This is a genomic window from Mycobacterium parascrofulaceum ATCC BAA-614 (genome assembly GCF_000164135.1).
GTDB classification, from domain to species: domain Bacteria; phylum Actinomycetota; class Actinomycetes; order Mycobacteriales; family Mycobacteriaceae; genus Mycobacterium; species Mycobacterium parascrofulaceum.
The window spans coordinates 326,630-380,917 of sequence record NZ_GG770558.1 but is presented as its reverse complement, the minus strand read 5'-3'; the positions used below and the strand labels follow the sequence as shown (position 1 = coordinate 380,917).

Here is a 54,288-nt window from a genome sequence, read left to right as displayed (position 1 = left end):
CGCCGGTCAGCCCGGCGGCCACCAGCAGCGAGTGGTTTCGCCGCCTGGCGGGCCTGCTCGGCCGCTTGCGGGGCGCCGCCGGCCGCGCGCGGCCCGACCCACCCCGCGGAGTGGCCTTTGACCTGCTCGTTCGAGCTTTGGAGCGGGCGGCGGTCTTGTTAGCCATGTCGGCCAGGGTAGTCGCATCGATATCATCTGCACCACCCGCCACACTGGTAACGGTTCGGTCATGTGACCCATCTGACGGGTGGCCCGCGGGGCCGCGTGAGTAGGGTGGCAACCGGTGACCTGGATTACAGAAGCCATGCGTGTCACCCACCCCGTTAGCCCCAGGAGGCCCCAGCATGCCCGTCGTCGTCGTCGCCACCATGACCGTCAAACCCGAATCGGTCGACACAGTCCGCGACATCCTCACGCAGGCAGTGGAGGAAGTGCACAACGAACCGGGCTGCCAGTTGTATTCGCTGCACCAATCGGGTGAGACGTTCGTGTTCGTCGAGCAGTGGGAGGACCCCGAGGCGCTCAAGGCTCACAGCACCGCGCCGGCCGTCACCAAGATGTTCACCGCGGCCGGCGACCACCTGGCCGGGGCGCCGGACATCAAGATGCTGCAGCCGGTTCCGGCCGGCGACCCGGACAAGGGTCAGCTCCGGTCCTGATGGCCCGGCCACTCGAGGGCAAGGTCGCCTTCATCACCGGCGCGGCCCGCGGCCAGGGTCGCGCGCACGCCGTGCGGCTGGCCGCCGACGGCGCGAGCATCATCGCGGTCGACCTGTGCGACCAGATCGCGAGCGTCCCCTATCCCCTGGCTACCCCGGACGACCTGGCGCAGACCGTCAAGCTGGTCGAGGACGCCGGCGCCCGCATCGTGGCCGCCCGCGGGGACGTGCGGGACCGGGCATCGCTGTCGGCCGCGCTGCAATCGGGCTTCGACGAGTTCGGCCGGCTCGACATCGTCGTCGCCAACGCCGGCATCGCCCCGATGCAGTCCGGTGACGACGGCTGGCGCGACGTGATCGACGTCAACCTCACCGGCGTGTACAACACCATCAAGGTGTCCATCCCGACCATGGTCAAGCAGGGCACCGGCGGTTCGATCGTGTTGATCAGTTCGAGCGCCGGCCTGGCCGGGGTCGGCAGCCCGGACGCCGGTTCGGTCGGCTACGCCGCCGCCAAGCACGGCGTGGTCGGGCTGATGCGGGTCTACGCGAATCTGCTTGCGACGCAATATATTCGGGTCAACTCGATCCACCCGTCCGGCGTCGAGACCCCGATGATCAACAACGAGTTCACCCGCGAGTGGCTGGCCAAGATGGCCGCGGCGACCGACACACCGGGGGCCATGGGCAACGCCATGCCGGTGGAGGTGTTGGACGTCGAGGACGTCGCGAACGCGGTGGCGTGGCTGGTGAGCGACCAGGCCCGCTACATCACCGGGGTGACCCTGCCCGTCGATGCCGGTTTCCTGAACAAGTAGCGCCGCATGGCACGAAACCCCGCCGCGCAGACCGCCTTCGGCCCTATGGTGTTGACGGCCGTGGAGCAGAACGAGCCCCCGGCCCGGCGCCTGGTGGACGACGACCTCGCCGAGCTCTTCCTGCCGACGCCGCTGCGCTGGCTGGTCGCGGCGACCCGCGCGGCGCCGTTGCGCCGCTTGATGATCCGCGGCTCCGAATGGTCCGGCCGCGGCCTGTGGGCGAACCTGGCCTGCCGCAAGCGGTTCATCGGCGACAAGCTGGCCGAGGCGCTCGGGGAGATCGACGCGGTCGTCATCCTCGGCGCGGGACTGGACACGCGCGCTTACCTCCTGACGCGGCAGGTACGCCTGCCCGTCTTCGAGGTCGACCTGCCGGTCAACATCGCCAGGAAGGTGAAGACGGTCCGGCGGGTGCTGGGCGGGGCGCCGATGTCGGTGCGGCAGGTGGCGCTGGACCTGGCGCGCGACGACCTGCTCACCGCCCTGGCCGAACACGGCTATCACACCGACTACCGGACGTTTTTCATCTGCGAGGGCGTCACCCAATACCTGTCCGAGGCCACCGTCCGGCGGACGCTGGAGGGCCTGCGCGCCGCGGCGCCCGGCAGCCGCCTGGTCTTCACCTATGTCCGGCGGGATTTCATCGACGGCACGAATCGGTACGGCACCCGCACGCTGTATCGGAGCGTGCGGGGGCTGTGGCACTTCGGCTTACAGCCCGACGAGGTCGCGGGTTTCGTCGACGAATACGGCTGGCGGCTGCTGGAGCAGGCCGGGCCCGACGAGCTGGTCCGGCGATACGTCGAGCCCACCGGCCGCAGGCTGAAGGCGTCGCAAGTGGAATGGTCGGCGTACGCGGAGAAGGTATAACGCGCCGCCGCGACACATAACCCTCTGCGGCGAAACGCCGAAAAACCGTGCAGCGGTTTATGTCTCGTGAGCCGGGTCAGACCTCGATGACCGTCGGGACGATCATCGGCTGCCGGCGGTACGTCTCGCCCACCCACTTGCCGACGGTGCGGCGCACGGCCTGCGCGATGCGGCTCGGGTCGGTGATGTTCTCGGCGGCAAGCGCTTCCAGCTCGGCTTCGACCCGGCGCCCGGCGGGCTCGAGCGCCTTGGGGTCTTCGGAGAAGCCGCGCGAATGCAGGTGCGGCGCGACCACCGGGCGCCCGGTGCCGCGCTCGACGACCACGGTCACCGCGACGAAACCCGACGACAGGATGAGCCGTTCGCCCAGCGTGATGTCGCCGACGTCGCCGCTGATCAGCCCGTCCACGAACATCTTGCCGACGGGGACCGCCCCGGCGATCGACGCCGCGCCGGCGACCAGGTCGACGCTGACGCCGTTCTCGGCCAACAGGATCGACTCCTCGGGCACTCCCGTGCTGGCCGCCAGCTTGGCGTTGGCGCGCAGCATCCGCCAGGTGCCGTGCACCGGCATGACGTTGCGTGGGCGCACGCCGTTGTAAAGGAACAACAGCTCGCCGGCGTACGCGTGGCCCGAAACGTGCACGCGGGCCTGGGCATTGGTGACCACGCGGGCGCCGATCTTGGCGAGCTCGTCGATCACGCCGTAGACCGCCTCCTCGTTGCCGGGGATCAGCGACGACGCCAGGACGACCAGGTCGCCCGCGGTGAGCGTGATGCTGCGGTGCTCGCCGCGCGACATCCGCGACAGCGCCGACATGGGCTCGCCCTGGGTGCCGGTGGTGATCAGCACCACCTGCTCGGGCGGCATCTCTTCGGCCGCGCCGATGTCGATCACGTCGGAATCGGCCACCCGCAGGAATCCCAGCTCGCGGGCGATGCCCATGTTGCGCACCATCGACCGCCCGACGAACGACACCCGCCGGCCCAGGGCGACGGCGGCGTCGATGATCTGTTGCACCCGGTCGACATTGGAGGCGAAACAGGCGACGATCACGCGCCCCTCGGCCCCCCGGATCAGACGATGCAGCGTCGGTCCCACTTCGCTCTCCGACGGGCCGACGCCGGGGATCTCGGAGTTGGTCGAATCGCACAGGAACAGGTCCACGCCGGCGTCGCCCAGCCGGGACATGCCGGGCAGATCGGTGGGCCGGCCGTCGAGGGGCAGCTGGTCGAGCTTGATGTCGCCGGTGTGCAGGACGGTGCCCGCGCCGGTGTGCACGGCGATGGCCAGCGCGTCGGGGATCGAGTGGTTGACGGCGAAGTATTCGCACTCGAACACGCCGTGGGTGCTGCGCTGCCGCTCGGTCACCTCGACGAACACCGGCTTGAGCCGGTGCTCACGGCATTTCGCGGCGACCAGCGCCAGCGTGAACTTCGACCCGACGACCGGGATGTCCGGGCGCAGCTTGAGCAGGAACGGGATGCCGCCGATGTGGTCCTCGTGCGCATGGGTGAGCACCAGCGCCTCGATGTCGTCGAGCCGGTCGGAGATGTGGCGCAGATCCGGCAGGATCAGGTCCACCCCGGGCTCGTCATGGGTCGGGAACATCACGCCGCAGTCGATGATCAGCAGCCGGCCGAGGTGCTCGAAAACCGTCATGTTGCGGCCGATCTCGCTGATGCCGCCCAGCGCGGTGACCCGCAACCCACCGGTGGTCAGGGGACCGGGAGGGGCGAGGTCTACATCCACTTACGGGCCACCCTCTGGCTCACCGGAGCACCGACGCCGCGCGCATGTCGGCGGCCAGCGCATCGATCTGCTCGGGCGTCGCCGGCATCTGCGGCAGCCGGGGATCGCCAACCTCGACGCCCTGCAGGCGCAGGCCCGCCTTGGACATCGTCACGCCGCCCAGCCGGCTCATCGCGTTGCACAGCGGCGCGACCGTGACGTTGATCTTCCGCGCCGTGGCGATGTCCCCGGAAGCGAAGGCGGACAACATTTCCCGGAGCTGGCCCGCGGCCACATGCGAAATCACGCTGATGAAGCCGGTGGCGCCCATGGCCAGCCAGGGCAGGTTCAGCGCGTCGTCGCCGGAGTAGTACGCGAGCCCGGTCTCGGCGATGATCTGGCCGCCGCTGTGCAGGTCGGCCTTGGCGTCCTTGATTCCCACGATGTTGGGGTGGGCGGCCAACGCGCGGATGGTCTCGGTCTCGATCGGGATCACCGAGCGGGGCGGAATGTCGTAGAGCAGCACCGGCAGGTCGGTGGCGTCGGCGACGGCGGTGAAATGCGCGACCAGCCCGGCCTGCGGCGGCTTCGAGTAGTACGGCGTGACCACCAACAGCCCGTGCGCGCCCTCGGCCGCGCACGCCTTGGCGAGCCGGACGCTGTGGGCGGTGTCATAGGTGCCGGCGCCGGCGATCACCCGGGCGCGATCGCCCACCGCCTCGAGCACCGTGCGGAGCAGCTCCCGCTTCTCGTCGTCGGTGGTGGTCGGCGACTCGCCGGTGGTCCCGGACACCACCAGGCCGTCGCACCCGGCGTCGACCAGGTGGTTCGCCAACTGCGCCGCCGCCGCGGTGTCGAGCGAGCCGTCGGGAGCAAACGGTGTCACCATCGCGGTCAGCACGGTGCCCAACCGTGCCGGGGCGTCGAATCCGACCGTGCTCACGGTCCTTAGGTTACCTGGCGGCGGCAAGCTATTTGGCAACGGCGCGAAGCTGCGGCCGCTCAGGCCTCGGTCGCCAGCGGGCTGGTGGCCACCTCGGTTCCGTCGGCCAGCGTCGAGATCTCGAAGTCGGCGAACACCGCGGGCGCGGCCTCGGCGAGCTGGCGCAGGCACTCGATGGCCAGCCGCCTGATTTCCACGTCCGCGTGCTCGCTGGCGCGCATGGCGATGAAGTGTCGCCAGGCCCGGTAGTTGCCGGTCACGACGATGCGGGTCTCGGTCGCGTTCGGCAGCACGGCCCGGGCTGCCTGCCGCGCCTGCTTGCGCCGCAGGACGGCGTTCGGCTGATCGGCGAATTTAGCCTCGAGCCTGGCCAGCAACTCGGCGTAGGTGGCGCGGCTCGCGTCGGCGGCCTCGGTCAGAATCCGCCGCACGTCGGGGTCGTCCTCCATGCCTGGCGGCACGACGACGCGCGAATCGCCCTCGGGCACATAGCGCTGGGACAGCTGCGAGTAGGAGAAATGCCGGTGCCGGATCAGCTCGTGGGTGAGCGAGCGGGAGATGCCGGTGATGTAGAACGACACGCTCGCGTGCTCGAGCACGGAGAAATGCCCCACGTCGATGATGTGCTTGATGTAGCCGGCGTTGGTCGCCGTCTTCGGGTTCGGCTTGGACCAGCTCTGATAGCAGGCGCGCCCGGCGAACTCGGTGAGCGCGGGGCCACCCTCGGCGTCGGTGGTCCACGGCACGTCCGGCGGCGCCAGGAACTCGGTCTTGGCGATCAGTTGCACGCGGAGCGGCGCGGTCTCGGCCACGGCGCTCACCTTAACGTCTCACCTCAACGTGATGGCCGAACGGGGAGCTCACCCGATATCAGCAGCGGCAGCAGCGCGTCGCGCCCCGCGGCCAACCGCGCGTTCTCGGTGCGGCGCGCATGGCACAGCGCCCCCAGGCCGGTGATCGTCCGCAACGCCGCTGCGGGCAGGCGACGGACGTCCGGGACCGCAACCTCCATGAGATCGCGCGGGCGGATCCGCTGATGGCTGCCCGAGGTCCCGGCGGCCCGCCGTTGCAGCCGTGCGGAGACGCCGGGTTGCCGCACGGCCGCCCACAGGGCCGAGGCGTCGACGGCCATCGGCGTCAGGACGACGAACTCGCTGCTGGCCAAGGCCATTTCCGGCGGCAGCCCCACCACGTTCCAGATGCGCGGAATCCGGGGGTTCAGCTTTGCGAACAACACGCACGGCCCCGGGACGACGAACTTGCCGCTCTTGATGGACTCGCCGCGCACCACGCGAGGTGTCGCCCCGGCGTCGAACGCCGGAAGGCTGAAGTGCGCGACCACGTCGTCGAACTCGGTCACGTCGCGGAACGCCGTCGACCGGCGCGCCAGGCTGGACAGCGGCGCGTGGGCGGGGGCGGATTCGGCGAGGGCCACCATCAGGTTCTCGGCGGCCCCGATCACCCGCTCGTTGGCCGACACCTTGTCGTCGAGGGCGCCGAGCAGCTCGGCGATCGCCGCGCGTCGCGGCGCACCCACGCTCGGCGCCGCGACGTCACGCAGGATTCTCTGGTTGAGCAGCGGCTGCCCCGATCCGGAGCGGTGATCGCCCAGCCGGCAGGTCTGCAACGCGTAGTACCAATACCGCGTCTCACGTGGGTCCTTCGCGCGGCAGACCAGTGCGTTCTCGGTGACCCACACGTCGGAGTCGCAGTACCGCAGGCTGCCGCACTGCGCCCCCATTGGCCGAGGACGATCAGCGGACCGGCGGCGTTGTGTTCGGCGGCATACCCGATGGCCCCGTTGGCGCCGTAGACGCGGACGGGTCCGCCCGGGGCTCGCCGCGGCGCGCGGCCACCGTTGCTGAAGACCAGGTGGTCGCCTAGCGTGGTCGTCACCGCAGGCGCTCCAGCTGTTGGCGTACAACACCTTCCAGGCGGGCGGATTCGTCGAGCGCATCCAGCAGGTCGCCGGTCAGCCGGGCGATCTTCTCCTCGACGGGTTCGCCGTCGTCCTCGCCGGCGGGCGCCCCGACATAGCGTCCCGGCGTCAGGGTGTAGCCGGCCGCGACGATGTCGTCGAGCGACGCGGACGCGCAGAAGCCCGGGACATCGTGATAGGTAAGGCCTTTCGCGGCGGCCGATGCGCAGCCCAGCCAGGCGTGATAGGTGTCGCCGATCCGGACGATTTCCTCGGGTGTCAGCGCCCGCTCAGCGCGATCCACCAGGTGGCCTAGCCCTCGGGCGTCGATGAACAGCACCTGCCCGGACCGCGTGCCCTTGTCGGTGTCGAAGAACCACAGGCACACCGGAATCGGCGTGCTGCGGAACAGCTGGGCGGGCAGCGCGACCATGCACGACACCAGGTCGGCGTCGACGATCCGCGCACGAATCTCGCCTTCGCGCAGCGCATTCGAGGACATCGACCCGTTGGCCATGACGACGCCGGCCTTGCCGCCCGGCGCGAGTTTGGACAGGATGTGCTGAATCCAGGCGTAGTTCGCGTTGCCCGCGGGCGGAACACCGAACCGCCAGCGCGGGTCGCGCTCGTCGCGGGCCCACTCCTTGATGTTGAAGGGGGGATTGGCCAGCACGTAATCCATCTGGATGCCGGCGTGCTGGTCGGCGAGCAGGGTGTCGCCCCACCGGGCGCCCAGGCCGGTGTCGTCGATGCCATGCACGGCGAGGTTCATCTTCGCCAGCCGCCAGGTCTGCTCGACGGATTCCTGCCCCCAGAACGAGATTTTCGCGGAGTCGCCGTCGTGTTCGGCGACGAATCGCTCGGTCTGCACGAACATGCCGCCCGAGCCGCAGCACGGGTCGTAGACCCGACCGCTCGCCGGTTCGAGCACCTCGACGATCACCCGGACCACGCTGGGCGGGGTGAAGAATTCGCCGCCCCGGCGCCCCTCCGCGCGCGCGAAATTGCCCAGGAAGTACTCGTACAACTCGCCCATCAGGTCGCGGGCGCCGCCCCGCTCGCCGAGCCGCGCGGCGTCGAGCAGGCACACCAGCTCGCCGACCCGCCGGGGATCGAGGTTTTCGTACAGCCGCGGCAGCGCCGCGACCTCCATCGCGTCGTCGACGAGCCGGCCGATGCCCGGCGAATCCGCATTGCCCACCAACGACTTCCACTCCGCTTCGCCGGCGTGCTCGAGGAACACCAGCCCGAGTACGACGTCCTTGTACTGGCCGGCCGACAGGGAGCCGCGCAGCTTGTTGGCCGCCTTCCAGAGCGTGTCCTCGAGCTCTTTGTCCGTTGCCCGCATCAGCTCACCGCCCGCAGATCGGCGGCCAGATCGCCCCGGGTGGCGACGCTGAACCCGCCCAATTCCAGCCACGACGCCATGGACCGCAGTTCGCCGGCCAGCGCCTCGATGACGCGGGGGCGCGGCACGTCGGGCTCGCCGAACGCGCCGACGACGCGCAGCGTGTCACCCGCCCGGTCGGCCTTGAGGTCCACCCGCGCGACCAGCCGCCCGTCCATCAGCAGCGGCCACACGTAGTAGCCGTACTGGCGCTTGTCGGCGGGGGTGTAGATCTCGATGCGGTAGTGAAACCCGAACAGCCGCTCCACCCTGGGCCGGAAGAAGATCAGCGGGTCGAACGGGCACAACAGCGCGGTGCCCCGGTCGCTGCGCGGCACGGTCCGGCCGGCCCGCAGGAAGGCCGGCGCGGACCAGCCGTCGACGTCGACGCGCTCGACCTCGCCGGCGGCCAGCAGGTCGGCGATGGCCGGCTTGACCTGCTGGGCAGTCAGCCGGAAGTAGTCGCGAATGTCGGCCTCGGTGGCCACCCCGAGCGCGGTGGCCGCGCGCAGAGCGAGTTCCCGGACGGCCTCGGCGTCGTCGACCTCGCGCGCCAGCACGCTCGCCGGCAGCACCCGTTCCACCAGGTCGTAGTGGCGGGCGAAGCCGACCCGGGTGGCCGTGGTCAGCACGCCGGCGGCAAACAGCGCCTCGGCTACCCACTTGGTGTCGCTGCGGTTCCACCAGGCGCCCTTCTTGCGGCGCGGTTCGGCAGCCAGGTGCGCTTCGATCTGCCCGGCGGTGCTGGGGCCGAGTTCGGCGACGGCGGCGACGATGTCCTCGGCGAGTTGGGGGTTGGCCTTGACGATGTGGGTGCCCCAGCGGCCGTGCCGGTATTGGCGCATCCGCCAGCGCAGCAGGGGCCAGTCGTCGACGGCCATCAGCGCGGCCTCGTGCGCCCAATATTCGGCCAGCAGCCGCGACGGACACGGCCCCCAGGCGGCGCGGTCCAATACGTCGCGGTCGTAGGGGCCCAGCCGGCTGAACACCGGTGCGTAGTGGGCGCGCACCGCAACCGAGACCGAATCCAGCTGCAGCACTTGAATTCTCGAAATGAGGCGCTTGAGGTGAGCGCGGGTGATCGGACCGGCCGGGCGCGGCTCGCTAAAGCCTTGGGCCGCAACGGCGATCCGCCGGGCTTGCGCGGCCGAGAGCCTGGGGGTCCGGATCGACACGGCGCCGAGAATACCGCCCGGGTGCGACAGCACCCTGCGGCGACGCGGCTAGCCCGTGGTGACTTTCCCGTCCAGCGGCACCACGACGCTGGGCTCGGGCGCGTTCTTCTGCTCCTGGTAGGCCGACTCGAGCGCGGCCGGGACCGCCTCGAGGTCGCGGTACACGCCCATCAGCTGCTCGAGGACGTTGATCCGTTGCTGGATCGCCTCGTCGGCCGCGCGGCGGGCCTGCTCACGATAGTGATCGGCCTCCCGTTGCGCGTCCCGCCATGCCTTGTCGATCGCCGCTTCGGTGTCGGCGCGCATCCCGGCCAGCTCGGCCTCGAGCTGCTTCTTGGCTTCCTCGTAATCGGTTTCCATGGCTTTCCGTTGCTCGGCCATCTCCGCCAACTCCTCTTCGTGCTTTCGCCGCGCGGCCTCGACCTCGGCCTCGGCCGCCGCGATCAGCGCGTCCGCCTCGCTGCGCGCCTCGGCCTGCATCTCCGACACCTCCTCGACCGCGCGTTGCAGCATCTTCGCCATCCGGCGCTGCATCGCGTGGGGTGAGGGCGAGGTGTCGGTGAGGGCGGCGACCTCCTTGCGCAGCGCGGCCGTCTGGTCGCCGGCTTCCTTCAGCCGCGACCGCAGGTTCTCGACGTCGTCGAGCAGCAACTGCTGCTTGGTGGTCAGCATCTCGATGTGGGCGTCGACCGCAGCCGGGTCATAGCCCCTGAACATCCGAGTGAACTGTTTTGCGGGTTCGGTTATCACTGCCAATTCCCCCTCCTGGCAACATGTGGTGACCTGGTGAGACCGACCCCCGCGTCCGAGTATGTCACGGTCGCGGAGCCGGAGCTCATGCCCGACGGTAGCTGTGCAGGCGGTACCGCAGCCCCGTGCGGCTGACCTGCCACTCCCCCGTCTCGCCGAGCCAGGCGTCGTCGAGCACCGGGGCCAGCGCGTCGTCGTCGTCGCGCCGCAGGTCGACGTCGACCTCGGTGACCTCACACCGGGTGGCGTGCGGCAGGGCGAGCAGGTATACCTGTTCGCCGCCGATCACCCAGGCCTCGGGCTCGCCCTCGCAGTCCGCGAGAGCCGCCTCGAGCGAACCGACGACCTGCGCCCCGTCGGCCACGAAGTCGCCTCGTCGCGAGAGGACGACGTTCTTGCGGCCCGGCAGCGGCCGGACCGCGGCCGGCAAAGACTCCCACGTGCGCCGGCCCATGATGACGGTATGGCCCATCGTCACCTGCTTGAAACGTGCCAGGTCTTCGGGGACCCGCCAGGGAATGTCGCCGCCGCGGCCGATGATGCCGGACGTCGACTGAGCCCACACCAGGCCGACGTCCGTCATCGGTGCCACTCCCGGGCCGCGGCCACACCGGCGCCGCGCGTCATACGGCGACGGGGGCTTTGATCGCCGGGTGCGGATCGTAATTCTTGATGACGACGTCGTCGTAGGTGTAGTCGAAGATCGAATCCCTTTGCGCCAGCACCAGTTCCGGGTAGGGTCGTGGCTCGCGACCGAGCTGGGTGCGCACCTGCTCGACGTGGTTGTCGTAGATGTGGCAGTCGCCGCCGGTCCAGACGAACTCGCCGACCGACAGGCCCGCCTGGGCGGCCATCATGTGGGTGAGCAACGCGTAGCTGGCGATGTTGAACGGCACACCCAGGAACAGGTCGGCGCTGCGCTGATACAGCTGGCAGCTCAGCCGGCCGTCGGCCACGTAGAACTGGAAGAACGCGTGACACGGCGGCAGCACCATCTGCGGGATCTCCCCGACGTTCCACGCCGAGACGATGATGCGCCGCGAGTTCGGGTCGGTGCGCAGCAACTCCAGCGCGGCGCTGATCTGGTCGACGTGCTCGCCGGAAGGCGTCGGCCAGGATCGCCACTGCACGCCGTAGATGGGCCCGAGATCGCCTGTCTCGCTGGCCCATTCGTCCCAGATGGTTACGCCGTGCTCGTGCAGCCAGGCGACGTTGGAGTCGCCGCGCAGAAACCACAGCAACTCGTAGACCACCGACTTCAAATGCACCTTCTTGGTGGTGAGCAGCGGGAAGCCGGCGGACAGGTCGTAGCGCAGCTGGTGCCCGAACAGGCTGCGGGTCCCGGTGCCGGTGCGGTCGGATTTGGCCGTGCCCCGCTCGAGCACCAGGCGCAGCAGGTCCTCGTAGGGCGCGGGAACCGGCGCTGCGATCGGCACGCGGTCAGCTTAGCGGCGATCGCAAGCCCGGCGAAGCCGGGCGCAGCGGGTCGACGCCAAAAAACCCCGCGGCGATCGCAAGCCCGGCGAAGCCGGGCGCAGCGGGTCGACGCCAAAAAACCCCGCGGCGATCGCAAGCCCGGCGAAGCCGGGCGCAGCGGGTCGACGCCGGAAAATCCACCCGGCGGGCCGGGGAGTAGAACGGTGCCATGCCGAACATCATCGACACCATCACCACCCCGGACGGGACCTGCACCGTCCATCTGTTCACCCCCGGAGGTCCGGACACCCAAGCCCCCCATCCGGGCGTGATCATGTATCCCGACGCCGGGGGCGTGCGCGACACCTTCGAGCAGATGGCGGCCCAATTAGCCGGCTACGGCTACACGGTGCTGCTGCCGGACGTGTACTACCGCAGCGGCGACTGGGCGCCGTTCGACATGGCGACCGTGTTCGGCGACCAGAAGGAGCGCAGGCGACTGTTCGGCATGATCGGAAGCGTCACACCGGACAAGATCGCCAGCGACGCCGCCGCCTTCTTCGACTACCTGGCCGCGCGCCCGGAGGTGTTGGGGGACCGCTTCGGCGTGTGCGGCTACTGCATGGGCGGGCGCATGTCGTTGGTGGTGGCCGGCCGCGTGCCGGACCGGGTCGCCGCCGCGGCCTCGTTCCATGGCGGCGGGCTGGTCACCGACACCGCGGACAGCCCGCACCTGCTGGCCGACAAGATGGCCGCCACGGTCTACGTGGGCGGCGCGAAGGACGACGCGTCCTTCACCCGCGACCACGCCGAACAGCTCGACAAGGCGCTGACGGCCGCGGGCGTGCGGCACACCATCGAGTGGTATCCGGCGGGCCACGGGTTCGCGGTCCCGGACAACGTCCCGTACGACCCCGCCGCGGCCGAGCGGCACTGGCAGGCCATGACCGAGGTCTTCGGTTCGGCGTTGCCGCGCTGACCCGGCGGTCGCGCGCACCTAATTCGGGGGCAGGTCCACCAGCTCGGCCAGCCGGGTGCGGTGACTGTAGGCGGTGCCGAAGACCAGCTGGTCGCTCTTGGCCCGCTTCAGGTACAGGTGCGCGGGATATTCCCACGTCATGCCGATGCCGCCGTGCAGCTGGACGCACTCCTCGGCCGCGTGCACGGCGACGCCGCTGCAATACGCCTGCGCGACGCTCGCGGCGATGTCGGCGTCTTCGTCGCCGCGGGCGCACGTGTCGGCGGCGTAGCGGGCCGCCGCCGTCGCGGCGCCGACCTCGAACCACAGGTCGGCCAGCCGGTGTTTGATCGCCTGGTACGAGCCGATCGCGCGACCGAATTGCTTGCGCTGCCTGACGTAATCCAGCGTGGTCTGCAAGCACCACTGGGCGACCCCGAGCTGCTCGGACGCCAGCAGGGCCGCCCCCGTGCGCAGCGCGTCGGCGACGGGCCCGGCCGCCGGCCCGACGGGCGAGGATTCCACCGCCGAAAAACTGACGTCGGCAAGCGGTCTGGTCATGTCCAGGGCCAGCAGCGGCGAGACCTGCACGCCGGCCGCGGCGCGCGCAACGGTGTGCAACTCGAGCCCGTCCCGGCCGGCGACGGGCACCACCAACACGTCGGCCTCGGCGGCGCCGGCGACGCTGGTGACCGATCCGCTCAGCCCGTCGGAGCCGCCGGTCACCGCGGCGACCGGATCCCCGGAAGCCGTCGACAGCGGCACCGCCAACGCGGCCGTCAGTTCGCCCTGCGCCAGTGCGGACACGGTCTCCGCATCGCCGGCCCGCAACAGCGCGACGGTGGCCAGCACCGCGCTGGACAAGAACGGCACGGGCGCGACGGCCCGGCCGATCTCCTCCATGACGACCGCCGCCTCGCGGGCGCCCGCACCCGCGCCGCCGAGCGACTCGGGGACCAGCAGGCCCGCCACTCCCAGCTCGCCGGCCAGCGTCCGCCAGACTTCCGAAAAGTCCTGCGGCGCAGGTTCGTAGGCGTGTGCCACCGATTCGGGCGGGCAGCGGTGGGCGAACAGCTGACGAACGCTGTCCCGCAGCGCCTCCTCGGTGTCCGAGTACAACAGGTCGCTCACCGGTCCAGATCCTTCCAGGCGACGTCTTTGTCGACGCGGTGCTCACCCGGCAGGCCCAAAATGCGCTCGGAAATGGTGTTGCGCAGGATCTCCGAGGTGCCGCCCTCGATCGAATTGCCGCGAGCACGCAGATAGCGGTAGCCGGGTTCGCGGCCGACCAGGTCGACCGTTTCCGGCCGGCGCATGGTCCAGTCGTCGTAGCGCAGCCCTGCCTCGCCGTGCAGCTCGATCTCGAATCCCGAAATCGCCTGGGCCAGCTGGGCAAAAGCCACCTTCATGCCCGCGCCCTCCGGGCCGGGCTGACCCATCGTGGCCTGCTGGCGCAGCCGCTCACCCGCCAGCCGCAGGACCTCCGCCTCCACCCACAGCCGCATCAGCTCGTCGTGCATCGCGGGATCGCGCAGCGCCGGGTCGTCACGCCAGGCCTTGGCGACCTTGCCGATGTGGCCACCCTCCCGCGGCGTCCCGGCCCGGGTGCCGATGGCGACCCGCTCGTTGTTGAGGGTGGTGGTTGCGACCCGCCACCCGCCGCCCTCCGGGCCGAGCCGATTCGCGTCGGGCACCCGGACGTCGGTGAGGAACACCTCGTTGAACTCCGCCTCGCCGGTGATCTGGCGCAGCGGGCGTACCTCGACGCCGGGCTGCGTCATGTCGCACAGGAAATACGTCAGGCCGAAGTGTTTGGGCACGGTCGGGTCGGTGCGGGCGACCAGGATGGCCATGGACGCGTGCTGCGCCTGCGACGTCCACACCTTCTGGCCGTTGACGATCCAGTCGTCACCGTCGCGGACCGCCCGCGTGGCGACCCCGGCAAGGTCCGAGCCCGCGCCGGGCTCGCTGAACAGCTGGCAGTAGATCTGTTCGCCGGTGAACAACGGGCGCAGGAACTTCCGCTTCTGCTCGTCGGTCCCGAACGCCGCGATCGTCGGCGCCGCCATGCCCATGCCGATGTAGTTCTTGACGGTGCCGCCCACCGGCGCGCCGGCGGCGGCCAGCTCGGCGTCCACGAGTTCCTGGGCCTTGCGCGGCAAATCCAGCCCGCCGAAGCCCCGCGGCAGGTGTACCCAGGCCAGGCCCGCGTCGTACTGCGCGCCAAGGAATTCGCGCGGGTCGGTGGTGGTGGGGTCATGCTCGTCCAGCAGCGCCCGCACGCGCGCCTGCAAATCCTCGGGGCTCACGGCTAGCCCTGCGGCCGGGCCTGAAAGCCCTGTGCGGCCCCGAGCAGCAGGCCGCCGTCGATCACCATCGTCTCGCCGGTGATCCAGCTGGCGGCGTCGGAGACCAGGAAGGCCACGGCACCGGCCACGTCGGCGGGCTCGCCGATGCGTCCGAGCGCTATCGACGACGCGAGCGGGTCCTCGTGGTCCTTCCACAGCGCCTCCGCCAGCCGGGTGCGCACCACCCCGGGGGCGATGGCGTTGACGCGGACGCGCGGCGACAGTTCGAGCGCCAGCTGCTTGGTGACGTGGATCAACGCGGCCTTGGTGGCGTTGTACATGCCCATGGCCGGCGATTGGTGCAGGCCGCCGATGGAGGCGGTGTTGACGATCGCGCCGCCGTGCTCACCCATCCACGATTTGACGACGAGCGAGGTCCACAGCAGCGGCGCCCACAGGTTGACGTCGAAGATCTTGGTGAAGCGGGCGTGATCCTGGTCGATCAGCGGACCGTACGCGGGGTTGGTGCCCGCGTTGTTGACCAGGATGTCCACGCTGCCGAACCGGTCCAGCGTGAGGTCCACGCAGCGGCGGGCGGCGTCCTCGTCGACCGCGTGCGCGCCGACGCCGAGCGCGTTGCCGTCCACCTGCGCGGCGGCCTCGTCGGCGGCCTCCTGCTTGCGGGCGGTGAGCACCACACTGGCCCCAGCCGCCGCAAGCTGCTGGGCGATCGCGAGGCCGATCCCGCGCGAGGCGCCGGTGATGATCGCGGTACGGCCGGTCAGATCCAGTGAGGTCATCGTGATGCGCCTTCCGTCGCGCGAAATCGAACGGTTTCCCGTTCGCTACATGGATGTTTTACACGTGTGTGCGCGTGGTATGCGACCCGCATGTTCTCGAAATTAACCCTTACGAAAAGACTGGCGGTGAGCGGGGCGGCGGCCGCGGCGATCGCCGTTGCGCCGGTCGCCATCACCGGTGCCGTCGCTTCGGTGCCCGCGCCCTCGGCGGCGCCCACGCATGTGGTCTTCAAGGACACGCCGGGCGGCGGCGGCTGCGACGGAAACGGCAACTGTGGTTCGGGCGGACAGAACCAGGGGCCGGGCGGCGGTCCCGGCGGCCAGGGCTGCGTCCCCGGCGTCGGCTGCGGTTCGGGCGGACAGAACGCGGGTCCCGGCGGGATTCCGGGCGGCCAGGGCTGCCTGCCCGGCGTCGGCTGCGGCGGCGGCCACGCTTGACCGGGCCGACACCCTCAGGCTGAACCCGGCGGCTCCCGGAGCCTGGCGATCCAGGCCCGGGAGTCCGCGGGGTCGATGACGTCGTCGAGCTCGAAAGTGGTGGCCGCCCGCAGCGCCTTGCCATGCTCGTAGGCCGCCGCCACGAGCTTGTCGAACAACTCCTGGCGTTTGACGGGGTCGCCCTCGGCGGCCAGCTCCTTGCTGAAACCGAGGCGCACGGCGCCCTCCAGCCCCATCCCGCCGATTTCGCCGGTCGGCCAGGCGACGGTGAACTGCGGGGCGCGAAACGAGCCGCCGGCCATCGCCATCGCGCCGAGCCCATATCCCTTGCGCAGGATGATCATTCCGACCGGGACGGTCAGACGCGCGCCCAGCACGAACATCCGCCCGAACCGCCGGACCGCCGCCTGAACCTCCGCGTCGGGTCCGACCATGAAGCCCGGCGTGTCGCACAGCGAAATGACCGGCAGCCCAAACGATTCGCACAGCGCGAGGAAGTCGCCGGCCTTGTCCGCCGCCTCGGCGTCGATGGCCCCGCCGAGGTGGTGCGTGCTGTTGGCGATCAGCCCGTAGGCCGCGCCCTCGACGCGCACCAGCCCGGTGACGATGCCGACGCCGTAGTCGGGCCGGAGCTCCAGCACCGAGCCGGTGTCGACGATCGCCTCGATGGCCCGGTGCACGTCGTAGGCGCGTAACCGGTTCTGCGGCACCACATGCCGGGCCAGCCGCGGATCCGGCGCCGACCACTCGGCCAGCGCGCCCTGGAAGTACGACAGGTACTGCTTGGCCAGCGACACCGCGTGCGCCTCGTCGCGGGCGACCAGGCTGACCACGCCGTTGCGCCGCTGCACGCCGATCGGCCCGATCGCCTCCGGCGGATACACCCCGAGCCCGCCGCCCTCGATCATCGCGGGTCCCCCCATCCCGATGTTGGCGTCCGGGGTCGCGATGATCACGTCGCACACCCCGGCCAGCGCCGCGTTGCCGGCAAAGCACCGGCCCGAGACGATGGATATCAGCGGCACCCGGCCGCTCAGCGCGGCCAGCATCCGGAAGGTCGGCACGTCCAGCCCCGCGAGGCCGCCGACGTCGGTGTCCCCCGGCCTGCCGCCGCCACCCTCGGCGAACAGCACCACCGGCAGACGTCTCCGGGCGGCCAGGTCGAACGCGCGGTCGGTCTTGGCGTGGTTGCGCATCCCCTGCGTGCCGGCCAGCACGGTGTAGTCGTAGGACACCACGACGGCCTCGGCCGCCGCCCGCCCGAAGCGGTCCGCGCCGATCGTCGCGAGGCCGGCGATGAGGCCGTCCGCCGGCGTGTTGGCGATCAAATCATCTTCCGAACGCCGGCTGCGCTGCGCCGCGATGGCCAGCGCGCCGTATTCGACGAAGCTGCCCGGGTCGATCAGATCGGCGATGTTCTCCCGCGCGGTGCGGCGGCCCTGCTTGTGCCGCCGCGCCACCGCGGCCTCGCGGCCCTCGTCGAGGGTCAGCAGATGCCGCCTGCGCACCTCGTCCAGGTCGGCGCGTGGCCGGTCGAGATCGGTTGCCACAGCGGCGGAGTCGCCGCGGTCGGCGGCTGCCGTGCGGGTGAAGACCAGCAGCGGGTCACCGGTCCCGACGACCTGCCCGGGTGACACCAGGACGCGCGCCGTCCGCAGCGCGTCCGGCGCGGCGAGCACATGCTGCATCTTCATCGCTTCCAGGACGACGAGCTGGCTGCCCGCACGAAAGTCCGCACCCTCCGGCACCACCTCGACCACGGTGCCCGCCAGTTGCGCGCGCAGCACGTCCTCGCCGGGATACAGCTCGACGGGCGCGATGGGGACGTCGTGGTGGTGCGACGACGCCGCAGCCGCCAGCTCGGGCAGCTTCTCGTCGAGGAAACCGGTGCTCACCCAACCCGATTCCACCGCGGTGTCGCTCAGCAGGGCGTGGAGGAAGTCGATGTTCGTGCGCACGCCCTCGATGCGGAACTCGGCAAGGGCGGTCCGGGCCTTGCGCAGCGCCGCCCCCGGTGACGACCCGTGCACGTGGGCCACCACCTTCGCCAGCAGTGAGTCGTACTGCGCGTTCACCACCAGCCCCGCCCGGCCGTAGGTGTCGACGCGGACCCCCGGCCCGCTCGGCGGCGAAAACACGGTGAGCGTGCCGGCCGCGGGCAGCACGGACAGGTCGGGGGCGAAAGTCTCCGCGTTCACCCGGGCCTGGACGGCGATCCCGCGATGCGCGGCGGGCTCGCCGATGACTTCGTTTCCGTCGGAGGCGATCCCGGCCGGTAGCCCGAGCTGATAGTAGGAGGCGCCCCCGGCGATGGCCAACTGGACGGCCACCAGGTCGAACCCGGTCGTCTCCTCGGTCACCGTGTGCTCCACCTGAATTCTCGGGTTGACTTCGAGGAACACGAATTCCCCACCGGCGAACAGAAATTCGACCGTGGCCAGCCCGTGCAGCCCGACCCGCGCGCACAACCGCGCCGCCGCCTGGTGCAGGTCGCGCCGCACTTCGCCGGAGAGGCCCTGGGCGGGTGCGACTTCGACGATCTTCTGGCGGCGGCGCTGAATGCTGCAGTCGCGGTCGCCGAGCGCCAGCGCGCGGGTTTGGTGCCCCGCCGGCGCGCCGACGACCTGCACCTCGATGTGCCGTGCGTCTTCGAGCAGCACCTCGGCGAACAGCGCCGGGTCCCCGAAGCCCAGTTGGGCCTCCGCGGCGCATTGCCGGTAGGCGTCGCCGATCTGATCAGCGCTGCGCACCGGGCGCATTCCGCGGCCGCCCCCGCCGGCGAGCGCCTTGATCATGATGGGGCCGCCCCGGGCCCGGAAGAAGTTTTCAACGTCCGCGACGCTGGCCGGCCCGTCGGTGGCGGGCAGCACCGGCACCCCGGCGGCGGCCGCGGCACCGCGGGCGGCGGCCTTGTTGCCCACCAGCTCCAGCGCGTCGGCGCTCGGTCCCACGAATGTGTAGCCCGCGCCGGCGCAGGCGCGGGCGAATTGGGCGTTCTCGCTGAGGAACCCGTAGCCCGGGTGGATCAGCTCCGCCCCCGAGTTCTTGGCCGCCGCCAGCATGGCGGGCTGGTCCAAATAGGCGCGCGGTCCGGCCCCGGGCAGGCCGATCGCTTCGTCGGCCGCGTGCACATGCGGGTTCTCGGCATCGTCTTCGGCGTAGACCGCGACCGTTCGCATGCCCAATTCGGTTGCGGTGCGGACGATCCGGAGCGCGATCTCGCCGCGGTTGGCGACCAGCACGGTCGCGGTCATCGCAGCGGTTCCCCCCACCGCACCTGGTCACGGAGTTTGCCCTTGAGCAGCTTGCCGCCCGCGTTGCGGGGCAGCGCGCTGTCGACCACCGTGACATACTGCGGCACTTTGAAGTCGGCGAGTTGCTCCCGGCAGTGGTCGAGCACCGCCGGGACGTCGATCTCGTCGGCGCCGCCGAACAGCACCGCGCCCACCTTCTCGCCCATGACCTCGTCGGGGACGGCCAGCACGCACGCGTCCGCGACGTGGGGCGCCGCCAGCAGGACCGCCTCCACCTCGACGCTGGAGACGTTCTCGCCGCCGCGGTTGATGATGTCCTTGAGGCGGTCGACGATCTGCACTCGGCCCGCATCGTCGACACGGACCACGTCCCCGGTGTGCAGCCAGCCGTCCACGATGGTCGCCGCGGTCGCTTCCGGCCGGTTCCAGTACCCGGCGGTCACGTTGGCTCCGCGGACCACCAGTTCACCGACGCCCGGCTCGTCGCCGGCGAACGCGACCAGCCCGAGGTCGACCGAGGGCACCGCGTAGCCGACCGAATCGGCGTGCTCGACGGCGTCCTGACTGGGCAGCACGGTCATCAGCGAGGCTGTCTCGGTCATGCCGTAGCCGTTGAACACCGTGGCCTGGGGGAAGGCGTCCTTCACCGCGCGCACCAGGGACGGCGCGATCGGAGCGCCCCCGTAACCCACCCAGCGGACCCCGGAGACGTCGGCATCGGCAAAGCCGTTGTGGCGCAACATCAATGCGTACACCGCCGGCACGGTGACCATCACGGAGACACGCTCCGCGGTCAGCGCGGCAATCAGCCCGTCCAGGTTGAGGGTGGGCATGACCACCGAGGCCCCGCCGAGCCGGGTGGCGGCCAGCAGCTGTGAGTTGCAGCCGGTCACGTGGAACAGCGGCACCGAGATGAGCGTGCGCATCGCCTCGCCGAGGTCGCGCGGCTGGTCGAGACAGCGGATGGCGTTCTCGGTGTTGGTCAGGAAGGCCTCGTGGGTGGTCGGCACCCCCTTGGGGTGGCCGGTGGTGCCCGAGGTGTAGAACAGCGCGGCCACGTCGGCGGGGCCGAGCCGCTCGGTCACGTACGGCTGGCCGTCGGGCAGCGGGGTGTCGGCCGCCAGGTCCAGCGTCGCGCCGGAGTCGGAGAGGACGAACTCGACTTCCGGTTGCGCCGAGCGCGTATTGACCGCCACCGCAATGCCACCGGCCATCACGATGCCCCAGAACGCCAGCACCCAGTCGTTGCCCGCGGGGTAACGCACCGCGACGCGGTCACCGGGCCGCAACCCGGCCGCGCGGAGCCCACCGGCGACGCGCGCCGCGCGGTCCCAGAGCTGGCGGTAGGTCAAGCGGCCGGCGCCGAGCTCGACCAGCGCCTCACTGTCCGGGCGCCGCTCGACCTGTTCGGCGAGCATGTCCAGCAGCGTGGCGGGCAGGTCGGCGTAGCGCGGGACGCCGTCGACGCCGCGGGTCACGCCGGTCGTCGGGAACGGGTTGCGGTCGCGCGGAATTTCGAGGACTCGTGGCTGCGTCACGTCTCGACCTCCGTCACACCGAACAGTTACGTCCCGGTTGTGAGCGTAGTCGGCAGCCTCGTCCCGAACTCGAAACCCCGCGGCCGGATCAGCGCAACGGTGCGGGCAACGCGACGGACAGACCGTCGCTGAGACCGCGGTTTATCTCGTGTTCCTGAACCGTGCCGCGCGTCGATGGCGAGTCCCGGCAGTCGCAGCCGAGGCCCCCGAACGGGTTGGGGTCGGGGCCGACCGGCGTTGCGACGCTGCAGCCCAGCGCGAGGACCGCGCTGAGCACTGCATTGGCGATCACATCGAGACCTCTCCTCACCCGGATCTGTCGCATCCGTGCCCTGTAAGCGAGTGGACGAAGACGCTTGTGCCAGCGGTAGCCGCGTCCGCCGCTTCTGACCGCAACACCATGTGGTTGAGGGCCAAGAAGGTGAGGACCGCTCCCGATCCGGCCATCATCGGTGGCAGCACCAACAAACACAGCTCCGACCAGCTCAATCCGGTGAGTCGAAGGCCCGCCAGCAAGACGGCCGCATTGACGGCGAATGTTCCGGCCACGTGGGCCACCCACCTCGTCGCATACCGGGCGCTCGACGCACGGATACTGATCGGAGCAGCCGTGGTTGTCTTCATGATCCCAGGCTCTCGCGTTGCGGGGCCTGAGTCGTCATTGCTGACACCCGTCTTGCGGGCACCGGCAGCCCGACCGCGGCAATACCTGCTGGCTGGAATTACGCTCGGCACTGCGGGCGCAGATCACACGAGAGGATCACGGTCGGGGTGGAGCCGGAGGAGGCGGGCGTGCGGGTGGTCGTCGCCGACGACGACGTGCTACTGCGGGAGGGCTTGGCCAGCCTGCTGGCCCGCTCCGGATACCGCGTGGTCGGTCAGGTCGGTGACGCCGCAAGCCTGCTGGGGCTGGTCCGTCGGGAAAGGCCACAGCTGGCGATCGTCGACATCCGGATGCCGCCCACGGGCACCACCGACGGCCTCGACGCCGCCATGACCATCCGCGAAGAGCTGCCCTCGGTCGGGCTGGTGATCCTGTCGGCCCACGTGGACGTCGAACATGCGATGCAGCTGCTGGCCAGCGGCCGCGGCGTCGGGTACCTGCTGAAGACCCGGGTCACCGATGTCGACGATTTCCTCGACACGCTGGGCAGAATCGCCGGCGGCGGATGTGTGATCGACCCCGCGCTGGTTCAGGAACTGGTCGAGGCGCGCACGCGCAACGATCCGCTCGCCGTGCTGAGCCCACGGGAGAAGGAAGTTCTCGGTCTGATGGCCGAAGGGCGGTCGAACGCGGGGATCGCCCGCCGCTTGTGGGTGACCGAGGGCACCGTCGAAAAGCATGTTCGCAACATCATGACCAAACTGGAGCTCCACGAAACGCCGGACGACCACCGGCGCGTTCGTGCGGTCATCACCTTTCTGGAAGCTCGCTGACCCGTGCCGAAAGCCACGCCCCAGCGGGTATCCCGCCCCGCCTCGACGTGGCTGTCGCGGGACCCACTACCCACGTCGCTGGGCCTCGCGGTGGCCATCGGGTGCATCGCGGTGGAAACGTCGGTCATGCTGCTGCTCAAAATGTTCGTGCCCGACAACGCCTTTGGCGTGCTTTACCTGATCGGCGTCCTGATCGTTGCAACCGGGTGGGGCGCCGGCCTGACCACCGGCACCGCCGTGGTGAGCGCACTCGCTTTCGACTACTTCCGTAGCTGGCCGGACACCGCGATGGGGTGGCCCGAGCCTCAGGACTGGACGGCATTGGCCGTCTTCGTCGTGGTCGGGCTGGTGGCTAATTCGCTGGCGCGCACCGCTCGAGCGCATGCCGTAGCCGCCGAAGGACGCAGGCGGGACGCCGAGGCGAGCCGCGACGAGCTCCGCGTCCTGGCCGAACAGCAAGCCGCGCTGCGCCGGGTGGCGACCCTAATCGCGCGCGGAGCCCGGCCATCGGACGTCTTCCCGGCCGTGGCTGATGGGCTGGCGAGATCGCTCGGGGTTGCCAACGCCGCGCTGTGGCGTTACGAATCCGACGGCACTGCAACACTTGTCGCGGCCCAGGATGACCCCGCGCAGGTGGCGCGGATGCCCGTCGGCGGCCGCTTATCACTGGACGGGGAGAACATCGGCGCCATGGTGGCCGACTCCGGTCAACCCGCGCGGATGGACAGTCATGACACCGCGATCGGTGACGTGGCGGCGCTGATCCGCCGGCTGGGATTGCGCAGCGGCGTGGGAGCACCGATCGTGGTCGAGGGCAGGCTGTGGGGTGTCGCGGTCGTCGGCTCCCCTACCGCGCCGCTCCCGTTCGGTACCGAGCAGCGGGTCGGCGAGTTCACCGAACTCGTCGCCACCGCCATCGCCAACGCCGAGGCCCACGCGGCGCTCACCGCGTCCCGAGCGCGCATCGTGACCGCGGCCGACGACGCCCGCCGCCGCCTGGAGCGCGATCTGCACGACGGGGCACAACAACGACTGGTATCGCTTGCCCTGCAATTGCGCTCCATCGAGGCGGGGGTGCCGGCAGAACTCGGTTGGCTGAAAGACGAGATTGCGGCCGTTGTGACCGGTCTGAGCACCGCATCGGCGGAGCTGCAGGAGTTCGCGCGGGGCATTCATCCGGCGATCTTGAGCAGCGGAGGGCTCGGTGCGGCGGTCAAGACGCTCGCCCGCCGCTGCCCGGTTCCGGTCAACATCAGCCTGGCACTGGCGGGACCGACGTCCGAGTCCGCTGCGGTCGCCGCGTACTACGTTGTGGCGGAAGCGCTGACGAACGCGGCCCGGCATGCGCAGGCCTCCCGGATCGACGTCGACGTCCGGGGCGACGGCTCGGAGGTGCGGCTCGCCATTCGCGACGACGGTGCCGGCGGCGCCGACAGCGGCAAGGGATCGGGGCTCGTGGGCTTGATCGACCGAGTCGAAGCGCTCGGTGGCCATCTCCAGATCGCCAGCCCGCCCGGTGGCGGCACGGCGCTGCACGTCACGATCCCCGCCCGCACCTGACAGCGCGCGGGCCCCCCTGTCGGGTGTCCTATCGTCATAGCGGTGACGATCGAGGACCCCGCCATCATGCCCGAGGCCTTCTTCACCGTCGACGGCGATTCCTACCTGCCGAGCCCGCTGACCCGCGGACCGTGGGGCGCGGCGATGGGCGGCCAGAACGTCGGTGGCCTGTTGGCTTGGGGCATCGAGCAATCGGGCGTCGAGCCCGCCTTTCAGCCGGCCCGGTTCACCGTCGACCTGCTGCGCCCGGCCTTGCCTGAACCGGTGCAGATCCGGACCTCGGTGCAGCGGGAAGGGCGGCGCATCAAGCTGGTCGACGGGGCGCTGGTGCAGAACGGCAACACCGTCGCGCGGGCCAGCGCACTGTTCCTGCGCCGAGGGGAACACCCGGACGGCGCGGTGTGGTCGGCGCCGTTGGCCATGCCGCCGCTGCCGGTCACCTCCGATGGCTTCCCGGCCGACATGCCTTTCCTGATCTGGGGGTACGGGGCCACCGCCGCGGGCAGCCCGGGCATCGCGGCCGGCGAGTGGGAGCAGTCCCATTCGCAGAAGTTCGCCTGGGCGCGGATCTTTCGCCCCATGGTGCACGGCTATCCGCTGACCCCGTTCGTCCGACTGGCTTTCGCCGGTGACATCACCAGCTCACTGACCCATTGGGGCACCGGCGGATTGCGCTACATCAACGCCGACTACACGGTCACCGCGAGCCGCTTGCCCGACGGTGAATACCTGGGCCTGGCGGCCCAAAGCCATTACGGCACGGCCGGTGTCGCGACCGGGGCCGCCACCCTGTTCGACCGGCACGGGCCGATCGGCACCAGCTCGGCGCTGGCCCTGGCCCAGCCGGCCGAGGCGTTCAGGCCGACCCACACGTAGACGGCCTATTCCATCAGCTGGGCGGCGACCGTCGCGCCGAGTTCCCAGCAGGCCTGCAGGTCGTCCTTGTCCGGCCTGCCCGAAACCACCACGGTCTCAGCGGCTTTCGCCCAGCCGAGCCCCGTCGTTATGGACATGACGCCGCGCTCGGCGCCCTCGGTCCCCTCGTTGCCGTGCAAGTAGAGGCCGAACGGGCGGCCACGCGTCGAGTCCAGCAGCTGGTAGTAGGCGCAGTCGAACGCGTGCTTGAGTGCCCCGCTCATGTAGCCCAGGTTCGCCGGGCTGCCCAACAGATAGCCGTCGGCCGTCAGCATCTCGGCCGGCGACACCGTCAGCGCCGGTCGCCGAACGACCTCGACGCCCTCGATCTCGGGGTCGGTGGCGCCCGAGACGACGGCCTCGAACATCTCCTGGCAATGCGGGGACGGTGTGTGGTGGACGATCAGCAGCGTCTTGCTCATCGACTTGCTCATGGGCGGCCCTGCAATTCGAGCGCCGTCTTCATGGCTTCCCGCGCCCGGCGCCGGTCCCCCGCATAGTCGTAGGCGCGGGCCAGCCGGTACCAGCGCCGCCAGTCGTCGGGGTGGTCTTCGACTTCGGTGCGCACGGTGGCGAACAGTGCGTCGGCGGCGTCCCGCTCGATGCGGCCGGACGCCCGCCGCGGCAGGTCGCTGGTGTCGAGCTCCATGCCGTCGGCCGCGATCAGGTTGGCCAGCTTCTGATGGGCGAACCCGAAGCGCAGGGTCGCCACCATCGCCCACAGGCCGATCAGCGGCATGATCAGCACCGCCAGCCCCAGCCCCACGGCGGCCGCGCGGCCCGAGGCGATCATCGCGAGGGCCATCCGCCCCAGCAGCACGAAGTAGCCCAGCATCGCGACGCACAGCAATGCGATCAGCAACTGGGTGCGCAGGGCGGCGTTCATCGCGGGTTCACCGCAGGTCGAGCAGGGCCTCGAGCCCGACGGTGAGGCCGGGCCGTTCCTGGACGCGCCGCACCGCCAGCAAGACGCCCGGCACGAAAGACGTGCGGTCCAGGCTGTCGTGGCGGATGGTAAGCGTCTCCCCCTCGGTCCCGAACAAGATCTCCTGATGGGCGACCAGCCCGGCCAGCCGCACCGAATGGACGGGGATGCCGTCGACGTCGGCGCCGCGGGCGCCGGGCAGGCCGGTGCTGGTGGCATCGGGGTTGGGCGGCAACCCTTTTCGCGCCTCGGCGATCAGCTTGGCGGTCCGCGCCGCCGTACCCGACGGGGCGTCGGCCTTGTGCGGGTGATGCAGCTCGATGACCTCCACCGATTCGAAGAAGCGCGCGGCCTGCTTGGCGAAATGCATGGACAGCACAGCGCCGATCGCGAAGTTGGGCGCGATGAGGACGCTGGTGCCGGGCTTGTCGGCCAGCCAGGCCTGCACTTGGTCGAGGCGCTCCTGCGTGAAGCCCGTGGTGCCCACGACGGCGTGAATCCCGTTGGCGATCAGGAACTCCAGGTTGCCCATCACGACATCGGGGTGCGTGAAGTCGATGACCACCTCGGTGCCCGACTCGGTGAACAGGCCCAACGAATCGCCGGCGTCCACCTCGGCGGACAGGTTCAGGTCCTCGGCGGCCTGCACGCCCGCCACCATCGCCGAACCGACCTTGCCCTTGGCCCCCAAGACGCCTACCCGCATGAGCTTCACCCTAGACCGGTGCGCACCCCTCGCCGATCGCCGTCCCGTCCCGTCACGACGACGGTTCGCCGGCCGGTGCCGGGGTACCCGTGGTTGAAAGTGGCGTTCCCGATTCAGTCCCGGTTCGCGGGCAGAGGCAAGGAGCAGCGATGGCAGGACACAAGCGTTGTGACCGATTGGCGAGTCTGGCGCTGACGAGCGGCCCCCTCCTCATCGCCGGATGCCTGTTGGCATCCCCGGCTCGGGCCGACGCCAATTCGTTCCTCAACCATGCGCACAACCTCGGTATTCACGACGCCCGGGGTGGTGACGCGGGGTTGTTGGCGGCGGGTCAACGACTCTGTCAAGAGTTGTGGGCCGGCGCCAATGCCGCGCAGCTGAAGGCGAGGGCGCTAGCGCGTTCCGACACCAACCAGGGTTCCGAGGGGCTCAGCCCCCAACAGGCGAGCAACCTGGTGGACGTCGCCTACGCCGATCTGTGCCCACCATGACTGGGCCCGCCATGACTGGGCCCGCCATGACTGGGCCCACCATGGCCTGATTCGTCCACAGTCCGGTATTCATCCACAACCGCCGCTTGCGGCGTGGCGCATGTCCGCCCACGCCAATACGCTTCGAACATGAGTTCGATTGAAGTCCCGGCTGAGGTCGGTGCCGCCCTGGACGCGCTGAACGCGGCCGACGCGGCGGTGCGCGGGCTGGACTTCGGCGCTCTGAGCCCCGCCGTGCGGTTGCACGTGCTGGAAGCGATGGAGCGCTCCCAACGGCGCCGGGTTGCCGTCGGCACCGACGTGATCGCCGGCTTGGCGAGCGAGGATCCCGGCGACGTCGGCGGTCCGATCCACAAGGTGATCGCCGACTGGCTGCGGATCAGCTATGCCGACGCGTGCCGCCGAGTTCGGGACGCCAAGCAACTCTCCCCGCGCCTGAGCCTCACGGGCCAGGAGCTCCCACCGGAGCTGCCGGCCACCGCCCTGGCATGGCGCGAGGGCTTCCTGGATGGACAGCATCTGCGGGTGATTCAAGCGTTCGTGCGCGACCTGCCGGAGGCCGTCCCCGCCGACACGGTGGAGGCGGCCGAGCGTTTCCTGGCCCAGCAGGCGGTGGGGTTGCGTCCCGACCAGCTGCAAAAGGTCGCCCACCAGTGCGCCCTGTGGCTCAACCCCGACGGGAAATTCTCCGATGCGGACCGCGCCCGCCAGCGCGGCTTCAGCTGGGGCGTGCAGCGGCCCGACGGGATGAGCGTCGGGAAACTGGTCGCCACCCCGGAGCTCCGGGCCAATCTCGACGCCTGGCTGGCGCGGTTCGCGGCCCCGGGAATGTGCAACCCGGAGAACGAAAAGCCCTGTGTCGAAGGCGAGCCCAGCGAGGGGTTGGCGACCGGCGACGTGCGCAGCCACGCGCAGCGCCAGCATGACGCGCTCAACGTGTTGGTCCGCAGCCGGCTCGGCGATCCGAAACTTGGCGCGCACAACGGCTTACCGGTCACGGTCATCGTGTCCACCACGCTGCAGGAGTTGACGGCGGCCACCGGGCGGGCGGTCACGGGCGGCGGAACCGTGCTGCCGATGAGCGACGTGATCCGGATGGCGCGCCATGCCTATCACTACTTGGCGGTGTTCGACGAGCACTCGGGCCGCCCGCTGTATCTCGGCCGCTCACGCCGAATCGCCACACCGGACCAGCGCATCGTCCTGTACGCGAAGGACCGAGGCTGCACGCACCCCGGCTGCGACGCGCCGGGCTACTGGTGCGAGGTCCACCATCTCGACGAATGGGCCACCGGCGGGCTGACCGATGCCGACAAGCTCACCTTCGCCTGCACGCCGCATCATAAGCTGATCGAAAAGGGCTGGCGGACAAGGAAACGCCCCGACGGGCGCACCGAATGGATCCCGCCGCCGCACTCTCCCGCAAGCTGGAAGTACCCCGATGAGCGCGGGCAGCGCACGAACGACTACCACCACCCCGAACGCTCCGGAGACCCGTGACCCCGGCTAGGTCTTGAAGCGCCCGGCGAACCCGCGCAGCGGCAAGTCGGCGCTGGTGATAAGCCCCGGCGGGGCCGCGACCACCGATTTGATCGACGCCAGCGCGGGCATGCCGGTGACGGTCATGCCGATGGAGGCGAAGTTGTCCGGATTGGACAGGTCCACGCCGGGTTTGGGGAAGATCATGTGCTTGTTGTAGATGCACGGGTCGCCCTTGATCTGGGTGATGTAGCAGCCCTTGATGTTCCAGCTCGGGTCGGTGTGCGGGGTCATCTGCCACTCCAGGTGCGTCTCGACCCGCGGCACCCCGTCGACCATGCCCTGATACTTGATGTAATTGCCGCCCAGCGAGCCCTTGGGCAGCGTGTACCACCCCAAATCCACATCCTTGGTGCAGGCGCCCAACTCGTAGCTGAACTTCACTTCGTCGAGGGTCAGGTCGAAGCAGTCGGCCATCATCAGCACGCTGTCGGCGAAGACGCGGGTGTACTTCTCCAGCTTGGCCGGGATCTCCGGATCGTCGACCGGCTGGCCGTAGCCCACCTCGATCCAGGTGTCCTTGGAGTGGTGGCAGGACACGTCCACGGACTCGATGGTGGTGACGTTCTCGATGTCGGCGACGTCGGCCGAACACACCACGCCCAGGATCTGGTTCAGGCCCGGGTTCATCCCGGTCCCGTAGAACGTCGCGCCACCCTTCTCGCACGCCTCGGCGAGCAGCCGGCTCACCGGCTTGCCCGACGGATGCGGGTGGTTCTTGTCGCGGTGCCAGCCGGTGATCCAGTCGGCGGTGGTGACGATGTTGATGCCCGCCTCGAGGACTTTGACGTAGAGGTCCTCGTCGGGGAACACCCCGTGGAAGGTGAGCACGTCCGGCTTTGCGGCGATGATCTCCTCGACGGTGCCGGTCGCCTTCACCCCGTTGGGGGCCGCGCCGGCGAGCTCGCCGGCGTCGCGTCCGATCTTGTCCGGCGAGTAGCAGTGCACGCCAACGAGTTCGAGATCGGGCTGGGTCGCGATCCGCTTGATCATCTCAGAGCCGACGTTTCCGGTGGCCACCTGGAACACGCGGATTGGTTTATTCACTCGGCGTCAACCTCCTGATAGAACTGCTTGGCCCACTTGCGGATTGCGGTGAAGCCCTGGTACTCGTCGGTGGCCAGCGCCGGCGGGTCCGAATAGCGCTGGTGCTGCCAGATCTCGATGTCCTGCTCGAACTGCCGGATCACTTCGCGGCCGAACTCGGCCCCCTTGCGCTCGGCGCGGGCCGGGTCCTTGCCCGGGGTCCGGCCGATGTAAACCATGAAGCGGACGTCGGAGGTGGACTCGTCGACCGGGGTGACCGCGGAGATGGTGCGGTTGTCCACCATTCCCCAGCTCTTGGTCACCGCGATGCCCAGCCCGCCGTTGACGGCCTCGACGCCGCTGTTGACGTCCTCGATCTTCTGCCCGTCGTCGCCTTCGAACGTGATCGTGAAGTCGACGAAGGACACCGGTTCGGCGAAGTCGTGGCGGGTGAACACCGGCACGATGGGCGTTTTGTGCACGAATTTGAAATGCGCGAAGTCGACGCCGTTTTCGAGCACATACTGCGGATGCAGTTCCAGGGCTTGCCGGTACAGGCGCTGCTGTGGGTAGTAGTCGTCCGCGCTGCTGCCGTCGCCGAACGCGCCGAAGACGTCCGGCGCGTCGAAGTAGGGCTCGCGCCGGTCGACGTCGTGCCAGATGTAGACCGACGCGTTGCGTTCCACCACCGGGTAGGTGCGGATGCGACGGCCGCGGTTGGGCCGGTCCTGGTAGGGGATGCAGACGTTGCGGCCTTCCTGGCTCCATTGCCACCCGTGGAACGGGCACTGCAGCACCTCGCCGACGACCGTGCCGCCGTAACCCAGGTGCGCGCCCAGGTGCTCGCAGTACGCGTTCATCACCGTGAGCTGCCCGGACTCGGCGCGCCACGCGACCATCTCCTGGTCGAAGTACTTCATCTTGTGCACGTCGCCGACGGCGATCTCGTCGGACCACGCAACCTGAAACCACCCGGTTGGTTTCATCGACAACGGCGGCTTAGCCATGCGGAATCCCTCCTTGGGAAGGAATGATAGGCCCCGCTCCCGCCATGATCAAAGTACCCTCTATGAAACATAAACCATTCCCCGCGATAGGCTCGGCTGATGACTCGGCAGGTGAGCGGGGCCGGAACCGCGAACCGGCGCCCCAACCGGCGTGGCAACGCCACGCGCGAGAGCATGCTGGAGGCCGCGCTCAGGTCGCTGGCCTCCGGCGACCCGGGCTCGGTGTCGGCCAATCGCATCGCCAAGGAGATCGGTGCCACCTGGGGCGCCGTGCAATACCAATTCGGTGACACCGACGGGTTCTGGGCGGCGGTGTTGCACCGCACCGCCGAGCGGCGCGCCGCGACTTTCTCGACGCTGTCGTCCCCGATCTCCCCGGATGCGCCGCTGCGCGAGCGGGTCGGCGCCATCATCGACACCCTCTACGGCGGGCTGGCATCGGCGGACTCGCGGGCGATCGAGAACCTGCGCGCGGCGCTCCCCCGCGACCCCGACGAGCTCGAGCGCCTCTTCCCGCGCACCGCCGCCGAACTGTTCTCCTGGGGCAAGAGCTGGCTGGAGACCTGCCAGAACGCGTTCGCCGGCCTGGACGTCGATCCCGATCGGGTGCGCGAAGTCGCCGCCCTGATCCCCGGCGCGATGCGCGGCCTGGTGTCCGAGCGCCAGCTCGGCTCGTATGCCGACCTGGACATGGCGCGCCGCGGGTTGACCAACGCGCTGGCCGCCTACCTGGAGCCATCCCGCCCGTGACGACCGGCGCCGTCACCATCCGGCGTGCCGGGCCGGGCGATCTGGCGAACGTCGCCGAGATGCACTATCCGGTCTGGCGGCAATCGTGGACCGGCGTACTGCCGGATTCCACGATCGACGTCCTCGGCTCGCCGCGGCGCTGGGCCGTGCTGGCGTACCCGAGAGTCCTGCAGCGCCGGGGCTGGAGCATGTGGATCGCCGAATCCGATTCCCGGGCAATAGGAATGACCATCTTCGGGCCCGATCCGGCGGACCGCGGGCGGGTAGAACTCGACTCGCTCTACGTCGCGGCGGGATGCCAGCGGCGCGGGATCGGTGCCAGCCTGCTCGCCACTGCCCTGGGCGAAAGCCCGCCCGGCGACGTCGTCCTGTGGTGCGCCGAACATAACACGCAGGCGCGACTCTTCTACGAGAAGAACGGCTTTCGCGCCGACGGCCGCACCCTGGACTGGCAGCCGCTGCCGGGTGTCAACGTGCCCCACGTGGGCTACCGACTCAGCCGGCCGGAACGTGCCGGCGCAGGTCGTACTGACCGAGGTCGGTCTTCGCCAACATCGCCCGGTGTTCGCCCGGCGTGAAGGGCCACACCTCGGGCACCCCGTCCTTGTTCAGGTACCAGCTCTGGCAGCCGGTTGTCCACACCGTGTCCGGCATCGCGGCGCGCAGCTTGGCGTTGAAGCGCTCGGTCGCCGGCCAGGTCGGTTCGACCGTGTCGAATTCACCGCTGCGCCAACGCTGAATCCAGCGCAGTATGTGGTCGGCCTGCGATTCGGCGACGGTCGTCAGTGCCAGGTTGCCGACGGGGCTGTGCGGCCCGAGCATCATGAAGAAGTTGGGGAAGCCGGGCAGGGCCACCGTCTGGTAGGCCCGCGGACCGTCGCGCCACACGTCGTCGGCTCTCAAGCCGTCGCGGCCCACCACCCGCATGGGCCGGAAGAACGCGTGGGTGTCGAATCCGGTGGCGAGCACGATGACGTCCGCCTCGTGCAGGACGCCGTCGCCGGTCACGATGCCGCGCCGCTCGACGTGGTCGATTCCGGCGGTGACCAGTTCGACGTCGTCGCGCTGGATGGCGCGGTAGAAGCCGTTGGACATCACCAGCCGTTTGCACATCGGCGTGTAGTCGGGCGTCAGGGCCCGGCGCAACTCGGGGTCGCGGACCTCGCGCAGGCTGGCACGGCACAGCGCCCCCATCATCTTGCGGCGCAGTCCCGGCTTGGTGAGCCCGGCGGCGAACAGGTCGAAGCCGAAGCTGTAGCAGCGGTACGCCATCCGGTCGAGCCAGCCGAACCTGCGATGGGTGATGTTGGTGAACCTGCTGTATCGGGGGTTGGGCAGCCGCAGCACCCACTGCGCGGTGCGCTGGAACAGCATGACCCGGCCCGCCACGCCGCTCAGCCCGCACACCAGCTGCACACCGGTCGACCCGTTGCCGATGATGGCGATCCGGCGCCCGCGCAATTCGACGGAGTGATCCCACCGCGCCGAGTGAAAAGCGTGTCCGCCGAAGTCATTCAGTCCGGGAATCGACGGCAGGCGGGGGTGATGAAGCACGCCGGTGGCGCAGATCAGGAAGTCGACGGTCGACTCCGCGCCGGCGGCGGTGCGCAACCTCCAGCGCCCGTCCTCGAATCGCGCATCGGAGATCTCGGTGCCGAACCGGATGCGGTCGCGCAGCCCGAAGCGGTCGGCGACGTCGCGGAAGTAGGCCTGGATCTCGCCGCCGGGCGAGAACAGGTGTGACCAGTTCGGGTTTCGCGAGAAGGTGTACTGGTAGACCCGCGACGGGATGTCGCACACCAGGCCGGGGTAGGTGTTCTCCCGCCAGGTCCCGCCGACCTCGTCGGCCTTCTCGTAGATGGTCACATCGTTGATCCCGTTGCGCAGCAACGCGATCGCGACGCACAGGCCGGACATGCCCGCTCCGACGACGGCTACGGCGGGATCGCGGCGCATGGTCGCGGGCTACTCGGACTCGGCGCGCTGCTTCAGGCGCTGCAAGGTGAGCCGGATGTGTTCGGTGTTGGCGGCCACCCGATCCGGGACACCGGTGGCCCTGCCGGCGAGCTTGCGGAACCACGCGGGCCTGCGGTCCCAGGTGCTCTCGGTGACCCGGCAGCCGCCGTCGGCCGCGACGATGTCGTACTGCCACCGCGCGATCGGCAGCACGGTATGGCGCACGTCGAAGGCGAAGCGTCGACCCGGGTCGGCGTCGGTGACCGTGCACTTGGTGCTCCAGCGGAGTTTGCCGTTTTCGTTGTGACCGGTGAACACCGCCCCGGGGCGCGCCGCGTCGCCTTTGCGCCACTCCATCGCCACCGCCTCCTCGGCGAGCGAGGCCAGCGTGGGCAGATCGGTGATGAGCCGATACACCACGTCGGGGCCCGCGTCGACCTGTACGGTGGCCGTCACGCTTGGGTCAGTCATTGGCCGATCATAGCCAGCACGTGCGCGGTTTCAGCGCGATTGCGGCCCATCCGAACTTTCTCCACACTTGAGGGCGAACCTCCACAGCAAGGGGCAACCATGCGAGTCGGCGTACCGACCGAGACCAAGGCCAACGAGTTCAGGGTGGCCATCACGCCCGCCGGCGTCGCCGAACTCAGCCGCCGCGGCCACGACGTGCTCGTCCAGGCCGGGGCCGGTGAGGGGTCGTCCATCCCCGACGAGGAGTTCAAGGCCGCGGGCGCCGAGTTGGCCGGCTCGGCCGAACAGGTGTGGGGCGAAGCCGACCTGCTGCTGAAGGTGAAGGAACCGATCGCGGTCGAATACGGCCTGCTGCGCCCACGACAGGTGTTGTTCACCTATCTGCACCTGGCCGCCTCGCGCGCCTGCACCGAGGCGCTATTGACTTCCCGCACAACGTCGATCGCGTACGAGACCGTGCAGTCCGCCGACGGCAGCCTGCCGTTGCTGGCTCCGATGAGCGAGGTCGCCGGCCGACTCTCGGCGCAGGTGGGCTCCTACCATCTGATGCGGTCCCACGGCGGGCGGGGCGTGCTGATGGGCGGGGTTCCGGGCGTCAAACCCGCCGACGTCGTGGTGATCGGCGCCGGCACGGCCGGCTACAACGCCGCCCGGGTCGCCAACGGCATGGGCGCGAGCGTGACTGTTCTCGACGTCAACATCGGCAAGCTGCGCCTGCTCGACGCGGAGTTCGGCGGACAGGTCCGCACCCGCTACTCGTCGGCGTACGAGCTGGAGGGCACGGTCACGCGCGCCGACCTGCTGATCGGGGCGGTCCTGCTGCCCGGCGGCAAGGCTCCGGAGCTGGTGTCGAATTCTCTTGTCGCACAAATGAAACCGGGTGCGGTGCTGGTGGACATCTCCATCGACCAGGGCGGCTGCTTCGCCGATTCCCGGCCGACCACGCACGACGACCCGACGTTCGCCGTGCACGACACGCAGTTCTACTGCGTCGCGAACATGCCCAGCGCCGTGCCCAAGACGTCGACCGTGGCGCTGACCAACGCCACCATGCCCTACGTGCTCGAATTGGCCGACCGTGGCTGGCAGGCGGCGTGCCGGTCGGATCCCGCTCTCGCCAAAGGGCTTTCGACGCACGACGGCGCGCTGCTGTCCGAACGAGTGGCCACCGACCTGGGTCTCCCGTTCACCGATCCGGCGGGCCTGCTCACCTAGTCCGCTTCCACCAGGCCGGCGATGATGTCGGCCGCCGGCCCGGGTTGGGCCTCCTTGAACGACGTTCCGGCCCACAGCGGTATCCCGTTGGGGTCCTCCAGGGCGGCCGCCGCCTCCCGGATCGGCGAGGTCATCTGGTTGACCTCGGGGTAGCCGAGCGGCGCCACGTTGTCGAGCAGGCGGGTGAAGTTGTTCTCCAGTCCGCGGGCGTAGCGGCCCGAGAAGGCGCGCGTGACGACGGTGGTCCCGAAGACCGGATTCTTCAGGGCGGTGCGGTGCGCGGTGCTGGTGCCGGCTTCGTCGCTGAGCAGCAGCGCGGTGCCGACCTGTGCGGCCACCGCACCCCGGTGCAGCACGGCGGCGACGTCACGGGCGTTGCCCAGTCCGCCCGCCGCGACGACCGGGACGTCGTGCGCGTGGCGGATGCGATCGATCAGGTGGTGCAGCGATTCGTTGCCGGGCTCCATGTCGGGCGCGAACGTGCCGCGGTGCCCGCCCGCGTCCGGTCCCTGGACGATCAGGCTGTCGGCGCCGGCGGCGACGGCCACCCCGGCCTCGTACGCCGACGTCACCGTGACCATCACCAGCAGGCCCAGCGCCCCCAGCCGGCGGATGACGTCGGGCGGCGGGACGCCGAAGGTGAACGACACCAGTTCGGGCCGCACGTCGGCCACCACCTCGAGCTTGCGCTCCCAGTCGTCATCGTCACCGTATTCCGGGTGACCGACCTCGACCTGGTAGTAGTCGGCGATCTCTTCGAGCTCTTCGGCGTAGTAGTCCAGCGCCATCCAGTCGGCGACGCTGGGTTGGGGAACGAACAGGTTGACGCCCAGCGGGCCGGTGGTGGCCGCGCGCGCGGCGGCGATGTCCTCGGCGAACCGCTCCGCGCTTCGGTGGCCGGCGGGAACGAAGCCGAGCCCACCCGCGTTCGACACCGCCGCGGCCAGCTCGGGCGTGCCCGGTCCGCCGGCCATCGGCGCACCCACGATGGGCACCATGATGTCCCAAAAGCCCAGTACCACGGAGCTAATTTACCATCGCCCGAAGTTGTTGGGGCAGTGACCGTTTGGAGGCGTACGGCCCCAGGACCGCGGCGCCGTAGGGCTGGCCGAGCAGCCGGCGGGCGACCGCGTTGACCTCCTCGACCGTCACTTCGTCGATCTTGCGCAGGGTGTGCTCGATGCTGCGGTGCTCGCCGTAGTTCAGTTCGTTGCGCCCCAACCGGCTCATCCGGGAGCTGGAATCCTCCAGTCCCAGGACGAGGCCGCCGCGCAACGACCCCTTGGCGATGCGGCACTCCGCCTCGGTGATGCCGTCGCGGGCCACCGACTCGAGCACCTCGTTGGTCACCTTCATCACCTCGGCGAACCGCTCGGGCTGGCAGGCCGCGTAGACCGACAGGGCGCCGCTGTCGGCAAAGATGTCCACCGTCGAATAGACCGAGTAGGCCAGCCCGCGCAATTCGCGAACCTCTTGGAACAGCCGAGAACTCAAGCCCCCGCCCAGCGCGCTGTGCAGCACGGACAGCGCCCAGCGATGCCGCCAGCTACGCCCGGGGGTGCGCACGCCCAGCGAGACGTGGGTCTGCTCGGCGTCCCGGTTGCCCAGCATCAGGCCGGGCCGCCCGGTCACCCGCCCGGCGCCCTTGCGCGGGGCGATGGGCCGGCGCCCGCGGACCAGGTGCGGCCCGAAGTGCGCGCGCACCAGCGCGACCACCTCGTCGTGGTCGACGTTGCCGGCCACCGCGACCACCATGCGTTCCGGGGTGTAGCGGCGCACGTGAAAGGAGTGCAGCTGGGCCCGGGTCATCGAGGACACCGACTGTGCGGTGCCGATCACCGGCCGGCCCACCGGATGGTCGCCGAACATCGCGCCCAGGAACATGTCCCCCAGCGCGTCCTCGGGATCGTCGTCGCGCATCGCGATCTCTTCGAGCACGACGTCGCGTTCCAGCTCCACGTCGTCGGCCGCGCAGCGACCGTTGAGCACGACGTCGGCCACCAGGTCGACCGCCAGCGCCAGGTCGCTGTCCAGCACGTGCGCGTAGTAGCAGGTGTGCTCCTTGGCGGTGAAGGCGTTCAGCTCACCGCCGACGGCGTCCATCGCCTGCGCGATGTCCACGGCGCTGCGGGTGGGCGTCGACTTGAACAGCAGGTGCTCGAGGAAGTGCGCCGCGCCCGCCACGGTGGCACCCTCGTCGCGCGACCCGACGCCGACCCACACCCCGACGGACGCGGAACGCACCGACGGCAGGTACTCGGTGACCACGCGCAGGCCGCCCGGAAGGGTGCTGCGGCGCAGCGCCGTCGAGGTTTCGACCTCAAGGGTTTGCTTGCCGCGGCGCAGGGCCGCGGCGCGGTCAGCTGCTGGCGGTCGCGGCATCGGCAGGTGCGGCCGCCGGGGCGTCGGCCGGGGCGGCGCTGTCTTCCTCGACCAGGACGAGGGAGATCTTGCCCCGCTTGTCGATGTCGGCGATCTCCACCCGCAGCTTGTCGCCGACGTTCACGACGTCCTCGACCTTCGCGATCCGCTTGCCCCTGCCCAGCTTGGAGATGTGCACCAGGCCGTCGCGTCCGGGCAGCAGCGACACGAACGCACCGAAATCGGTTGTCTTGACCACGGTTCCGAGGAACCGCTCGCCCACGGTCGGCAGCTGCGGGTTGGCGATGGCGTTGATCCGGTCGATCGCGGCCTGCGCCGAGGGCCCGTCGGTGGCGCCGACGAACACGGTGCCGTCGTCCTCGATGGAGATCTGCGCGCCGGTCTCCTCGGTGATGGCGTTGATGATCTTGCCCTTGGGCCCGATGACCTCGCCGATCTTGTCCACGGGGACCTTGATGGTGGTCACCCGCGGCGCGTAGGGGCTCATCTCGTCGGGGGCGTCGATGGCCTCGGCCATGACCTCGAGGATCGTCAGGCGCGCGTCCTTGGCCTGGGCCAGCGCACCCGCGAGCACCTGGGACGGGATCCCATCCAGCTTGGTGTCCAGCTGCAGGGCGGTGACGAAGTCCTTGGTGCCGGCGCACTTGAAGTCCATGTCACCGAACGCGTCCTCGGCGCCCAGGATGTCGGTCAGCGTGACGAAGCGGCGCTCGGTCTTGCCGTCCACCTCGACGTCGTCGGAGACCAAGCCCATCGCGATGCCGGCGACCGGCGCCTTGAGCGGCACGCCGGCGTTGAGCAGCGCCAGCGTGGACGCGCACACCGATCCCATCGAGGTCGAGCCGTTGGAGCCCAGGGCTTCCGACACCTGCCGGATCGCGTAGGGAAATTCCTCGACGCCGGGCAGCACCGGGAGGAGGGCGCGCTCGGCGAGCGCGCCGTGCCCGATCTCGCGCCGCTTGGGCGAGCCGACCCGGCCGGTCTCGCCGGTGGAGAACGGCGGGAAGTTGTAGTGGTGCATGTAGCGCTTGGAGGTTTCCGGCCCCAGCGAGTCGATCTGCTGGGCCATCTTGACCATGTCGAGCGTGGTTACGCCCAGGATCTGGGTCTCACCGCGCTCGAACAGCGCGCTGCCGTGCGCCCGCGGCACCACGGCGACCTCGGCCGACAGGGCGCGGATGTCGGTGATGCCCCGGCCGTCGATGCGGAAGTGGTCGGTCAGGATGCGCTGGCGGACCAGCTTCTTGGTCAGCGAGCGGAAGGCGGCGCTGACCTCCTTTTCCCGGCCCTCGTAGGTCTCCGCTAGCCGCGTCAGCACCTCGGCCTTCAGCTCGTCGGTGCGCGCGTCGCGCTCGGCCTTGCCGCCGATGGTCAGCGCCTTGGCCAGTTCGTCGGTGGCCACCGCGGCCACCGAGTAGTACACGTCCTCCTGGTAGTCCGGGAACGTCGGGTACTCACCGACCGGCTTGGCGGCCGCGTCGGCCAGCTCCTGCTGGGCGGTGCACAGCACGTTGATGAACGGCTTGGCGGCCTCCAGGCCTTCGGCCACCACGGTCTCCGTCGGCGCCTGGGCGCCGCCCTCGACGAGCTCGATGACCTTGTCGGTGGCCTCGGCCTCGACCATCATGATCGCGACGTCATCGTCGACCTTGCGGCCGGCGACCACCATGTCGAACACGGCCCGCTCGAGCTGCTCGACGGTGGGGAACGCGACCCAGGTGCCGTCGATCAGCGCCACCCGCACGCCCCCGATGGGGCCGGAGAACGGCAGCCCGCTGATCTGGGTGGACGCCGACGCGGCGTTGATCGCCAGCACGTCGTACAGGTCGTTGGGGTCCAGGCTCAGGATCGTCACCACGACCTGGATCTCGTTACGCAGGCCGGAGACGAACGACGGCCGCAGCGGGCGGTCGATCAGCCGGCAGGTCAGGATCGCGTCGGTGGAGGGCCGGCCCTCGCGGCGGAAGAACGAGCCGGGGATGCGCCCGGCGGCGTACATCCGCTCCTCGACGTCCACGGTCAGCGGGAAGAAGTCGAAGTGCTCCTTGGGGTTCTTGCTGGCGGTGGTCGCCGACAGCAGCATGTTCTCGTCGTCGAGGTAGGCGACGACGGCGCCGGCGGCCTGCTGGGCCAACCGGCCGGTCTCGAAGCGGATGGTGCGGGTGCCGAAGCTCCCGTTGTCGATAACGGCGGTTGCCTCGAACACGCCTTCTTCAATTTCAGCGACAGACATAGGTGTCCGTACGGCCTCTCTGGGTATTCAGCTTTTTCGCGTCGTCACGCGCAAGTAACCCGGGAGCTTCCTACGAAGCTTCCTACGAGAGGAAAAGTCTGAATGCGGCTACGGCCATCGATCGAAGCGGCCGACCTGCCCCAGATCCGGAGAGCCCGGCCGCCACTACCGAAGACCGCCCGATACAGACTGGGCTGCTCCCGTCGTGACACGCTGGAACGGCACACGCGGATCTGCGCGGCCGCACCATTGGTTCGGGCCGAATCGGCCCAGAACGCTCCTACTCTACACGGGCGGACGTAGCCCGAAAGAGGGCTGGGTCAGCGGCGCAGACCCAGGCGCTCGACGAGCGAGCGATACCGCTCCACGTCGATCTGCGCGACGTACTTCAGCAACCGGCGCCGCCGGCCGACCAGCAGGAGCAAGCCCCGCCGGGAGTGGTGGTCGTGCTTGTGCACCTTCAGGTGCTCGGTCAGGTCGGCGATCCGCTTCGTCAGCAGCGCGACCTGCGCCTCCGGGGAACCCGTGTCGGTGTCGTGCAGGCCGTAGGTGCCCAGGATTTCTTTTTTCTGCTCGGCGGTCAGCGCCACGAAAACATCTCCATCAATCGGTGCCGCGAAAAACTTGAACGAAAAACGTGTCCGTGGCCGCCGCGGACTGCAGCACACGTCATGCTCGGGGGGCGAGTCTATCAGCGGCTGCGATGTCCACCGAAATCCCAGGCCAGCGGCCCGCGCCGGCAGCAGCGGCGGATCAGTCCCGCGCCGAGAGCATCGCGCGGGCCCGTTCGGTGTCCTCGCCCATCGCGTCGATGAGGTCCTGCACCGAGTCGAACCTGGTCTGCCCGCGGATGCGGGCGACGAAATCCAGCGCCACGTACTGGCCGTAGAGGTCGGCCGTGGTGTCCAGGACGAACGCCTCGACGGTGCGGGTGCGTCCGGAGAACGTCGGGTTGGTCCCGACGGACACGGCGGCCTGGTAGCGCTCGCCCGGGACGACGGTGCCGGTCACCGGCCCGTGCCCGAGCAGGGTGAACCACGCGGCGTACACGCCGTCGGCCGGGATCGCCGAATACATCGGGGGCGCCACGTTGGCCGTCGGGAATCCCAGCTCCATCCCCCGCCCCTCGCCCCGGACGACGACGCCCTCGACGCGGTGCGGACGGCCCAGCGCCTCCATGGCCGCCACCACGTCACCGGCGTCCACGCAGGACCGGATGTAGGTGGAGGAAAACGTCACCGTCTCGTTGCTGTGGTGCTCGGACAGCAGCGACATGGACTCGACGGCGAATCCGAACCGCTCCCCGGCGCGCCGCAGCGTCTCGACGTTGCCGGCGGCCTTCTTACCGAAGGTGAAGTTCTCCCCCACCACGACCTCCACCACGTGCAGGTGCTCCACCAGCAGCTCGTGGACGTAGCGCTCCGGCGTCAGCTTCATGAAATCGCTGGTGAACGGCATCACCAGGAAGACGTCGATGCCCATCTCCTCGACCAGCTCCGCGCGCCGCGTCAGCGTCGTCAGCTGCGCCGGATGGCTGCCCGGGTAGACCACTTCCATCGGGTGCGGGTCGAAGGTCATCAACACGGTCGGCACGTTGCGGGCGCGCCCCGCCTTCACCGCATGCGCGATCAGCTCGGCGTGGCCCCGGTGCACACCGTCGAACACGCCGATGGTGAGCACGCATCTGCCCCAGTCCGTGGGAATCTCGTCTTGGCCGCGCCACCGCTGCACGCCCGCAAGCCTACGGCTCCGCGTCCGCCGCCGGGAGATCCGTGGGCGCGAGGGTGTCGAGGAGCACACGATCAGGCTTGGTTTGCCTAAACTTGCTCGGTGTGAGGGCTGACGAAGAGCGTGGCGGTCTCACCGCGGTCGGCCAGGACTACCTCAAGGTCATCTGGAACGCGCAGGAGTGGTCCCCCAAGGACGCGCCGCAGAAGGTCAGCACCAAGATGCTGGCCGAGAAGATCGGGGTGTCGGCCAGCACGGCATCGGAGTCGATCCGCAAACTCGCCGAGCAGGGCCTGGTCGACCACGAGAAATACGGCGCCGTCACCCTGACCGAGGCGGGCCGCCGCGCGGCGCTGGCAATGGTGCGCCGCCATCGGCTGCTGGAAACGTTCCTGGTCAACGAGCTCGGCTACGGCTGGGACGAGGTGCACGACGAGGCCGAGGTGCTCGAACACGCGGTGTCGGACCGGCTGGTGGCCCGCATCGACGCCAAGCTGGGCTTCCCGCAGCGCGACCCGCACGGGGACCCGATCCCGGCCTCCGACGGCCAGGTGCCCACCCCGCCCGCACGCCAACTGTGGGCGTGCGGCGACGGAGACGCCGGGACGGTCGCCCGCATCTCCGACGCCGACCCCGAGATGCTGCGCTACTTCGCCGACGTCGGCATCAACCTCGATTCACGACTGCGCGTGCTGGCCCGCCGGGAGTTCGCCGGCATGATCTCGGTGGCGATCGAATCCGGCGACGGCGTTCAGGTGACAGTCGACCTGGGCAGCCCGGCCGCCCGTGCGATCTGGGTGGTCGGCTAGCGGTGACCGCAAGCGCGGCGCAGCCGGGCGCAGGGGGTCTCCGCCATCGGGCTAGCTCGGGCTACCGCTCGGCGCGCTGATAGGCGGTGACGACGGCCGCGCCGCCGAGCCCGATGTTGTGCTGCAGTGCCGCGCTGACGCCCTCGACCTGACGCTTGTCGGCGGCGCCCCGCAGCTGCCAGGTCAGCTCGGCGCACTGCGCCAGCCCGGTGGCGCCCAGCGGATGCCCCTTGGAGATCAGGCCGCCCGACGGGTTGACCACCCAGCGCCCGCCGTAGGTCGTGTCGCCGTTGTCGATCAGTTTGGGCGCCTCGCCCGGCCCGCACAGCCCCAGCGCCTCGTAGAGCAGCAGCTCGTTGGCCGAGAAGCAGTCGTGCAGCTCGATCACCTGGAAGTCCTCGGGACCCAGCCCGGACTGGTCGTAGACCTGTTGGGCCGCTTGCACGTTCATGTCGTAGCCGATCAGGTTCTTGGCGCTGCCGTCGAAGGTGGACGCGAAGTCGGTCGTCATGGCCTGACCGACGATCTCCACCGACTGGCCGGCCAGCCCGTGGCTGTCGACGAAGCTCTCCGAGGCCAGGATCGCCGCGCCGGATCCGTCGGACGTCGGCGAACACTGCAACTTGGTGAGCGGGTCGGAGATCATCCGCGCCGCCAGGATGTCGTCGAGCGTGTAGGACTCCTGGAACTGCGCGAACGGGTTGTTGACGGAGTGCTTGTGGTTCTTGTAGCCGATCTTGGCGAAATGCTCTGCCGTGCTGCCGTATTGCCGCATGTGCTCGCGGCCGGCGGCGCCGAACATCCAGGGCGCGACGGGCATGGCGAACTCGTCGATCGCGGCCATCGCCTTGACGTGCTTGCCCATCGGCGATTCGCGGTCCTGGGCGCCCCCGCCCAGCGAGCCGGGTTGCATCTTCTCGAAGCCGAGCGCGATGGCGCAGTCGACGATCCCGCCGCGGATCGCCTGCGCCGCCAGGAACAGCGCGGTTGACCCGGTGGAGCAGTTGTTGTTGACGTTGACGATCGGGATCCCGGTCATGCCCAGCTCGTAGAGCGCTCGCTGCCCGGACGTCGAATCGCCGGCGACGTAGCCGACGTAGCCCTGCTGCACCTCGCGGTAGTCGATCCCGGCGTCGACCAGCGCGTTGGTGCCGGACTCGCGCGCCATGTCGGGGTAGTCCCAGCCCTCGCGGCGGCCGGGCTTCTCGAATTTCGTCATCCCGACGCCGACGACGTAAACCTTGTTGGACATTGCGCGCCCCTTCTTCGACAGGGTTTTCGACAGGGTTGAGGAGATCCGCGTCACAGCCTATTCCCCGAGCGTCGCCGGGCGGATCACCACCACCGACTTGGTCCGCGTGCCCTCGTCGCGCAGCAGCGCGATCACCCGGCCGTCGGCGTCGCAGGCGGCGTAGACGCCGTCGATGCCGGCCGCCGCGAGCGGGCGCCCGTTGGCCGTCGCGTCGGCCTCCTCGGCGCTTAGCTCGCGGCGCGGGAACATCAGCAGGCACGCCTCGTCCAGGGTCAGCGACAGCCCGGGCCGCTCGGCCAGGTCGTCGAGCGAGCGGGCCTGCTCCAGCGTGAAGCGACCGACGCGGGTGCGCCGCAGCGCCGTCAGGTGCCCGCCCACCCCGAGCGCGGCGCCGACGTCGCGGGCCAGCGCGCGCACGTAGGTTCCCGACGAGCAGTCCACCTCCACGTCGACGTCGACGAGCTGGCCGGCGGGCCGGACGTCGCACACCTCGAACCGGTCGATGCGCACCGGCCGGGCCGCGAGTTCGACGGCTTGGCCCTCCCGCACCAGCCGGTAGGCGCGCCGCCCCTCCACCTTGATCGCGCTGACCGCCGACGGCACCTGTTCGATGTCGCCCCGCAGGCCGGCGACCGCGGCGCCGATCGCCTCGCGGGTCAGGTGCGCGGCCGAGACGCTGTGCAGCACTTCGCCTTCGGCGTCCTCGGTGGAGGTGGTCTGGCCGAGCCGGATGGTGGCGGCGTACGACTTGGAGGCCCCCGTCAGCAGGCCGAGGATCTTGGTGGCGCGGTCGACGCCGATCACCAGCACGCCGGTGGCCATCGGGTCCAGCGTCCCGGCGTGCCCCACCCGGCGGGTGGAGAAGATGCGGCGGCACCGCCCCACCACGTCGTGACTGGTCATCCCGGCCGGCTTGTCGACGACGACTATGCCTCGGCCGCTGGGGCTTTGACTCATAGCACGATGGCGGTCAGCACCAGCCCCCGCTCCACCGACCACCGGCCGCGCAGCGCGGTCAGCGGCGGGCCATCGAGGGTCTGCCCGTCGATCAGGATCTTGGACACGAACGCCCCGGTGGTCACACCGTCGGGCGGGTCGAGGTCGAACACGATGTGGGCGTCCTCGAAACCCAGCCAGCGCTTGGTCAGCGGGAACCACGCCTTGTACGTTGCCTCCTTGGCGCAGAACAGGATTCGGTCCCAATGCAGGCCTTCGGGCAAGGTCGTCATCTCGTGCCGCTCCTCGGGGAGGCTGATCGCGTTCAGCACACCGTCCGGCAACACGTCGTGCGGCTCGGCGTCGATGCCCACCGAGCGCACCGCCTCGGTGCGGCCCACCACCGCACCGCGATAGCCCGTGCAGTGGGTGAGGCTGCCCACCACCCCGTCGGGCCAGCACGGTTCGCCCTTCTCGCCCTTGAGGATCGGCACCGGCGGCAGCCCGAGCTCACCCATCGCGACCCGCGCGCAGTGCCGCACCGTGACGAACTCGTTGCGCCGCTTGGCGACCGACTTGGCGATCAGCGGCTCCTCCTCGGGCAGCGGGGTCAGACCGGGCGGATCGGAATACAGCTCCGAATAGGCCAGCTCGCCCACGGCGGGCAGCACCGAGGAGACCAACGTGTCGTCGGTCATCGTGACTGCCGCTGCCGCAACCGTTCCCGGAACTGCTCGGCCTGCCGCCGCATCTCGGGAGTGATCTCGAAGTGACCGCCGAAGTCGTTGAGGTAGCCGGGGGCGTACTGCGGATCGGGCAGCACCTGGCGCAGCCAGCTGTGCGGCTTGCGGCGCCGCCATTCCCGGGGGTAACCCACCGACACCTCCTCGAAGCGCACGTCGTCGTACCAGGTGGTGCGCGGGATGTGCAGGTGCCCGTAGACCGAGCAGACGGCGTTGTAGCGGGTGTGCCAGTCGGCGGTCTTGGTGGTCCCGCACCACAGCGAGAACTCCGGGTAGAACAGCGCGTCGCAGGGCTCGCGCACCAGTGGGAAGTGGTTCACCAGAACCGTCGGCGTCATCCAGTCGAGCTCTTCGAGCCGGGTCCGGGTGAAGGCGAGCCGCTCCCGGCACCAGGCCTCCCGGGTGGGATACGGCTCCGGCGACAACAGGAATTCGTCGGTGGCGACCACGTTGCGCTCCCGCGCGATGGTCAGGCCCTCGGCTTTGCTCGTCGCGCCCTCGGGCAAGAAGCTGTAGTCGTAGAGCAGGAACATCGGCACGATCGTCGCCGGGCCGCCGCGCTCGGTCCACACCGGGAACGGGTGCTCGGGCGTGACGATGCCCATCTCGTCGCACATGTTGACCAGGTAGTCGTAGCGGGACTTGCCGAAGATCTGCACTGGGTCGCGGGTCGTGGTCCACAGCTCGTGGTTGCCGGGCACCCAGATCACCTTGGCGAAACGCCGGCGCAGCAGGTCGAGCGCCCACCGGGTCTCGTCGGTGCGTTCGGCGACGTCGCCGGCGACGATCAGCCAATCGTCCGGCGAGGAGGGGTGCAGCGACTCGGTGACCGGCTTGTTGCCGAGGTGCCCGGTGTGCAGATCGGAGACCGCCCACAGCGTGGGTTGCCCCCCATTGGTCGGGTCGTGCCCCGCGTTTTGACCAGCCACGATTAACCAGCCTAATGACCCGCAGTCATGGGGCGGTCGGCGCCGGCCCTTGCCCGCGCCGTTGGAACGTGTTCTTGTTTCCCTGTGGGGAGCGGCGGCGCGACTTGTAGACTCCCCGCAAGACCGCCGAGCCGTCAGGGGGTGTCGTGTTCGCCAAGGTGCGTCTGATCGGGGCGGTGGGTGCCCTGGCCGCAGCGGCGATAGCCGGCACGGCGGGGTGGCAGGGCGTCGCGCCCGGGCCTGCGGGAGGCGGGCGCGTCGAGCTGCGCTCGACCGCGGTGCCGATGGAAACCACCATGAAGAGCCCGATCGTGGCGACCACCGACCCGCGCCCCTTCGACGCGTGCGAGGACATCCCGTTCGATGCGGTGCAGCGGCTCGGGCTGGCGTTCACACCGCCCGAGCACGAGGACGGCCTGCGCTGCCACTTCGACGCGGGTAATTACCAGCTGGCGGTCGAGCCGATCATCTGGCGCACCTACGAGGCGACGCTGCCCCCCGACGCGGTCGAGACCACCATCGCGGGCCACCGCGCCGCGCAGTACTGGGTGCTCAAGCCGACGTATCACAACAGCTACTGGTATTACTCCTGCATGGTCGCGTTCAAGACCGGCTACGGCGTGCTGCAGCAGGCGCTCTACTACTCGACCGTCTACTCCAACCCGGAGGTGGACTGCATGTCGACCAATCTGCAGCGGGCCAACGACCTGGCGCCTTACTACAAGTTCTGACGGCCCGCCGGGCCTTAACCTGAGCTCCGTGAGTATCACCTCGACGCGAACCGCCCAGCCCACGCTGCACGCCCTGCGACACCTCGGCGGCAAGGCCGTCGGCCGGCTGCTCGGCCTGCCGCCGGCGACCACCGACTACACCGTCGCGCGCGTCCGGGTGCCCATGCGCGACGGGGTCGAGCTGGTAGCCGATCACTACGCGCCGCGGACGTCCTCCCCGGCCGGCACGCTGCTGGCGCGGGGGCCCTACGGGCGCGCCTTCCCGTTCTCCCTCGTCTTCGCAGCGCTCTACGCGGCGCGCGGCTACCACGTGGTGTTGCAGAGCGTCCGTGGCACGTTCGGGTCGGGCGGCGAATTCGAGCCGATGGCCAACGAGGCCGCCGACGGCGCCGACACGGTGGCCTGGCTGCGCGAGCAGCCCTGGTTCACCGGCCGCTTCGCCACCCTCGGGCTGTCCTACCTCGGGTTCACCCAGTGGGCGCTGCTGACCGATCCCCCGCCGGAGCTGGCCACGGCCGTCATCACGGTGGGCCCGCACGATTTCAACGCCTCGGTATGGGGCACCGGCTCGTTCGCGATCAACGACTTTCTGGGGTGGAGCGACATGGTCGCCCACCAGGAGGATCCGGTGCGCGCCCGGTCCGCGCTGCGCCAGCTGCAGAACCGCCGCCACGTCACCCGGGCGGCCCTGGGGCTGCCGGTGGGCGAGACGGCCCGGGCGCTGCTCGGAGCGGGCGCACCGTGGTTCGAATCGTGGGTCGAGCACACCGACCCGAAGGATCCGTTCTGGGACGCGCTGCGTTGCGGCGACGCGCTGGACCGCGTCGACGTGCCGGTGCTGCTGGTCGGCGGCTGGCAGGACATCTTCGTCAGGCAGACGCTGCAGCAGTACGAGCATCTCCGCGCCCGGGGCGTCGACGTCGCGCTGACCATGGGCCCCTGGACGCACACGCAGCTGCTCACCACCGGGCTGAGCACCTGCTTGCGGGAGTCGCTGGACTGGCTGGGCGCCCACCTGGACGGCGCAACACCCCTGCGCCGGCCCGCCCGGGTCCGGGTGAACGTGACGGGTCAGGGCTGGCGCAACCTGGCCCACTGGCCGCCCGCCACCACCGAGCGCGCGCTCTACCTGCGGCCCGGCGGCCACCTGGGTGAGACCGCACCGACGGGCCTGCCGCGGCTGGCCCCGGCGACCTTCCGCTACGACCCCGCCGACCCGACCCCGACCACCGGTGGGCCGCTGCTGTCGCCGAACGGCGGCTACCGCGACGACAGCCGGCTCGCGGCGCGCGACGACGTGCTGACGTTCACCAGCCTCACCCTCACGCACGACCTCTGCGTCTACGGGAGCCCCGTCGTCGAGCTGGCGCACGGCGCCGACAACCCGCACGTCGACCTGTTCGTCCGGGTCAGCGAGGTCGACGCCGGGGGCCGGTCGAGAAACGTCAGCGACGGCTACCGGCGGTTGCGCGCGGCCAAGAAGCCGTCGAAGGGGACCGTCCGGATCGAGCTCGACGGCGTCGCCCACCGCTTCCGGGCGGGCTCGCGCATCCGGGTCCTGATCGCCGGCAGCTGGTTTCCCCGCTACGCGCGCAACCTGGGCACCGACGAGCCGATCCTGACCGGCCGGCAGTCCAGGCCGGCCACCCACACCGTGCGCTACGGACGCTCCCGGCTGTTGCTGCCCGTCGGCCCGCGCGACCTGTCAGCCAACGGCGCCGCGGACGCGCCCGGCGACCTCGGTTAGCGACCCCGGGTCATGCACGGGCGGCCCCAACGGCGCACGTAGGGGCAACTCCACCCAGCTCTTGCAGCCGCCGTATTCCGACGTCCGGGTGATCTCCACCGGCTCGGCCAGCGGCTGCACCGAGACCACCAGCACGGCCAGCCGGTGTTTCGGGCGGAAGTCGAGCCGGTCGGCGCGCACCGACTCGGGGGTCCAGATGTGCAGGTCCTCGATCTCCGTCAGGCCTTCGGGCCGGTCAACCGGCACCGCCGCAACGACTTTGGCGGCCGCCCGGACGACCAGGCGGTCGTCGGTGCTGTCGGCGGCGGCCGCTTCCAGCAGGTCGCGATGCTCGGGCCGGACGCGCTCGGCGTGACTGTGAGCGACCGTCGGGAACAGCAGGAACTCGGAGGCCGCCAGCTCGAACCGCTTCTCCCCGATGCCCCCCTTGCGCAACAGCACCCGCTGGCGACCGTCCAGCAGGGCATGCACGGCGGCGCTCCACTCCTTGAGCGCGGGCGTCGTGGTGGGGCCGGTCGCGGCGAGCGTCATTGCGACCCGCCCAGCCGGGCGATCACGCCCCCGCGAGCGGGTGGCACCCCCACGGGCCGTCGCAGCGGCGGGACGGTCCTGGGCGGCTGACGCCGCGGGGGCAGCGCCGCCAGCAGCCGCGTCGTCGCCTCGGTGACCTCGGCGACGGCCGCCTCGAAGGCGTCGGCGGTCGCCGGAGAGGGCCGGGTGAGCCCACTGACCTTGCGTACGTATTGGCGGGCCGCCGCCGCGATCTCCTCGGCGGTGGCCGCCGGCTCCAGCCCGCGCAGCTCGGTGATGTTCCGGCACATGGGATCAACGATAGGCGCGCCCGGCGACCCTCTACGGTGAACTCCATGACCGACGACATCCTGCTGATAGAAACCGACGAGCGGGTGCGCACCCTCACCCTCAACCGGCCGCAGTCCCGCAATGCGCTGTCCTCGGCGCTGCGGGACCGGTTCTTCGGGGCGCTGGCCGACGCGGAAACCGACGACGGCGTCGACGTCGTCATCGTCACCGGCACCGACCCGGTGTTCTGCGCGGGGCTGGATCTCAAGGAACTGGGCGGCACCTCGGCGCTTCCGGACATCTCCCCGCGCTGGCCACCGCTGAGCAAGCCGGTGATCGGTGCGATCAACGGCGCCGCGGTGACCGGCGGGCTGGAGCTCGCCCTGTACTGCGACATCCTGATCGCCTCGGAGAACGCCCGGTTCGCCGACACCCACGCGCGGGTGGGCCTGCTGCCCACCTGGGGGCTCAGCGTGCGGTTACCGCAGAAGGTCGGCGTCGGCCTGGCCCGGCGCATGAGCATGACCGGGGACTACCTGTCCGCCGCCGACGCGCTGCGCGCCGGGCTGGTGACCGAGGTGGTGCCGCACGATCAGCTGCTGGGCACCGCCCGCCAAGTGGCGGCCTCCATCGTCGGCAACAACCAGGACGCGGTGCGCGCGCTGCTGGCCTCGTACCACCGGATCGACGAGTCGCAGACCGGCGGGGGGTTGTGGCTCGAAGCCATGGCGGCCCGCCAGTTCCGGACCAGTGGCGAGGACATCGCCGCCAATCGCGAGGCGGTGTTGCAGCGGGGACGGGCTCAGGTGCGTTAGGCCCACCGGCCGGCGTCGGGCCTGGTCAGCGCCGGTGTCTCGGTTTTCGTCGCCGCTGGACTGTGGGCGAACCGAGGACAACCAATACGATCAGCGCGTGCGTGCGGTCGTCGACGTCATCGTGAGGGTGCTCGCGGGCGCTGTGCCGCTCGCGGCGGCGGCCACGGTCGCGGGGCCCGCGCCGGGAGCGGCCGCGCTGCCACCGGCGGGATTTCCCAGCCTGGACGGCTTCACCGCCGTCCCGGCGGATGGCTACGTGACCGGCACCGGTCCCGGCACCCCGCCCCGGATCAGTTTCTCCACTCCGTACAACCTGGCGTGCGACTTCTACGGTGGGCCGGCGCCGGCGCCGCACCCGTCACAGGACATCCGATGCAAGGGCGACATGCCGGGGATCGAGGACGTCCCCGTCCTCGGCGGGCGCCCGCACCCGGGCGATTGCCTAGTGGGTTCCGTCGAGTTCAAGGGACCGGGCTACCAGTTGAGCCGCATGTCCTACGGCGGATGCGACGGCAACCCCGCCGCCCTGCCGCCGGGCGGCAAGTTGCTGGGAGCGGGTCAGAAGCTGACCTACCTGAACGTCACGTGCGCCGTCGGGGCCGACAACCTCGTCGCCTGCCTGGACACCACCAGCGGCGACCACGGGTTCGTGCTGCAACGCTCGGGCAGCTGGGCGTTCTAGCCCCGCGTCGGCGCTAACCCAGCGCCGCGCGCAGCGACGCCACCGCGTCGTCGATCGGGCCGCTGGTCGAATAGCCGGCGGCCAGCCGGTGGCCGCCCCCGCCGAACGCGGACGCGATAGCCGCCAGGTCCACGACGGCCTTGGCCCGCATCGACACCGACCACTGCTGCGGTTGGACTTCCTTGAACACCGCGGCCACCTCGGCCTGCTGCGTGGTGCGCACGACGTCGACGATGCTTTCCACTTCCTCGGGGCGCGAGGCGACCCAATCCTGATGGTGCACAACGGCGTACACCAGGCCGCGGCCGGCGGCCGCGTCGGGCAGCAGCTCGGCCGAACCCAGGACGCGCGACAGCAGCGGCAGCCAGGTGAAGGGGTGGGTATCCATCAGCGTCCTGCTGATCGCGGCGTTGTCGACGCCGGTATCCACCAGCCGGGCCGCCAGCCGAAGGGCGCGGGCGCTGGCCCAGCGGAACGAGCCGGTGTCGGTCGTCAGCCCGGCGTAGATGCAGTGCGCGACGTCCGGCTCGATCGGCTTGTCCCACGCGTCGAGGATGTCGGCGACCATCATCGTGGTCGAATCCGCCGACACGTCAACAAAATTCGCGGTGCCGAACAGGTCATTGGAGGCGTGGTGGTCGATCACCAGCAACTCCTGGCCGGGGCCGGCCAGATCGCTGAGGGCACCCAGCCGCTTGACGCTCGGAACGTCAACGGTGACAACCAGATCGACGTCGCGCCGCATCTCGTCCGCACCGACCAGCAGCCAGCAACCGGGCAACGACGACAACGACTCCGGCAGCGCCGCCGGCTCGGCGAAGCCCACCTCGACGCGCTTGCCGCACCTGTCCAGCACCAAAGCCAGCGCCAGGCCCGCCCCGATGGTGTCGGCGTCGGGGTGGACATGGGCGACCACCGCGATCGTCGCTGCGGCGGAGAGCAATTCGACCGCACCGTGCGCGTCGACGCGTGGCCTCGCTCCCGCGCTGCGGGAAAGCTCAGTCTTCGCGTCGGTCGTCGTCACCGGTGTCCTCGTCGCTCGAGCCGCTGGCACGGTATGGATCGGCATCCCCGGCCGGCTTGGCTCCCGAGCGTACGCGCGCCAGATCGGCGTCCGCGGCGCGGGCGCGGGCCAGCAGCTCGTCCATCCGCTGCACCGTGTCCAGGGTGGTGTCGCGGGTGAACGTCAGCGTCGGGGTGAAGCGCACGCCGGTGCCCGCCCCCACCATGGTCCGCAGCGCGCCCTTGGCCCGGTCCAGCGCCGCCGCCGCGGCGGCGTAGTCCGGCTCGTCGTCCAGGGTGCGGCCCATCACGGTGTAGAACACCGTGGCGTCGTGCAGGTCGGCGGTGACCTTCGTGTCGACGATGGTCACCCCGTCCAGCCCCGGATCCTTGATCTCGAATTCGATCGCCGAGGCGACGATCGTGTTGATGCGTTTGGCCAGTCGGCGCGCCCGGGCCGGGTCAGGCATCGTGATTCACCGCCTCCTCCTCATCACTTCGTTCTGCATCGTCAGCGGTGGGTGATTCACCGCCTCCTCCTCATCACTTCGTTCTGCATCGTCAGCGGTGGGTGATTCACCGCTTCCTCCTCATCACTTCGTTCTGCATCGTCAGCGGTGGTTAAGCGCGCTCCTTCTCGACGAGCTCGTAGGACTCGATGATGTCGCCCTCCTTGATGTCGGAGTAGCCCAGCGTCATACCGCACTCGAAGCCCTCGCGGACCTCGGTCACGTCGTCCTTCTCCCGGCGCAGCGAGTTGATCGTGAGGTTCTCGGTGACCACGACGTTGTCCCGCAACAGGCGGGCCTTCGCGTTGCGCCGCACCACCCCGGAGCTGATCATGCAGCCGGCGATGATGCCCACCTTGGAGGACCGGAAGATCGCGCGGATCTCGGCCCGACCCAGCTCGTTCTCCTCGTAGATGGGCTTGAGCATGCCGCGCAGGGCCTTCTCGATGTCGTCGATCGCCTGGTAGATCACCGAGTAGTAGCGAATCTCGACGCCCTCGCGGTTGGCCAGCTCCGTCGCCTTCCCTTCGGCGCGCACGTTGAAGCCGATGATCACCGCGTCCGACGCCGACGCCAGGTTGACGTTGGTTTCGGTGATGCCACCGACGCCGCGGTCGATCACGCGCAACATCACCTCGTCGTCGACCTGGATGCCCATCAGGGCCTCCTCGAGCGCCTCGACGGTACCGGCGTTGTCGCCCTTGAGGATCAGGTTCAGCTGGCTGGTTTCCTTCAGCGCCGAGTCCAGGTCCTCCAGGCTGATCCGCTTGCGGGATCGCGCCGCCAGCGCGTTGCGCTTGCGGGCGCTGCGCCGATCGGCGATCTGGCGGGCGATGCGGTCCTCGTCGACGACCAGGAAGTTGTCACCGGCGCCGGGCACCGACGTGAAGCCGATGACCTGCACCGGCCGCGACGGCAGCGCCTCCTCCACGTCGTCGCCGTGCTCGTCGACCATGCGGCGCACCCGGCCGTAGGCGTCACCGGCCACCACGGAGTCGCCGACGCGCAGCGTGCCGCGCTGAATCAGCACGGTGGCGACCGGCCCGCGACCGCGGTCCAGGTGCGCCTCGATCGCCACGCCCTGGGCCTCCATGTCGGGGTTGGCCCGCAGGTCCAGGGCGGCGTCGGCGGTCAGCAGCACCGCCTCCTCGAGCGCCTCGATGTTGGTGCCTTCCTTCGCCGAGATGTCGACGAACATCGTGTCGCCGCCGAAATCCTCTGCCACCAAACCGTATTCGGTGAGCTGGCCGCGAATCTTGGCCGGGTCGGCGCCCTCCTTGTCGATCTTGTTGACCGCGACCACGATCGGGACGTCGGCCGCCTGCGCGTGGTTGATGGCCTCCACCGTCTGCGGCATGACGCCGTCGTCGGCCGCGACCACCAGGATCGCGATGTCGGTGGCCTTGGCGCCGCGGGCACGCATGGCGGTGAACGCCTCGTGGCCCGGGGTGTCGATGAAGGTGATCGGCCGCTCGGTGCCGTCGAAGTCGACGGACACCTGGTAGGCGCCGATGTGCTGGGTGATGCCGCCGGCCTCTCCCTCGCGCACGCTGGCCTTGCGGATGGTGTCCAGCAGCCGGGTTTTACCGTGGTCGACGTGACCCATGACGGTCACCACCGGCGGCCGGGTCTGCAGGTCTTCCTCGCCGCCCTCGTCCTCGCCGTAGGTGAGGTCAAAGGACTCCAGCAGCTCGCGGTCCTCGTCCTCCGGACTGACGACCTGGACGACGTAGTTCATCTCGCTGCCCAGCAGCTCGAGCGTCTCGTCGCCGACCGACTGGGTGGCCGTCACCATCTCGCCGAGGTTGAACAGCGCCTGCACCAGCGAGGCCGGATTGGCGTTGATCTTGTCGGCGAAGTCGGAGAGCGACGCGCCGCGGGCCAGCCGGATCGTCTCGCCGTTGCCGTGCGGCAGCCGCACGCCACCGACGACCGGCGCCTGCATGTTCTCGTACTCGGCGCGTTTTGCCCGCTTGGACTTGCGGCCGCGTCGCGGCGCACCGCCGGGACGGCCGAACGCGCCGGCGGCGCCGCCGCGCTGACCCGG

General features: G+C 70.1%; 53 protein-coding genes and 1 pseudogene. 18 read left to right on the top strand and 36 right to left on the bottom strand.

Annotated elements, in window-relative coordinates; all coding sequences use genetic code 11:
* The first annotated feature begins 344 nt into the window (after positions 1 to 344).
* The 3 genes from HMPREF0591_RS25170 to HMPREF0591_RS25160 are packed head-to-tail and all read left to right on the top strand — an operon-like array spanning position 345 to position 2,347.
* Positions 345 to 659: a putative quinol monooxygenase gene (locus tag HMPREF0591_RS25170; RefSeq protein WP_007171533.1), complete on the top strand. Its 315-nt coding sequence runs from the start codon at positions 345 to 347 to the stop codon at positions 657 to 659.
* Positions 656 to 1,477: a mycofactocin-coupled SDR family oxidoreductase gene (locus tag HMPREF0591_RS25165; RefSeq protein WP_040623994.1), complete on the top strand. Its 822-nt coding sequence runs from the start codon at positions 656 to 658 to the stop codon at positions 1,475 to 1,477. The genes HMPREF0591_RS25170 and HMPREF0591_RS25165 overlap by 4 nt, the downstream gene beginning before the upstream one ends.
* A 6-nt stretch (positions 1,478 to 1,483) precedes the next feature.
* Positions 1,484 to 2,347, top strand: coding sequence for an SAM-dependent methyltransferase (locus tag HMPREF0591_RS25160; protein ID WP_007171531.1), 864 nt, complete (start codon positions 1,484 to 1,486; stop codon positions 2,345 to 2,347).
* 76 nt (positions 2,348 to 2,423) lie between these two features.
* Here the strand turns inward: HMPREF0591_RS25160 and HMPREF0591_RS25155 are convergent, their stop codons facing one another.
* From HMPREF0591_RS25155 to HMPREF0591_RS25115, 9 genes and pseudogenes are all read right to left on the bottom strand, one after another.
* Positions 2,424 to 4,100, bottom strand: coding sequence for a ribonuclease J (locus tag HMPREF0591_RS25155; protein ID WP_007171530.1), 1,677 nt, complete (start codon positions 4,098 to 4,100; stop codon positions 2,424 to 2,426).
* A gap of 19 nt (positions 4,101 to 4,119) precedes the next feature.
* Positions 4,120 to 5,022 carry a 4-hydroxy-tetrahydrodipicolinate synthase gene (gene dapA, locus HMPREF0591_RS25150; RefSeq protein WP_007171529.1) on the bottom strand — a complete coding sequence of 301 codons (903 nt, stop codon included), beginning with the start codon at positions 5,020 to 5,022 and terminating at the stop codon, positions 4,120 to 4,122.
* A gap of 59 nt (positions 5,023 to 5,081) precedes the next feature.
* Entirely contained in the window at positions 5,082 to 5,834 is a 753-nt protein-coding gene (gene thyX / locus HMPREF0591_RS25145) for an FAD-dependent thymidylate synthase (RefSeq protein ID WP_040623990.1), read from the bottom strand.
* A 23-nt stretch (positions 5,835 to 5,857) separates the two neighbouring features.
* Positions 5,858 to 6,918: pseudogene (locus tag HMPREF0591_RS25140) on the bottom strand (restriction endonuclease subunit S).
* Positions 6,915 to 8,288 carry a type I restriction-modification system subunit M gene (locus HMPREF0591_RS25135; protein ID WP_007171525.1) on the bottom strand — a complete coding sequence of 458 codons (1,374 nt, stop codon included), beginning with the start codon at positions 8,286 to 8,288 and terminating at the stop codon, positions 6,915 to 6,917. The pseudogene HMPREF0591_RS25140 and the gene HMPREF0591_RS25135 overlap by 4 nt, the downstream one beginning before the upstream one ends.
* A complete protein-coding gene (locus HMPREF0591_RS25130; protein ID WP_208857804.1) occupies positions 8,288 to 9,532 on the bottom strand; it encodes a winged helix-turn-helix domain-containing protein in 1,245 nt (414 codons plus the stop codon). The genes HMPREF0591_RS25135 and HMPREF0591_RS25130 overlap by 1 nt, the downstream gene beginning before the upstream one ends.
* An 18-nt stretch (positions 9,533 to 9,550) precedes the next feature.
* Positions 9,551 to 10,252 carry a DivIVA domain-containing protein gene (locus HMPREF0591_RS25125; protein WP_007171523.1) on the bottom strand — a complete coding sequence of 234 codons (702 nt, stop codon included), beginning with the start codon at positions 10,250 to 10,252 and terminating at the stop codon, positions 9,551 to 9,553.
* A gap of 85 nt (positions 10,253 to 10,337) precedes the next feature.
* Positions 10,338 to 10,835: a dihydrofolate reductase gene (locus HMPREF0591_RS25120; protein WP_007171522.1), complete on the bottom strand. Its 498-nt coding sequence runs from the start codon at positions 10,833 to 10,835 to the stop codon at positions 10,338 to 10,340.
* Between the two features lie 40 nt (positions 10,836 to 10,875).
* The gene (locus tag HMPREF0591_RS25115) at positions 10,876 to 11,682 is read right to left on the bottom strand and encodes a thymidylate synthase (RefSeq protein WP_208857803.1); all 807 of its coding nucleotides are present in this window, start codon (positions 11,680 to 11,682) and stop codon (positions 10,876 to 10,878) included.
* 215 nt (positions 11,683 to 11,897) lie between these two features.
* Here HMPREF0591_RS25115 and HMPREF0591_RS25110 point away from each other — a divergent pair, with 215 nt between their 5' ends.
* Positions 11,898 to 12,647, top strand: a complete 750-nt coding sequence (locus HMPREF0591_RS25110) for a dienelactone hydrolase family protein (RefSeq protein ID WP_007171520.1) — start codon at positions 11,898 to 11,900, stop codon at positions 12,645 to 12,647.
* A gap of 18 nt (positions 12,648 to 12,665) precedes the next feature.
* Here the strand turns inward: HMPREF0591_RS25110 and HMPREF0591_RS25105 are convergent, their stop codons facing one another.
* The 3 genes from HMPREF0591_RS25105 to HMPREF0591_RS25095 are packed head-to-tail and all read right to left on the bottom strand — an operon-like array spanning position 12,666 to position 15,714.
* Positions 12,666 to 13,757 (bottom strand): acyl-CoA dehydrogenase family protein, encoded by a 1,092-nt coding sequence (locus HMPREF0591_RS25105; RefSeq protein WP_007171519.1) that lies wholly within the window; start codon positions 13,755 to 13,757, stop codon positions 12,666 to 12,668.
* Positions 13,754 to 14,935, bottom strand: coding sequence for an acyl-CoA dehydrogenase family protein (locus tag HMPREF0591_RS25100; RefSeq protein WP_007171518.1), 1,182 nt, complete (start codon positions 14,933 to 14,935; stop codon positions 13,754 to 13,756). Before HMPREF0591_RS25100 ends, HMPREF0591_RS25105 begins: the two co-directional genes overlap by 4 nt.
* A gap of 2 nt (positions 14,936 to 14,937) precedes the next feature.
* Positions 14,938 to 15,714, bottom strand: coding sequence for an SDR family oxidoreductase (locus HMPREF0591_RS25095; protein ID WP_007171517.1), 777 nt, complete (start codon positions 15,712 to 15,714; stop codon positions 14,938 to 14,940).
* Positions 15,715 to 15,804: 90 nt separating this feature from the next.
* Between HMPREF0591_RS25095 and HMPREF0591_RS25090 the strand changes: the two genes are divergently transcribed.
* Positions 15,805 to 16,152: a hypothetical protein gene (locus tag HMPREF0591_RS25090; RefSeq protein WP_040623986.1), complete on the top strand. Its 348-nt coding sequence runs from the start codon at positions 15,805 to 15,807 to the stop codon at positions 16,150 to 16,152.
* Positions 16,153 to 16,166: 14 nt separating this feature from the next.
* Here the strand turns inward: HMPREF0591_RS25090 and HMPREF0591_RS25085 are convergent, their stop codons facing one another.
* The 3 genes from HMPREF0591_RS25085 to HMPREF0591_RS25075 all read right to left on the bottom strand — a co-directional run bounded on the left by HMPREF0591_RS25085 (position 16,167) and on the right by HMPREF0591_RS25075 (position 21,269).
* Entirely contained in the window at positions 16,167 to 19,406 is a 3,240-nt protein-coding gene (locus HMPREF0591_RS25085) for an acetyl-CoA carboxylase family protein (RefSeq protein WP_040623881.1), read from the bottom strand.
* Positions 19,403 to 20,944 carry a class I adenylate-forming enzyme family protein gene (locus HMPREF0591_RS25080; protein ID WP_007171514.1) on the bottom strand — a complete coding sequence of 514 codons (1,542 nt, stop codon included), beginning with the start codon at positions 20,942 to 20,944 and terminating at the stop codon, positions 19,403 to 19,405. Before HMPREF0591_RS25080 ends, HMPREF0591_RS25085 begins: the two co-directional genes overlap by 4 nt.
* Before the next feature lie 88 nt (positions 20,945 to 21,032).
* Complete coding sequence (locus HMPREF0591_RS25075) at positions 21,033 to 21,269, bottom strand: hypothetical protein (protein WP_167310179.1); 237 nt, start codon at positions 21,267 to 21,269, stop codon at positions 21,033 to 21,035.
* A gap of 446 nt (positions 21,270 to 21,715) precedes the next feature.
* Between HMPREF0591_RS25075 and HMPREF0591_RS25065 the strand changes: the two genes are divergently transcribed.
* Genes HMPREF0591_RS25065 through HMPREF0591_RS25055 form a run of 3 tightly spaced genes read left to right on the top strand, consistent with a single transcriptional unit; the run spans position 21,716 to position 24,817 of the window.
* A complete protein-coding gene (locus HMPREF0591_RS25065) occupies positions 21,716 to 22,381 on the top strand; it encodes a response regulator (RefSeq protein ID WP_007171511.1) in 666 nt (221 codons plus the stop codon).
* A gap of 3 nt (positions 22,382 to 22,384) precedes the next feature.
* A complete protein-coding gene (locus HMPREF0591_RS25060) occupies positions 22,385 to 23,941 on the top strand; it encodes a sensor histidine kinase (protein ID WP_007171510.1) in 1,557 nt (518 codons plus the stop codon).
* Between the two features lie 42 nt (positions 23,942 to 23,983).
* Complete coding sequence (locus tag HMPREF0591_RS25055; protein ID WP_007171509.1) at positions 23,984 to 24,817, top strand: thioesterase family protein; 834 nt, start codon at positions 23,984 to 23,986, stop codon at positions 24,815 to 24,817.
* Between the two features lie 5 nt (positions 24,818 to 24,822).
* Here HMPREF0591_RS25055 and HMPREF0591_RS25050 read toward each other — a convergent pair whose 3' ends face one another.
* The 3 genes from HMPREF0591_RS25050 to dapB are packed head-to-tail and all read right to left on the bottom strand — an operon-like array spanning position 24,823 to position 26,487.
* Positions 24,823 to 25,290: a flavodoxin family protein gene (locus tag HMPREF0591_RS25050; RefSeq protein WP_007171508.1), complete on the bottom strand. Its 468-nt coding sequence runs from the start codon at positions 25,288 to 25,290 to the stop codon at positions 24,823 to 24,825.
* Positions 25,287 to 25,742 (bottom strand): hypothetical protein, encoded by a 456-nt coding sequence (locus HMPREF0591_RS25045; RefSeq protein ID WP_007171507.1) that lies wholly within the window; start codon positions 25,740 to 25,742, stop codon positions 25,287 to 25,289. The genes HMPREF0591_RS25050 and HMPREF0591_RS25045 overlap by 4 nt, the downstream gene beginning before the upstream one ends.
* A gap of 7 nt (positions 25,743 to 25,749) precedes the next feature.
* On the bottom strand, positions 25,750 to 26,487 hold the full coding sequence (gene dapB / locus HMPREF0591_RS25040; protein ID WP_007171506.1) for a 4-hydroxy-tetrahydrodipicolinate reductase: 738 nt from the start codon (positions 26,485 to 26,487) through the stop codon (positions 25,750 to 25,752).
* A gap of 149 nt (positions 26,488 to 26,636) precedes the next feature.
* Between dapB and HMPREF0591_RS25035 the strand changes: the two genes are divergently transcribed.
* Both HMPREF0591_RS25035 and HMPREF0591_RS25030 read left to right on the top strand, forming a co-directional pair.
* Complete coding sequence (locus HMPREF0591_RS25035) at positions 26,637 to 26,978, top strand: DUF732 domain-containing protein (protein ID WP_040623880.1); 342 nt, start codon at positions 26,637 to 26,639, stop codon at positions 26,976 to 26,978.
* Positions 26,979 to 27,107: 129 nt separating this feature from the next.
* Positions 27,108 to 28,478, top strand: coding sequence for an HNH endonuclease signature motif containing protein (locus HMPREF0591_RS25030; RefSeq protein ID WP_007171504.1), 1,371 nt, complete (start codon positions 27,108 to 27,110; stop codon positions 28,476 to 28,478).
* A gap of 6 nt (positions 28,479 to 28,484) precedes the next feature.
* Here the strand turns inward: HMPREF0591_RS25030 and HMPREF0591_RS25025 are convergent, their stop codons facing one another.
* Both HMPREF0591_RS25025 and HMPREF0591_RS25020 read right to left on the bottom strand, forming a co-directional pair.
* Positions 28,485 to 29,564, bottom strand: coding sequence for an NAD(P)H-dependent amine dehydrogenase family protein (locus tag HMPREF0591_RS25025; protein WP_007171503.1), 1,080 nt, complete (start codon positions 29,562 to 29,564; stop codon positions 28,485 to 28,487).
* Positions 29,561 to 30,550 carry an aromatic ring-hydroxylating dioxygenase subunit alpha gene (locus tag HMPREF0591_RS25020; RefSeq protein ID WP_007171502.1) on the bottom strand — a complete coding sequence of 330 codons (990 nt, stop codon included), beginning with the start codon at positions 30,548 to 30,550 and terminating at the stop codon, positions 29,561 to 29,563. Before HMPREF0591_RS25020 ends, HMPREF0591_RS25025 begins: the two co-directional genes overlap by 4 nt.
* A 174-nt stretch (positions 30,551 to 30,724) precedes the next feature.
* Between HMPREF0591_RS25020 and HMPREF0591_RS25015 the strand changes: the two genes are divergently transcribed.
* Together HMPREF0591_RS25015 and HMPREF0591_RS31390 are read left to right on the top strand one after the other, a co-directional pair.
* Positions 30,725 to 31,300 (top strand): TetR/AcrR family transcriptional regulator, encoded by a 576-nt coding sequence (locus tag HMPREF0591_RS25015; protein ID WP_007171501.1) that lies wholly within the window; start codon positions 30,725 to 30,727, stop codon positions 31,298 to 31,300.
* Positions 31,297 to 31,878 carry a GNAT family N-acetyltransferase gene (locus tag HMPREF0591_RS31390; protein WP_007171500.1) on the top strand — a complete coding sequence of 194 codons (582 nt, stop codon included), beginning with the start codon at positions 31,297 to 31,299 and terminating at the stop codon, positions 31,876 to 31,878. Before HMPREF0591_RS25015 ends, HMPREF0591_RS31390 begins: the two co-directional genes overlap by 4 nt.
* On the opposite strand, the gene HMPREF0591_RS25010 is transcribed toward HMPREF0591_RS31390, so the two are convergent.
* Both HMPREF0591_RS25010 and HMPREF0591_RS25005 read right to left on the bottom strand, forming a co-directional pair.
* The gene (locus HMPREF0591_RS25010; protein ID WP_007171499.1) at positions 31,796 to 33,256 is read right to left on the bottom strand and encodes a flavin-containing monooxygenase; all 1,461 of its coding nucleotides are present in this window, start codon (positions 33,254 to 33,256) and stop codon (positions 31,796 to 31,798) included. The two genes, HMPREF0591_RS31390 and HMPREF0591_RS25010, sit on opposite strands and share 83 nt — an antisense overlap.
* A 9-nt stretch (positions 33,257 to 33,265) precedes the next feature.
* The gene (locus HMPREF0591_RS25005) at positions 33,266 to 33,727 is read right to left on the bottom strand and encodes an SRPBCC family protein (RefSeq protein WP_007171498.1); all 462 of its coding nucleotides are present in this window, start codon (positions 33,725 to 33,727) and stop codon (positions 33,266 to 33,268) included.
* Between the two features lie 99 nt (positions 33,728 to 33,826).
* On the opposite strand from HMPREF0591_RS25005, the gene ald reads away from it, so the two are divergent.
* A complete protein-coding gene (gene ald / locus HMPREF0591_RS25000; RefSeq protein ID WP_007171497.1) occupies positions 33,827 to 34,942 on the top strand; it encodes an alanine dehydrogenase in 1,116 nt (371 codons plus the stop codon).
* Here ald and HMPREF0591_RS24995 read toward each other — a convergent pair.
* The 5 genes from HMPREF0591_RS24995 to HMPREF0591_RS24975 all read right to left on the bottom strand — a co-directional run bounded on the left by HMPREF0591_RS24995 (position 34,939) and on the right by HMPREF0591_RS24975 (position 41,288).
* Positions 34,939 to 35,964 (bottom strand): nitronate monooxygenase, encoded by a 1,026-nt coding sequence (locus tag HMPREF0591_RS24995; protein WP_007171496.1) that lies wholly within the window; start codon positions 35,962 to 35,964, stop codon positions 34,939 to 34,941. The two genes, ald and HMPREF0591_RS24995, sit on opposite strands and share 4 nt — an antisense overlap.
* Positions 35,965 to 35,968: 4 nt before the next feature.
* Positions 35,969 to 37,324: a M16 family metallopeptidase gene (locus tag HMPREF0591_RS24990; protein ID WP_007171495.1), complete on the bottom strand. Its 1,356-nt coding sequence runs from the start codon at positions 37,322 to 37,324 to the stop codon at positions 35,969 to 35,971.
* Positions 37,302 to 39,557 (bottom strand): polyribonucleotide nucleotidyltransferase, encoded by a 2,256-nt coding sequence (locus tag HMPREF0591_RS24985; RefSeq protein ID WP_007171494.1) that lies wholly within the window; start codon positions 39,555 to 39,557, stop codon positions 37,302 to 37,304. Before HMPREF0591_RS24985 ends, HMPREF0591_RS24990 begins: the two co-directional genes overlap by 23 nt.
* 320 nt (positions 39,558 to 39,877) lie before the next feature.
* Complete coding sequence (rpsO, locus tag HMPREF0591_RS24980) at positions 39,878 to 40,147, bottom strand: 30S ribosomal protein S15 (protein WP_003878661.1); 270 nt, start codon at positions 40,145 to 40,147, stop codon at positions 39,878 to 39,880.
* A gap of 163 nt (positions 40,148 to 40,310) precedes the next feature.
* On the bottom strand, positions 40,311 to 41,288 hold the full coding sequence (locus HMPREF0591_RS24975; RefSeq protein ID WP_007171493.1) for a bifunctional riboflavin kinase/FAD synthetase: 978 nt from the start codon (positions 41,286 to 41,288) through the stop codon (positions 40,311 to 40,313).
* 101 nt (positions 41,289 to 41,389) lie between these two features.
* Between HMPREF0591_RS24975 and mntR the strand changes: the two genes are divergently transcribed.
* Complete coding sequence (mntR, locus tag HMPREF0591_RS24970) at positions 41,390 to 42,094, top strand: manganese-binding transcriptional regulator MntR (RefSeq protein WP_040623871.1); 705 nt, start codon at positions 41,390 to 41,392, stop codon at positions 42,092 to 42,094.
* 61 nt (positions 42,095 to 42,155) lie between these two features.
* On the opposite strand, the gene HMPREF0591_RS24965 is transcribed toward mntR, so the two are convergent.
* The 4 genes from HMPREF0591_RS24965 to HMPREF0591_RS24950 are packed head-to-tail and all read right to left on the bottom strand — an operon-like array spanning position 42,156 to position 45,954.
* Positions 42,156 to 43,346 (bottom strand): lipid-transfer protein, encoded by a 1,191-nt coding sequence (locus HMPREF0591_RS24965; protein ID WP_040623869.1) that lies wholly within the window; start codon positions 43,344 to 43,346, stop codon positions 42,156 to 42,158.
* Positions 43,347 to 43,403: 57 nt separating this feature from the next.
* The gene (gene truB / locus HMPREF0591_RS24960; RefSeq protein WP_007171490.1) at positions 43,404 to 44,303 is read right to left on the bottom strand and encodes a tRNA pseudouridine(55) synthase TruB; all 900 of its coding nucleotides are present in this window, start codon (positions 44,301 to 44,303) and stop codon (positions 43,404 to 43,406) included.
* Positions 44,300 to 44,980 carry a 4'-phosphopantetheinyl transferase PptT gene (gene pptT / locus HMPREF0591_RS24955; RefSeq protein WP_007171489.1) on the bottom strand — a complete coding sequence of 227 codons (681 nt, stop codon included), beginning with the start codon at positions 44,978 to 44,980 and terminating at the stop codon, positions 44,300 to 44,302. Before pptT ends, truB begins: the two co-directional genes overlap by 4 nt.
* Positions 44,977 to 45,954 (bottom strand): metallophosphoesterase family protein, encoded by a 978-nt coding sequence (locus HMPREF0591_RS24950; protein WP_007171488.1) that lies wholly within the window; start codon positions 45,952 to 45,954, stop codon positions 44,977 to 44,979. The genes pptT and HMPREF0591_RS24950 overlap by 4 nt, the downstream gene beginning before the upstream one ends.
* Positions 45,955 to 46,100: 146 nt before the next feature.
* Here HMPREF0591_RS24950 and HMPREF0591_RS24945 point away from each other — a divergent pair, with 146 nt between their 5' ends.
* Together HMPREF0591_RS24945 and HMPREF0591_RS24940 are read left to right on the top strand one after the other, a co-directional pair.
* The gene (locus HMPREF0591_RS24945) at positions 46,101 to 46,685 is read left to right on the top strand and encodes a hypothetical protein (RefSeq protein ID WP_007171487.1); all 585 of its coding nucleotides are present in this window, start codon (positions 46,101 to 46,103) and stop codon (positions 46,683 to 46,685) included.
* A 28-nt stretch (positions 46,686 to 46,713) separates the two neighbouring features.
* On the top strand, positions 46,714 to 48,432 hold the full coding sequence (locus HMPREF0591_RS24940; RefSeq protein WP_007171486.1) for a CocE/NonD family hydrolase: 1,719 nt from the start codon (positions 46,714 to 46,716) through the stop codon (positions 48,430 to 48,432).
* On the opposite strand, the gene HMPREF0591_RS24935 is transcribed toward HMPREF0591_RS24940, so the two are convergent.
* Both HMPREF0591_RS24935 and HMPREF0591_RS24930 read right to left on the bottom strand, forming a co-directional pair.
* Positions 48,391 to 48,963 carry a DUF1802 family protein gene (locus HMPREF0591_RS24935; protein ID WP_007171485.1) on the bottom strand — a complete coding sequence of 191 codons (573 nt, stop codon included), beginning with the start codon at positions 48,961 to 48,963 and terminating at the stop codon, positions 48,391 to 48,393. The genes HMPREF0591_RS24940 and HMPREF0591_RS24935 overlap by 42 nt on opposite strands.
* Positions 48,960 to 49,253, bottom strand: coding sequence for a DUF2277 domain-containing protein (locus HMPREF0591_RS24930; protein WP_007171484.1), 294 nt, complete (start codon positions 49,251 to 49,253; stop codon positions 48,960 to 48,962). Before HMPREF0591_RS24930 ends, HMPREF0591_RS24935 begins: the two co-directional genes overlap by 4 nt.
* Before the next feature lie 45 nt (positions 49,254 to 49,298).
* On the opposite strand from HMPREF0591_RS24930, the gene HMPREF0591_RS24925 reads away from it, so the two are divergent.
* Positions 49,299 to 50,048, top strand: a complete 750-nt coding sequence (locus HMPREF0591_RS24925; protein ID WP_007171483.1) for an enoyl-CoA hydratase — start codon at positions 49,299 to 49,301, stop codon at positions 50,046 to 50,048.
* A 97-nt stretch (positions 50,049 to 50,145) separates the two neighbouring features.
* Complete coding sequence (locus HMPREF0591_RS24920) at positions 50,146 to 50,730, top strand: hypothetical protein (protein WP_040623981.1); 585 nt, start codon at positions 50,146 to 50,148, stop codon at positions 50,728 to 50,730.
* 13 nt (positions 50,731 to 50,743) lie between these two features.
* Here HMPREF0591_RS24920 and HMPREF0591_RS24915 read toward each other — a convergent pair whose 3' ends face one another.
* From HMPREF0591_RS24915 to infB, 3 genes are all read right to left on the bottom strand, one after another.
* The gene (locus tag HMPREF0591_RS24915) at positions 50,744 to 51,754 is read right to left on the bottom strand and encodes a DHH family phosphoesterase (protein WP_007171481.1); all 1,011 of its coding nucleotides are present in this window, start codon (positions 51,752 to 51,754) and stop codon (positions 50,744 to 50,746) included.
* A complete protein-coding gene (gene rbfA, locus HMPREF0591_RS24910; protein WP_007171480.1) occupies positions 51,729 to 52,202 on the bottom strand; it encodes a 30S ribosome-binding factor RbfA in 474 nt (157 codons plus the stop codon). Before rbfA ends, HMPREF0591_RS24915 begins: the two co-directional genes overlap by 26 nt.
* A gap of 151 nt (positions 52,203 to 52,353) precedes the next feature.
* The coding region (infB, locus tag HMPREF0591_RS24905) for a translation initiation factor IF-2 (protein WP_040623867.1) at positions 52,354 to 54,288 on the bottom strand (1,935 nt) is incomplete at its 5' end.

Coding starts and splice junctions, on each gene's coding strand:
- HMPREF0591_RS25170 (WP_007171533.1), top strand. CDS start 345: ATGCCCGTCGTCGTCGTCGCCACCATGACCGTCAAACCCGAATCGGTC.
- HMPREF0591_RS25160 (WP_007171531.1), top strand. CDS start 1,484: ATGGCACGAAACCCCGCCGCGCAGACCGCCTTCGGCCCTATGGTGTTG.
- HMPREF0591_RS25135 (WP_007171525.1), bottom strand. CDS start 8,288: ATGCGGGCAACGGACAAAGAGCTCGAGGACACGCTCTGGAAGGCGGCC.
- HMPREF0591_RS25120 (WP_007171522.1), bottom strand. CDS start 10,835: ATGACGGACGTCGGCCTGGTGTGGGCTCAGTCGACGTCCGGCATCATC.
- HMPREF0591_RS25110 (WP_007171520.1), top strand. CDS start 11,898: ATGCCGAACATCATCGACACCATCACCACCCCGGACGGGACCTGCACC.
- HMPREF0591_RS25095 (WP_007171517.1), bottom strand. CDS start 15,714: ATGACCTCACTGGATCTGACCGGCCGTACCGCGATCATCACCGGCGCC.
- HMPREF0591_RS25090 (WP_040623986.1), top strand. CDS start 15,805: ATGTTCTCGAAATTAACCCTTACGAAAAGACTGGCGGTGAGCGGGGCG.
- HMPREF0591_RS25085 (WP_040623881.1), bottom strand. CDS start 19,406: ATGACCGCGACCGTGCTGGTCGCCAACCGCGGCGAGATCGCGCTCCGG.
- HMPREF0591_RS25075 (WP_167310179.1), bottom strand. CDS start 21,269: ATGCGACAGATCCGGGTGAGGAGAGGTCTCGATGTGATCGCCAATGCA.
- HMPREF0591_RS25050 (WP_007171508.1), bottom strand. CDS start 25,290: ATGAGCAAGTCGATGAGCAAGACGCTGCTGATCGTCCACCACACACCG.
- HMPREF0591_RS25045 (WP_007171507.1), bottom strand. CDS start 25,742: ATGAACGCCGCCCTGCGCACCCAGTTGCTGATCGCATTGCTGTGCGTC.
- dapB (WP_007171506.1), bottom strand. CDS start 26,487: ATGCGGGTAGGCGTCTTGGGGGCCAAGGGCAAGGTCGGTTCGGCGATG.
- HMPREF0591_RS25035 (WP_040623880.1), top strand. CDS start 26,637: ATGGCAGGACACAAGCGTTGTGACCGATTGGCGAGTCTGGCGCTGACG.
- HMPREF0591_RS25030 (WP_007171504.1), top strand. CDS start 27,108: ATGAGTTCGATTGAAGTCCCGGCTGAGGTCGGTGCCGCCCTGGACGCG.
- HMPREF0591_RS25020 (WP_007171502.1), bottom strand. CDS start 30,550: ATGGCTAAGCCGCCGTTGTCGATGAAACCAACCGGGTGGTTTCAGGTT.
- HMPREF0591_RS25015 (WP_007171501.1), top strand. CDS start 30,725: ATGCTGGAGGCCGCGCTCAGGTCGCTGGCCTCCGGCGACCCGGGCTCG.
- HMPREF0591_RS25010 (WP_007171499.1), bottom strand. CDS start 33,256: ATGCGCCGCGATCCCGCCGTAGCCGTCGTCGGAGCGGGCATGTCCGGC.
- HMPREF0591_RS25005 (WP_007171498.1), bottom strand. CDS start 33,727: ATGACTGACCCAAGCGTGACGGCCACCGTACAGGTCGACGCGGGCCCC.
- ald (WP_007171497.1), top strand. CDS start 33,827: ATGCGAGTCGGCGTACCGACCGAGACCAAGGCCAACGAGTTCAGGGTG.
- HMPREF0591_RS24990 (WP_007171495.1), bottom strand. CDS start 37,324: ATGCCGCGACCGCCAGCAGCTGACCGCGCCGCGGCCCTGCGCCGCGGC.
- HMPREF0591_RS24985 (WP_007171494.1), bottom strand. CDS start 39,557: ATGTCTGTCGCTGAAATTGAAGAAGGCGTGTTCGAGGCAACCGCCGTT.
- HMPREF0591_RS24965 (WP_040623869.1), bottom strand. CDS start 43,346: ATGTCCAACAAGGTTTACGTCGTCGGCGTCGGGATGACGAAATTCGAG.
- truB (WP_007171490.1), bottom strand. CDS start 44,303: ATGAGTCAAAGCCCCAGCGGCCGAGGCATAGTCGTCGTCGACAAGCCG.
- pptT (WP_007171489.1), bottom strand. CDS start 44,980: ATGACCGACGACACGTTGGTCTCCTCGGTGCTGCCCGCCGTGGGCGAG.
- HMPREF0591_RS24935 (WP_007171485.1), bottom strand. CDS start 48,963: ATGACGCTCGCCGCGACCGGCCCCACCACGACGCCCGCGCTCAAGGAG.
- HMPREF0591_RS24930 (WP_007171484.1), bottom strand. CDS start 49,253: ATGTGCCGGAACATCACCGAGCTGCGCGGGCTGGAGCCGGCGGCCACC.
- HMPREF0591_RS24925 (WP_007171483.1), top strand. CDS start 49,299: ATGACCGACGACATCCTGCTGATAGAAACCGACGAGCGGGTGCGCACC.
- rbfA (WP_007171480.1), bottom strand. CDS start 52,202: ATGCCTGACCCGGCCCGGGCGCGCCGACTGGCCAAACGCATCAACACG.